This is a genomic window from Pseudomonas sp. 18175, from assembly GCF_050432925.1.
Lineage (GTDB): Bacteria > Pseudomonadota > Gammaproteobacteria > Pseudomonadales > Pseudomonadaceae > Aquipseudomonas.
On record NZ_JBKFTO010000021.1, the window covers coordinates 1 to 57,671 of the forward strand.

Sequence of the window (57,671 nt, forward strand, 5' to 3'; positions counted from 1 at the left end):
TGGGGCAAGAGCCCTTTGCTTACTTTGGGGCTTTTCCAAAGTGAGCCGCCGTAAGGGCGGAACCATAAGCCGCCGTTACCCAAATAACGGATATGTACACCGAAAGACCGCTATCGCAGGCAAGCCAGCTCCCACATTAGACCGGTGTCCACCCAACAAAACTCAGCCGCAGGACACACCGCCTTCGCGAGCAAGCCCGCTCCCACATTTTTGACCCGGTACACCCTGTACGGCACCATGGCGTCCAATCGTATGTAAAAGGAACACCGCGTCTATGAGCGCCCTGATCGAAACCCGCGCCCTCACGCGCACCGACGAGCGCCGCCAGGTGCCCTTGCTCCAGCCCACCGATTTCACCTTGAACGCGGCCGATCGCGTTTCCATCACCGGTTCCTCCGGCTCCGGCAAAAGTGTGTTCCTGCGCGCCCTGGCCCTGCTGGATGCGCCCACTTCCGGGCAAATCCTGTGGAACGGCCAGCCGATCAGCAACGCCGAGATTCCCCATTACCGCTGCCACATCAGTTACCTGTCCCAGCGCCCGGCGTTGATCGAAGGCACAGTGGAAGACAACCTGCGCTTTCCATTCAGCCTCAAGACCTCGCGCAAGCGCAGTTTTGACCTGGCAACCGTCACCACCTTGTTAGGCCACGCGGGTAAGTCCCCGGACTTTCTTTCAAAGCGCGCCGCTGATCTGTCGGGCGGCGAAGCGCAAGTCGTCTCGTTGATCCGCACCCTGCAACTGAACCCCGAAGTGCTGTTGCTGGACGAGCCTACCGCTGCCCTTGATCCCACCTCATCCCGTGAGGTGGAAGCGCTGATCGATGCCTGGTTCAGCGGCGATAAGTCCCGCGCCTGCATTTGGGTCTCCCACGACCTCGACCAGGCCCAACGCATGAGCACCATCCACCTGCACATGAGCGCTGGCGTATTGAGCGGAGCGGCCCAGCCATGAATTACCAGAACCTCACCGCGCTGGACATGGGCATCGCCGCCTCGCTGATCCTGATCAACGGCGCGCTTTCCTTGCTGCTGCGCCTGGGCCTGGGCCGCCAATTGTTGTGGGCGGCAGTGCGCACCGTGGTGCAACTGTTGGCCATCGGTTACCTGCTGGGCTGGGTGTTCGAGTTTGCCTACTGGTACGTGGTGCTGCCATTGATGTGCGCCATGACCTTGATCGCCGGTCTCTCGGCCGCCGGGCGCGGGCGGCGCACGTACAAGGGGCAACGGGTCGACAGCATCCTGTCGGTGTGGGGCAGTTCGTGGCTGGTGACGGCGGTGGGGTTGTTTGCGGTGATCCGTATCCACCCTTGGTACGAGCCGCAGTATGCGATCCCGATTCTGGGGATGATCCTGGGCAATACGCTCACCGGTGTGTCCTTGGGGATCGAGCGCATGACCCAGGAGCTGACTTCGGGGCGCAATACCATCGAAATGATCCTGGCCCTCGGCGGCTCACGCTGGGAAGCCGCCCAGGAAGCGATCCGCCAGGCCGTGCGAGCAGGGATGATCCCGACGCTCAACCAGATGACCGTGGTGGGCATCGTCAGCCTGCCGGGCATGATGACCGGCCAGGTGCTGGCGGGAGAGAGCCCGGTGGACGCGGTGCGCTACCAGATCGTGATCATGTTCCTGATTGCCGCGTCGTCGGCGTTGGGTACGGTGGGGGCGGTGCTGCTGACATACCGCCGGTTGTTTTCCGTGAGCCATCGGTTCCTGCGCGAGCGTTTGGAGGAGCGCTGACAGCCGTCATCGCACCTAGCCGTTCGGTCAGTATTTAACCCACCCCTGATTTGTTAGGTTGAAACGCTCACCAACAGCCGGTTGAGCAACATGATCAGAGTGGTCGTCGTCGATGGGTTTTCGTCCGGGGGATTCGTGGCCCAACGCTTGCGTGAAGCCGGTTGTGTGCTGATGCATGTGGCCTCTTCGGCCACTCTGGACAGCGACGTTTACAAAGGCTTCGATCATTCGGTCTACGACCAGATGATCGTCAATACTGACTTGGCGATCACCCTGGCCAGTGCCGAGCGGTTCAAGGCGCAATTTATTATTGCCGGCGCCGAGAGCGGCCTGCTGCTGGCTGATGCGCTCAACGAGCGACTCCAGCTGCCGTACCGCAATGACTTCGCCAAGTCCCTCGTGCGACGCAACAAGTACGACATGATCCAATGCATCACCCATGGGCAACTCCCGGCACCGCGCCAGTTCATCGCCGGCACCTGGGCGCTGGCCCAGGCCTGGATCAAGCTGCACCGGCGTTTTCCCGTGGTGATCAAGCCCCTCGAAAGCACAGGGGGCGATGGCGTATTTATCTGCGACGACTTGCACGACTGCGAGACCGCCGTGGCCCAGCTGTTGGGTGCGCCCAACGGGACGAATATGGCCAACACCCAAGTGCTGATCCAGGAGTACTTGGCCGGGTTGGAATACGCGGTGAATATGGTCTCGCTGGAGGGGCGGCATGTGGTGACCGAAGTGGTGCGCCACATGAAGCAGCGGACCCAGGGCGGTGGCATTCTCCATGATATTGATGAACTGATCAGCGCCGAGTCGGCGGTGTACTCGGTGCTGGTGGACTACAGCTGCGCCGTGCTGCGTTGCCTGGGGATCCGCAACGGGCCCAGTCATGTCGAGGTCATGTTCACCGAGGAGGGGCCCAAGCTGGTGGAAATCGCTGCGCGTACCGATGTCATCCTGCGGCCCGGCGTCTGTCGGCAAACCACCGGGTTGGGGCAGATTGATGCAGTGGCGCTCTCGATCACCTCGCCCGAGGTGTTCAGGCAGTTGTTCGCACAGCCTGTGGACTATCAGCTGTTGCAGCACACCTACAATGTGGGCTTGATCAACCGTACGCGGGGGCGGTTCGACAAAACGTTGTTCTTGACCGAATTGCTCAAGCTGGAGTCGTTCTTTGACGTGGTGTTCTCGGTCGAGAATGGCGAGCAGCTTGGCCCCAGCCAGCACGTTTGCAGCCAACCGGGCACGGTCTACCTGGTGCATGCCGACCGCGCGGTGATCGCCGCGGACTACCGCAGGATCCGCATTCTTGAGATACAGGGGGTTTATCTGGCAGGGGGTTGATCGCCGGTCAGCTATTCCATCCCCTGCGGCAATCTCACATTGCGTGGCGCAGTTGGGTGAACATCCAGCATTTATTAAGGTGGTGGTTTGTGGAATTTTCGCCATTCAGCCTGGCGAGGGGACAGTTGTAGTGAGCGGGCTTGTTGTGGTGAGCGGGCTTGCCCCGCGCTGGGCTGCGAAGCGGCCCCAAAATCACCACAACAGCCCGCTCACCACAACAAGCCCGCTCACCACAAGGTCAGTACCGGATCATCACCGACTTGAGTTCGGTGTAGTCCTCGATAAACGCGCTGCCAAACTCCCTCCCAACCCCGGAAGAGCGGCTGCCGCCAAACGGCACCGCCGGGTCCAGCAGCGTGTGCATATTCACCCACAGCGTTCCCGCGTTGATCGCCGGCACCATGCGCAGGGCCTTGCCCAGGTCATTGGTCCACAGGCTGGCGCTGAGGCCGTAGGGGCCGTTGTTCATCAGGGCGAGCAGTTCCTCTTCGCTGTCGTAGGGCAGGAAGGTGGCGATGGGGCCGAAGGTTTCTTCGTTGAGCAGGGTATCGTTGATGTTGTTGGCCAGGATCACCGTGGGTTCGACATAGCAGCCGGGGCGGTCGAGGAGGGTGCCGCCGTGGATGATCGTGTTGTGTTCGGCGCGGGCCTGGGCGATGTAGCCCAGCAGTTTGAGCTGGTGCTGCTGGTGGGTGACCGGGCCGAACTCGGTGCGTTCGTCCAGGGGTGAGCCGATGGTCAGGCGGGCGAGGCGCTGCTTGAGTTTTTCCAGTACGGCGTCGATCTGCGAGCGGTGCACAAAGAAGCGCTCGGCCGCCGCGCAGATTTGCCCGGAGTGCAGGAAGCCGGCTTCGATGATGCCTTCGACCGCCGTGTCCACGTCCACATCGGGCAAGAAACCCGCGGCGTTCTTGCCGCCCAGTTCCAGGGTCGCGCGGGTGAGCCCGGCGCCCATGGCGCTGCGGCCCACAGCGATGCCGGTGGGTACCGAGCCGGTGAACGACACCTTGTGGGTGCCGGGATGCTCCACCAGGCCCTTGCCGACATGGCCGCCGCCGGTGAGCACATTGAGCACGCCCGCCGGCAGCCCGGCGTCGATGGCCAGTTCGGCGATGCGCAGGATCGTCAGCGGGGTGAACTCGCTGGGCTTGATGATGATGCTGCAGCCGGTCACCAACGCCGAGGCGAGTTTCCAGATGGCGATCAGGGTCGAGAAATTCCACGGCACGATGCCAACGACCACGCCCACCGGTTCACGCAAGGTGAAGGCGGTGTAGCGTTCACCGTTGAACGAGGGCAGTGACGGGGTGATGGTCTGCCCGCTGAGCTTGGTGGCCCAGCCAGCGTAATAACGCAGAAAGTGCGCGGCCTGGTCCACCTCGAAGGCGCGGGAGATCTGGAGGATCTTGCCCGACTGGCAGGTTTCGATTTGCGCCAGCTCCTCGCGGTTGCGCTCCAGCAGGTCGGCGAGCTTGAGCAGCACGTTACCCCGCGCTGCCGGCGCGGCGTGGGACCACAGGGCAAAGCCGCGATTGGCCGACGCCACGGCCGCGTCGATATCCGCGAGGTTGGCGTCGGCCACCTGGGCGATGACCTGGCCGTTGGCCGGGTTAGTCACGGCCAGGGTCTGGCTGGAATGGCTGCGTACGTTGACGCCGTCGATAAACAGCCCGTGGTCGCGACGTAAAAATGCTTCGACGGCGGGCAGCAGCGGGATATCGCTCATGGCAGGTTCCTGGCAGTTCACAAAAGAAAAAGCGAGGGTATCCAAGCACCCTGCGCATGGCTTGACTGTGCCTGCCAGGTTTTAGGCCTGTGCCTGCCCAGGCACCTCAGTACGGCACAGCTATCACCCGTTGGCTTTTGCGTGCCACGGATTTGACCCTGGCTGCCACGCCATAGGCCATGGCAGGGAGCAACAAAACCGGCGGCAGACAGGGGCAAGACGACCAGCGCGGGTGGGGCGCAGAGTGCCGATACATTAAAAAAACCGCTTTCGAGGACCCCACCATGTCGAGCAACGACCGACTCACCGCGCACCTCAACCGAGGCACGGTAGGTTTCCCCACCGCCCTGGCCAGCACCATTGGCCTGATCATGGCAAGCCCGGTGATCCTCACCGCCACCATGGGCTTTGGCATCGGTGGCAGTGCCTTTGCCCTGGCAATGCTGATCGCGGTGGTAATGATGCTGGCCCAGGCGACCACTTTTGCCGAAGCCGCCGCGATCCTGCCCACCACCGGTTCGGTGTACGACTACATCAACTGTGGCATGGGGCGGTTTTTCGCGATCACCGGCACCTTGTCGGCCTACCTGATCGTGCATGTGTTTGCCGGCACCGCCGAGACCATCCTTTCCGGGGTGATGGCGCTGGTGAACTTCGAACACCTCAATACCCTGGCCGAGTCCGCCGGTGGTTCATGGTTGCTGGGCGTAGGCTTCGTGCTGGTGTTCGGCGTGCTGAACGCCTTTGGCGTGAGTGCGTTTGGCCGGGCGGAAATCATCCTCACCTTTGGCATGTGGACCACGCTGATGGTGTTTGGTGTGCTGGGGCTGATCGCCGCCCCGGCGGTGCAGTTGGACGGCTGGTTCGGCGAGTCGCTGGTGGGCACCGACCTGGTCACGGTGCTGTCCCTGGTGGGGATGGCGATGTTTATGTTTGTCGGCTGTGAGTTTGTGACGCCGCTGGCGCCGGACCTGCGCCAATCGGCCAAGGTGATGCCGCGTGCGATGCTGTTGGGGTTGGTCGGGGTGGCGAGCTGCATGTTCATCTATGGCTCTGCGATGAAACGCCAGGTGGAAAACGTGGTGCTGGATGCCGCGACGGGCGTGCACCTGCTGGACACACCCATGGCCATCCCCAAATTTGCCGAGCAGGTAATGGGGCAGGTCGGCCCGCTGTGGCTGGGCATCGGCTTCCTGTTTGCCGGTGCGGCCACCATCAACACCTTGATGGCCGGCGTGCCGCGCATTCTCTACGGCATGGCGGTGGATGGGGCGTTGCCCAAGGTCTTCACCTACCTGCACCCACGCTTCAAGACGCCGCTGCTGTGCATCCTGGTGGCGATGCTGATTCCCTGCCTGCACGCGCTGTACCTGGGCGGCAATACCGACAACATCATGCACTTGGTGCTGGCGGCGGTGTGTGCGTGGAGTTTTGCGTACCTGTTGGTGACTGTGTCGGTGGTGAGCTTGCGCATTCGTCGCCCGGACTTGCCACGGGCGTACCGTTCGCCGTGGTTTCCGCTGCCGCAGATCGTGTCGAGCTTCGGCATCTTGCTGGGCATGTGGTTTATCACCCCGCCGGGCATGAATCCCTCGGACATCTACGTGCCGTTTGCCGTGATGCTGGGCGGCACGGCCACCTACGCGCTGTTCTGGACCCTGGTGGTGCAGAAGGTCAATCCCTTCAAGCCGGCCTCCGTGGAGGAGGTGCTGGCAAAGGAGTTCAGTCATCAAACGGGGCATTTTGACCATGGTTATAGCGACTTTGCGGCAAAAGCTGTTTGAGCTGTTTCGCGCCGACCGCGCTCCGTCAGGCTATCGGCCGGGGGTGACCCTGGCCCATGTGCGGGGCAACCTGGGGCCGGCCAACGCTGAACTTGAGCGGCTGGCGGTTGAGGTGGTCGAGCGCACCGAATCACAGCTGTTGATGCATCTGGTGATGACCGAATTTGTGTTGCGGGTGCCGGCTGCCACAGGGGGCACGGCACACCTTGAGGTGCACCATGGCGGCGCCATTCGGCGTAACGGGCTGCGGGTGCGACGAAGTTCCGGAAACCAGGTCCTGGGGCGTGAGTTGCAGGCGCGATTGCAGGCGGATGCTGCGTTGTTCCAGGCGCTGATGCCCCTGGACTTCAAGCGCCTGCGCATCGACCTGCAGAGCCAGCAATGGTGCGTACGCCTGGAGCATATGGGCGCCAGCGAGGTGGTCAACCGCATGCCGGCGTTTCGGCGCTACATCGCCTTGAGCCCTGTGCAGCGTGATCATCTGCTCGCCAGCCTGGCGGGCTTGCAACGGCTGTTATCGAGCCTCTGATTGGCATCAAACGTGCTACCGCAATGGCAAGACAGGTAGTTGTTGCGTGCAAATAGCTAACATGTTAACTATTGCGCCAGAACAACAAAAAGAAGCCATTGCGGAGACACCCCATGAGCATCCCACAGCATGCACACGACGGGCTGGACACCTGGAATCAGGAGCTGCGCGACGCGTGCGGTTATTTCGATACCGAACTGGCCTTCAACCGCTCGCTGTTTATCGGTGAGATCAGCAACCTGCCGCGCGGCCTGGCCATCCTGCGCACCAATGCCGGGCTGATCAAACGCCCGGCGCACCACGCTGACCACGACAACGACCAGGACTGCTTCCTGATCAGCCAGCGCAGTGGTTATTCGCAGATCGTACAGAACGGCCAGACCCTGCAACTGGCCCCTGGCGAGATGCTGCTGATGGACCCGGTGGGCTCCATCGAAATCATCCCCTTCGGCCTGATCGAGCATGCCTCGCTGTCGCTGTCGCGCGCGGACGTGTGCAAGCACCTGGGCGGCGATGGGCGGGCCTTTGGCAAGATCTCCTCGACCAAGGCCTGCGGGCGTATGTTGCACGTGCTGATGGACCAGTTATGCAAGGACAACACCGAGGACGGCGCGGGCGAAGTGCAGGCGTTGCAATCGGCGTTCGTTTCGCTGCTGGGCTCGGCCCTGGAACAGGGCGACGAGTGCCGTGAAGGCGCGGCGGCGCTGCACGGCAATAACCTGCGCAGCTATGTGCAGAAGGTGATTGACGAGTCGCTCAGCCAACCCGGCTTGAGCCCGATTGGCCTGGCCAATCGGCTGAATATCTCGGTGCGCCACCTCTACCGTCTGTTCGAAGAACAGGATGACAGCGTCTGCCGCTACATCCAGCGGGCGCGGCTAAAGCGCAGTGCGGATGACCTGACCAACCCGATCCTGCGCAGCGAGTCGATTACCTCGATTGCCTACAAATGGGGGTTTACCGACTCGGCGCATTTCAGCCGCTCGTTCAAGAAACAGTTCGAGGTATCGCCCAAGGATTTCCGCTCAAGCCGGATGCAGGCGGTGGGGTAGGTTTGCCGGGGTGTTGTGGTTGTGGTTGTTGTGAGCGGGGCTGTTGTGGTGGGCGGGCTTGTTGTGGTGAGCGGGCTTGTTGTGGTGAGCGGGCTTGTCCCGCGCTGGGTGGCGAAGCCGCCCCAACCCTGTCACCGCGTTCTTTCAGACATAATTCAGGCGCCTGGTTTTGGGGCCGCTTCGCAGCCCAGCGCGGGGCAAGCCCGCTCACCACAACAAGTCCGGCTCACCACAACAAGTCAGGTTCCCATAAAACCCGATCACCACAGATACATCCGGTCATAAGGTAGCTCGCTCCTGCTGCGATCCACCCGCTAGCGTTAATGCTCCCAAGAACTCCCCAGGAGCAGCAGCTTGCACCCCAAACCCCAATCTCACCGTTTGCGTCATGGCCGTTATTCGGAACATGGGCGCAGCTACCTCATCACGATCGTCGTTCACCATCGCCAGCATCTGTTCACAGACCTGTTCCTCGGCCGATTGCTGGTTGCCGAATTCCGACAGGTTCACGAACTGGGCCTGGTGGATTCTTTGGCGTGGGTCATCATGCCTGACCATGTTCACTGGTTGTTTGAGTTGAAGCAGCAGGCGCTGGCCGATGTGGTACGGCGTATCAAGTCGCGCAGCACGTTGACGATCAACCGGCGTCGTCAAAGCAAGGAGCGTGTCTGGCAACCCGGATATCACGATAGAGCGGTGCGAATAGAAGACGATATTCGCAAGATGGCGCGCTATATCGTGGCCAACCCGTTGCGGGCGGGCCTGGTCGAGAAGATTGGGGATTATTCGTTATGGGATGCGGCCTGGCTTTGAGTGGGGCCTGTGGTTGTGGTGAGCCGGGAGCTGTTGTGGTGAACCCGGCCTGTTGTGGTGAGCCGGACTTCTTGTGGTGAGCGGGCTTGTCGAATCGTCGCACCGCCCGCGCTGGGTGGCGAAGCCGCCCCAACCCAGTCACCGCGTTCTAACTGGACAAACCGGGCGTCTGGGTTTGGGGCCGCTTCGCAGCCCAGCGCGGGGCAAGCCCACTCACCACGGTCGTTAGACGACGGCGAAGTAGTGTTTGACGAAGCTCTCGCTCAGCACTTCCCACAGCACCGGCGTGCCCTTGGTGACGAACCAGCTGTCACCGGCCTTGTAGTGCGTGGACTGGCCGGTGGATTCATCGGTGAGCCGCACTTCGCCGGTCACCACCGCGGCTTGTTCGGTGAACGGATAGACCATGCGGAATTTGCCCTGGGTGGTGCCGAAGTAGGCGCTGCTGACCGCATCGGTCGGCGCCCCGAATGTCATCTTGCCGAAGGCACGCACTTCGCCTTCGAGGATCTCTGAGCCGAGGTCGGCTACGGTGCCCCAGGCGTCGAGTTCCGACAGTTGGATGTTGTGCTTGAGGGTAGTAAGGGTCATGGCAGTTGCTCCTGATGAGTAAAAAAGTGATTAGCGGCGCCCGTTCCAGTAGCCGGACAATTGGTGCCAGGACTTGCCCGCCGTGAGCAGCAACGGGCGGATCGCGTCCTTGCCGATAATGCTCGGGCGGGGGATCGAGCTGACCAGGTCATAGCGCGCCGAGCCTTCGCTCATGCCTTCGGCCAAGACCTTGCAGATGATGTGGCTGGGGGTCACGCCAAAGCCTGAGTAGCCCTGCACGAAAAACGCGTTGCTGCGCCCCGGCAGCGTGCCGATCTGTGGGAACAGGTTGGGGCTGCACGCCATCGGGCCGCCCCAGGCCAGGTCGATTTTCACGTCCTTGAGGTAGGGGAAAATCTTCAGCATGAGGTTGCGGTTCCACGCCTTGAGGTCGCCGGGAATATGCTCCACCAGCGGCGTGGCGGCGCCGAACAGCAGGCGGTTTTCATTGGTGACGCGGTAGTAGTCGATGACCGGGCGGATGTCGCTGTAGGCCCCGCGAATCGGGCTGATGCGCTGGATCAATTCGTCGGACAACGGCTCGGTCATCATTTGGAAGGCGTAGGTGTTGATGGTCGAGCGGTGCAACTCCGGCTCCAGCTTGTTAAGGAAGCTGTCGCAGGCCCACAGCAACTTGCTGGCGCGCACCGAACCGCGCCCGGTACGCACGGTAATACGTTCGCCGTAGCTGACTTCCAGTGCCGGGCTGTTCTCGAAAATGCGTACGCCGTGGCTGGCCAGCGCGGTGGCTTCCCCCAGCAACAGGTTCAACGAATGCACATGGCCGCCGCCCATGTGCAGCAGGGCACTGCTGTAGGCGTTGGAACCGATGATCTGTTGCACGTCGGAGCCGCCGAGAAAGCGGATTTCGTGCTGGCTGTTGATCGACTTGAAGTCCTTCTCCCAGGCGCGCAGGGTTTTTTCCTGGCGGGCGTTGAAGCCCATGTAGCCGTAGCCGTGGCAGAAGTCGGCGTCGATGTTGTACTTGGCGATGCGGTTCTTGATGATATCGGCGCCCAGGTCGCTAATCTCGAACACCTGGCGCAGGCCGTCTTCGCCCACGTCCTTCTTGATCTTCTCCAGGTCATGGCCGATGCCCGCCATGATCTGCCCGCCATTGCGCCCGGTACCGCCAAAGCCCAAATAACGCGCCTCCAGCACGACAATATTGGTGATGCCTTTTTCCGCCAGCTCAAGGGCCGTGTTGATGCCGGAGAAACCACCGCCAATCACCACCACATCGGCGTCGATGTCCTGTTCCAGGGTGGGAAAGCTGAGGTTGTATTTCTTGGTGGCGGTGTAATACGTGGGGGTTTCGATGTTGATCATGGCGCAGCCTGAAAAGGTGAAGGAAGGCTCTAAAGCGGATGCCTCCATTAAGGGCCCTGATGGGGTGGAAGTCTTGATCCTGCCTGCCCAGGGTTTTGATTCTGGGCGCCACGGCAGACATGGCCTGCACGTTATAGCGCGCACTCCCTGGCGCGGAATGCTAGAGTTTCGTTAAATTATTAACCAAATCCTTCGTGACCCTGATCCCTATGCTTAAACCTCGCCAGTCCCTGACCCTGACCCTGCTGCAAGCCCGCGAAGCGGCCATGAGTTTTTTCCGCCCATCCCTCAATGAACACGGCCTGACCGAACAGCAGTGGCGCATCATTCGTATCCTGCAACAGCACGGTGAGCTGGAGATTTACCAGTTGGCCGAACTGGCCTGCATCCTCAAGCCGAGCATGACCGGCGTGCTGGTGCGCATGGAAACCGCCGGGATGGTGCACCGGCGCAAGGCCGAGCAAGACCAGCGCCGCGTGTTGGTGACCTTGGCCGACAAGGGCGTGGCCAGTTTCGAGGCCATGAGCCAATGCATGGAAGCCAACTACCAGCGCTTGCAGGATGAGTTGGGCGAGGAGAAATTGCAGACCCTGTTGGGCCTGCTGGATGACCTGAAAAACATCAAGCGCTAACGCGGGTTGACGATACTCGCGTGGGTGCGCAACACCAGCAAACCGCCGAGGGCGATAAACAACGCAAGCACGTAGAGCGCCAGGCTGGCGCTTTGGGTGGCGTCGCGCATCCAGCCGATCAGGTAGGGAGCCAGAAAGGCCGCCACGCTGCCAAACGAGCTGATCATGGCGATGCCCGCTGCCTGGGTGGTGTTGGACAAAAACGCTGGCGGCAGTTGCCAGAACATCGGTAGCGCGGCACTGGCGCCCATGCCGGCGACCACCAGACCGCTCATCACCAGCAGTGGGTTAGCGGGCGCCAGGCCCGCGACCGCGATCCCGACCGCCGCCATCAATAGCGGCACGCACAGGTGCCAGCGGCGTTCGCGCTGGCGGTCAGAGGAGCGCCCGCAACCGATCATGAACAGGCAGCCCGCCAGATAGGGCACGGCGCTGAGCAGGCCCACCTGGCTGTCGCGGCCGATGCCAGCGCCGTGGATCAGGGTGGGCATCCAGAACGCCAGGGTGTTGACCGCCAGCATCACCGCAAAGTACACCGCCACCAGCAGCCACACCTGTGGGTCACGCAGGATACCGCCGAACGAGGTGATGGTCTTGCAGGCCCTACAGCGTTGCAGCGGCCACTGGCGTAGACACCTCCCATGCGCCGCCCAGCGCCGTGTACAGATTCACCTCGGCCACCAACTGCGCCAGGCGATCCACGATCAACGCCTGTTGCGAGCTGAACAGCGCACGCTGCGCATCCAGAAACGTGAGGTTGCTGTCAACACCGCTGCGGTAGCGGTGCTGGGCCAGGTCGTAGTACGCCTGGTTGGCCGCGACGAAATCCTGCTGCGCCTGCAACTGCTCGGTGTAGGTCTGGCGGGCGGCCAAGCCATCGGCGACTTCCTGGAAGGCGGTCTGGATGGATTTTTCATACTGCGCCACGGTGATGTCCTTTTGCAGCTTGGCGTAGTCGAGGCTGGCGCGCAGGTTACCGGCGTTGAAGATCGGCAGGTTGATCTGCGGCTGGAAGGTCCAGGTGCCCGAGCCGCCCTTGAACAACCCGGACAGTTCGGTACTGGCGCTGCCGGCATTGGCCGTGAGGCTTACCGACGGGAAAAACGCCGCACGGGCCGCGCCGATATTGGCGTTGGCGGCGCGCAGTTGGTATTCGGCCTGGAGAATATCCGGGCGGCGTTGCAGCAGGTCCGACGGCAGGCCGGCGGGAATGCGCGCCACCAGGTTGTCGGCGAGGGCGCGCGAGGGCAGGGTTGGGTCCACCGGGCTGCCCACCAACAAGGCGAGGTTGTTGAGGTCCTGGGCCACCTGGCGTTCATAGCGGGCTACGCTGGCGCGGGTACTTTCCACGCTGGTGCGGGCCTGTACCACGTCCAGCGCCGAGGCCTTGCCGGCGGTTTTGCTGCGGCGGGTGAGCTGCCAGCTGTGGTCGTTGGCCGCCAGGGTCTGGCGGGCCAGGGCCAGTAGCTCCTGGTCGGCGCGCCAAGTCAGGTAGGCGTTGGCAACGTTGCCCACCAGGCTCAATTGCGCACTGCGTCGGGCCTGTTCGGTGCCCAGGTAGGTGAGCATGGCCTGCTCGCTGAGGCTGCGCACCCGGCCGAAAAAGTCCAGCTCATAGGCGCTGATGCCCAAGGTGGCCGAATAGCTGGAGGTGATCGCCGACTGGCCGGTGCCGGTCACATCCCCCGGCAATAACTGGCGCTTGCCGGTTCCCGCAGCGGACACCGCCGGGAACAGGTCGGCGCGCTGGATGCGGTACTGCGCCTGGAACGCCTCGACGTTCAGCGCAGCCACCCGCAGGTCACGGTTATTGACCAGCGCCTGGCCGATCAGCTGTTGCAGCGCCGGGTCATGAAACAGCACTTGCCAGTCTGCGCTGCCGGGCTGCGCCAAGGCGTACACGCCGCCCTGGGGGTACTGCGCCGGCACCGGTGCGGCGGGCCGCTGGTAGTCGGGGATCAGCGAGCAACCGCCAAGCATCCATGCCATCGCCACTGCGCTCAATTTATGCATCAGGCGCCCACCATCCACTTGGCCAGGCCATGGCGGCCACTGACCCCCAACTTGGCGGCGGCGCGCTTGAGGTAGGTCTCGATGGAGCTGTTTTTCACGCTGAGTTTCTCCGCCATCTGCGGCACGGTGCCGCCAGTCAGCAGGCCCAGGCATACCTCCTGCTCACGGGCCGACAGGGTGATCTCGCCCAGGGACAGGCGCTTGTAGAATTCACGCTGCAAGCGCGATTGCTCCAGCAGGGAATGGGCCGGTTCAACTTCGCTGTGCGGCGCCTGGCGCAGGCTCTGGGCGTGGCGCTCGATCAGCGGCAGCAGGGTGTCCGACAGGCACTTGAGAAACGACAGTTCTGCCAGGGAAAACCCATTCTGGGTCGATGGCCGGTAGAACGAAATCACACAGCGCCGGTTGCCCTGGCGTGACACCAGGTTGCACTGGTGCGAGGTGCTGCGCGGGTAGGCGCCATTGGCCTTGGCCTTCATTTGGATCAGCAGCGGGTCATGCATGCCGAGCATTTCCCGCAGCAGCGGGTGTTCATCCATCGACTGCAAGGCCAGCGGCGCCGGCAAGTCCTGTTGCTGCCCGGCGCTGCCCAGCAGTTTGATGTCGAGCACACGGTCGCGCAGCTCGTCGAGGGTCCACTCACTGAGGTCCACCAAGTGAATCGGCACCCACTTGCTCACCAGGTGCAGCATGTGCGCGGCAAACTCTGGGTGGCCACTGTGGGCAATCAACTCACCCATTTCGGCATAGAAAGGCGGGCTTTCCGGGTTGGCGATACTGCGCGTCAAACTCATAGCCATCTCATCCTTGATGTCGAAAACCGTTAACCAACTCCCTGGGTCTCGGCGGGACGATCCGTTCTTCATGAACGTGAGTCGACACTCGAGATTGCATTTAGCCAGGGGATTTATCCTACGTATGTAGCGGAAACGTGGGACACAACCTGCCATAAAAGTAACGTCATTAATTCGACGTTTCTGAGAGGCAAATCCGGCCAAAAAAAACCTGAAAATATATTCAGAGTTATTTAACTAATTGATATTTATATAAATTAATTATTTTTAAAATGCGCGTACAAAAACCGACATCGGTCAGATATAGCCAATGTCCTACAGCGCTTTAATCGTTTCAGCAATGAACCATCAGCCAACCCGGTTTCTATCCGTTTGAATGTCCGGGTTTCGGGTGACAGACGTTCCACCCCCCCTGTGCTCCAATCCGCCATATTCGGCGTAATGGGCCACCCTGGGCGGCGGCCAGTGCCAGACACCCATGAGAAGGATCTTATGAAGCAATCTCCCAGCCTGTCGGCCAGCTTCCCCTTGACCTCGGCGCAGCAAGACATCTGGCTCGACCAACTGCGCGCCGGCGATTCGCCGCTCTACAACATCGGCGGCTATGTCGACTTCGCCGGCCCCGTGGTGCCGCAGCTTATGCAACGCGCCGTCGAACACCTGGTGGCCAAGCACGACGCATTGCGTACCCAGTTGCACAGCGATGCCGACGGCTTGCCGCGCCAGGCCTTCGCTGCCGACCTGGCAGTGCAGATGCCGTTGCATGACCTCTCCATGCTGCCCGACCCCCAGGCCGCGAGCCTCACCCTGATACAGACGCAAATGGCCCGGCCTTATGCCCTGCAAGGCGCGCCGCTGTTTGGTTTTTTTCTGATCAAGCTCGACAGCCACCACTACCGCCTCGGCACCCAGGCCCATCACCTGATCCTCGACGGCTGGGGTTTTGGCCAGATGCTGCAATCCCTGGCGCGGCTCTATACCGCCCTGGAACAGGGCCGGCAACCGGAACCGCTGGCGCCGTCCTACATCGACTTTATCGACGCCGACCAACGCTATAACACCTCAGTCCGCTACGCCCGTGACCGCGCTTATTGGCTGGACAAATACCAACGGCTGCCGGAGCCGCTGCTCACCCCAAGGCCGGGTGCGAAGGCCCTGAGCAACACCCTGGTGCAACCGTTCCCGGTGGCGCTGCTCAGCCGTATGGAGCAAGTGGCCAACCGTTACCAGGCCTCGGCGTTCCACGTGCTGCTGGCGGCCATGTACGTGTATTTCACCCGCACTGCCCAGCGCCCGGATTGGGTCGTCGGGCTGCCGATCCTCAACCGTTCCAATGCGCGGTTTCGTTCCACGGTCGGCTTGTTTACCCAGGTGAGTGCGGTGCGTTTGCAGTTCGATGAACAGCTGCCCTTCAGCGCCTTGGTGCGTGGTGTGCGCGACCAGCTCAAACAGGATTTTCGCCACCAGCGTTTTCCCTTGAGCGAGCTGAACCGCGAACTCGGCCTGCGCCGCACGGACCGTGGCCAGTTATTCGACCTGTCGGTGTCGTTCGAGCAGGATGACCACGCGTTGCGCTACGGCACCACCCAGGCCCGGGCGATCAAAGTGTCCAATCACCACGAAGCGTTGCCGCTGGCGATCCACCTGCGCAGCAACCGCTACCAGGACACGGCGTGCCTGCATTGCGTGTACAACGAGGGGTATTTCCAGCCCAACGAGGTGCTGGCCTTGGCGCAGCGCCTTACCTGGTTGCTGGAGCAAGGGCTGGAAGACACCGCGCTCACGCTCGGCGAGTTTGCCCTGGTGCCCCCTGCCGAGCAGGCCCAGTTGCAGCAGTGGAACGCCACTGCCCAGCCCAACACCGAGCCGCGCACGCTTCACGGGCGTATCGAAGCCCAGGTCGCCCGCACGCCGAACGCGGTGGCAGCGGTGTATCAAGGCCGGTCATTGACGTATGGCCAACTCAACCAGCAGGCCAACGCCCTGGCCCATCAACTGCTGGAACACGGCGTGCAGCCCGATGACCGGGTGGTGATCCTGGCACGGCGCGGGCTGGACACCCTGGTGGGCTTGCTGGCCGTGCTCAAGTCCGGCGCTTGCTATGTGCCGGTGGACCCGGCCCATCCCGCCGAGCGCCTGAACTACCTGCTGCAAGACAGTGCGCCGGTGGTGGTGCTGACGCAACCCGGCCTGCTGCATCGCCTGTCTGCGCTTAAGGTGCCGGTGCTGCTGCTTGACCGCCCGACCGCCCACCCAGGCACCAACCCCCGCGTGGCAAGCAGCTCATCGGACCTGGCGTACGTCATCTACACCTCCGGTTCCACCGGCTTGCCCAAGGGTGTGATGGTCGAGCATCACAGCGTGTCGAACCTGGTGGACTGGCACTGCCGGGCCTTCGACCTGCGGGCCGGCAGCCATACCGCCAGCGTCGCCGGCTTTGGTTTTGATGCCATGGCCTGGGAGGTCTGGCCGGCGCTGTGCGTGGGCGCCACCTTGCATTTACCGCCTGCCAATGACGGCGCCGAAGACATCGACGCCTTGTTGGCCTGGTGGCGCGCCCAACCGTTGGATGTGTGTTTCCTGCCCACCCCGGTGGCCGAATACGCCTTTAGCCAGGGCTTGCAACACCCGACCCTGCGTACCTTGCTGATTGGTGGCGACCGCCTGCGCAGCTTCACCCAGGCGCAGACATTCGCGGTGATCAACAACTACGGCCCCACCGAGGCCACGGTGGTCGCCACCTCCGGGCGCGTTGACGTGGGTCGCACGCTGCATATCGGCGCGCCCGTCGCCAACGCCACGGTGTACCTGCTCGATGAGCAACAACGCCCGGTGCCGGTTGGCGTGACGGGGGAGTTGTATGTGGGCGGCAAGGGCGTGGCGCGCGGCTATCTCAACCGGCCCGAACTCAGCGCCGAGCGTTTTCTCGATGACGCCTTCACTGCGGGGCGCATGTACCGAACCGGCGACCTGGCGCGCTGGCTGCCCGATGGCAATCTCGACTACCTGGGGCGCAATGACGACCAGGTGAAAATCCGTGGCATGCGTATCGAACTGGGGGAAATTGAAGCGGCCCTGGCCAGCCATCCCCATGTCCAGGAAGCCATCGTGCAGTCTCGCGAAGGGCAATTACTGGCTTGGTTCACCGCACGCCAAGCGGTGCCCATCGACGGGTTGCGTGCCCATCTGCAAGCCTCCCTGGCGGAGTACATGCTGCCGGCCGCCTACGTGCGACTCGACACGCTGCCCCTGACCGCCAACGGCAAGCTCGACCGCAAGGCTCTGCCGGCACCGACCCCGGCGGCGTTCATCACGCGTCTGTTTGAGGCACCCCGCGACGGCGTGGAAACCCTCCTCGCGCAACTCTGGGCCGAGCTGTTGCAGGTGCAGCAAGTGGGCCGCCACGACCACTTCTTCGAACTCGGCGGGCATTCGCTGCTGGCGGTGCAACTGGTGCAGCGCATGCGCCAGGTGGGGTTGCGCGCCGATGTGCAGGTGCTGTTCGGCCAGCCGACCCTGGCCGCGCTGGCGGCGGCGAGTGTAGACACCGACGCCGAGGCGCCGGACCTGGCCGAACTCGACCCCGCAAGCTGGGCGCGCATCGCCGCGGACATCCCCGGTGGCGCGGCCAATGTGCAGGACATCTACCCGTTGGCACCGTTGCAGGAAGGGTTGCTCTACCACCACCTCACCGATGAACACGATCCGTATCAGCAACAGGCGCTGTTCAGCTTTGCCCGTCGCGAGCAGTTGGATGCGTTCGCCCAGGCCCTGCAACAGGTGATCAACCGCCACGCCATCCTGCGCACCAGCCTGGTATGGGATGCCCTTGAGCAACCGATGCAGGTGGTGTGGCGCACGGCGTTGTTGCGGGTTGAGCCAATGGTTGAGCGCCATCAGCCACTGGATTTGCGCCAGGCGCCACTGATGGCCCTGGACTATGCCGAAGAACCCGGCCAGCAGCGTTGGGTGGCGCGCTTGCGCTTCCATCACCTGGTCAACGACGCCACCTCCACCACCCTCCTGATGCAGGAAATCCGCGCCCACCTGCTGGGCCAGCAGGCGCAATTGCTTGAGTCGGTGCCGTATCGCAACGTGGTGGTGCAGGCGCGTTCGCCAGCGCGGCAGGCCGGGCACGAGGCATTCTTTCGCGAGCAACTGGGGGATGTGGAGGAGCCGACCCTGGCGTTCGGTTTACACGAACGGCAGGCCAACCGGGCGGACACCGAAGACGCTGAACGCGCACTGAGCGATCACCTCAATGCGCGCTTGCGCGCACAGGCGCGGGCCTTTGGCGTCAGCACCGCCAGCCTGTTCCACTTGGCCTGGGCCCAGGTGCTGGGGCGCGTTTCGGGCCGTGATGATGTGGTCTTCGGTACGGTTCTGCTCGGACGTTTGCAGGCAGGCGAGGGCGCCGATCGTGCCCTGGGCATGTTCATCAACACCTTGCCCTTGCGCCTGCGCCTGGCCGGGCAAACCGTGGCCGATGCCCTCGGCGATACCCATGCCCGGCTCAGTGCGTTGCTCGCCCATGAACAGGCGTCCCTGGCCTTGGCCCAGCGTTGCAGCCGTGCATCACCGTTGTTCAATAGTCTGCTCAACTACCGGCACACCGATGCCGAGCGCGACCTGATCCTGGTGCCGGGTATTGAGCTGCTCAGCAGCGAAGACATCCTCAGCTACCCGTTGATGCTCAGCGTGGACGACATCGGCAGCGGCTTGCGGATCAAGGCCAAGGCGCCACGCAACGTCGGTGCCGAACGCGTGCTGGGCTACCTGGAAACCGTGCTCGTCAACGTGGTACACGCGCTGGAGCAAGTTCCGCAAACGCCGTTGCACGCTGTGCAGATACTGCCTGCCAGCGAGTTGAATCGCCTGTTGGTGGACTACAACGCCACCGCCAGCGAATACCCCGACACCCTCACCGTGCAGGCGTTGTTCGAAGCCCATGCGCGGCATAGCCCCCATGCCATCGCCGTGCAGGCCGGCGAGCAGCAATTGAGCTACCGCGAACTCAACGAGCGCGCCAACCAGCTGGCCTTCCACCTGCGCGAACGTGGGGTGCAGCCCGACTCCCGGGTGGCGCTGTGCGTCGAGCGCGGGCTTGATCTGGTGGTGGGTTTGCTGGCCATTCTCAAGGCTGGCGGCGCCTATGTGCCGCTGGACCCCGGCTACCCCCGCGAACGCCTTGCCTACATGCTGCAAGACAGCCAACCGGTCGCGCTGCTGGTACACGCCGCCACCCGCCACGTGCCGGGGGAGGTCGCGATCCCGGTGATCGATTTCGACCACTGCGCCTGGCGCCAGGCACCCATCGGCAACCCATCGGTGCCGGGGCTCACGGTGGCCAACCTGGCCTACGTCATGTACACCTCGGGCTCCACCGGCACGCCCAAGGGCGTGATGATCGAACACCGTGGCCTGGGCAACCTGATGCACTGGGGCTCCCAACTGTGCCCTCATGCCGAAGGTGGCGCGCTGTTGCAACGGGCGCCGTTCAGCTTCGACGGTTCGGTGTGGGAGCTGTTCTGGCCGCTCACCAACGGCATGCGCCTGGTGCTGGCACGGCCGGATGGGCATCGGGAACCGGCGTACCTGGCCCAGGTGATTCGCGAGCAGCAGATCAGCGTGATCAAGTTTGTGCCGGCGATGTTGCAGCAGTTTCTTGAACTGCCGGAGTCGGCCCAGTGCACCAGCCTCACCGACGTATTGTGCGGCGGCGGTGAACTCACCGAGGCCCTGGCCCGAGGCGTGCGGGCGCGCCTGCCCAAGGTGCGCTTGCATAACGTCTATGGCCCCACCGAGGCCACGGTGGACAGCAGCGCCTGGACCCTGGAGCCCGGTGCGCCGGTGCCTGCGTTGCAGTTGCCGATTGGTCGGGCCATCAGCAACACCCGGCTGTACGTGCTTGATGCCCAGGATGCACCGGTGCCCGTGGGCGTCAGCGGTCAGTTGCATATCGGCGGCGTTGGCGTGGCCCGGGGTTACCTGGGGCTGGAACAGCTGACCGCCGAGCGCTTTATCGACAGCCCCTTCGTTGAGGGTGACCGGCTTTATCGCACGGGCGACCTGGTGCGGTATCTGCCCGATGGCAACCTGGCGTTCCTGGGGCGCAATGACTTTCAGGTCAAACTGCGTGGCGTGCGCTTGGAACTGGGGGAAATTGAATCCCGGCTGGCGGCGCACCCTGCGCTGCGCGACGTGGCGGTGTTGATTCGCGATGATCGCTTGGTGGCGTACTTCACTGTGCGAGGCGCGGCGCCGGAGCTGGAGGCCTTGCGCGCCCATGTGTTGGAGCAGTTGCCCGAATACATGGTGCCGGCGGCGTTTGTCCGGTTGGATGAATGGCCCCTGAACCCCGCTGGCAAACTCGACCGCAAGGCCTTGCCGGAACCGGGGCTGGAGTCGGTGCTGAGCCGTGCCTATGAAGCCCCGGTGGGTGAAGTCGAAACCCTGATGGCCGGCATTTGGGCCGAGGTCTTGAAGCTGGAACGGGTAGGGCGGCACGACCATTTCTTTGAACTGGGCGGGCATTCCCTGCTTGCAGTCACCCTCGTGGCGCGAATGCGCAAGGCCGGGTTGGAGGTGGATGCTCGGACCCTGTTCAGCCAGCCGACCTTGGCGCAATTGGCCGCACGCACATCGACCCAGGTGCAGCGCGTGGACGTGCCACACACCGCCATCCCCCAGCTCAACCGCCGCCGCCGGCTCTGAGCGGGGCAAGCCCCAAGGCTAGTCAGTTAAGGGTTAGAAAGAGTAAAAGCTAACCTGTGGCGAGGGAGCTTGCTCCCGCTGGACTGCGCAGCAGTCCCAGGCTTTTTAAGCAAAGAGCTGGGGTCGCTGCGCGACCCAGCGGGAGCAAGCTCCCTCGCCACACTGACGGTGTTTGCCCTTAACTGACTGGCATTAGGGCAAGCCCGCTCACTACAACGGTATCGGGGTGCCTGTGATCTTGCGCAACAGGGGCAACACCTGCGCGCCCACATGAATCGCCTCTTCCAAATGGGGAAAACCCGACAAGATAAAACTGTCCACCCCCAATTGGTGATACTCCTCGATCCGCTCCGCCACCTGCGCGTAACTGCCCACCAGCGCAGTCCCCGCGCCACCCCGTACCAAGCCCACCCCCGCCCACAGGTTGGCCGACACTTCCAATTCCCGCGCACTTCGGCCACGGCCTTGCATCAGTTGGGTCTGGCGGCTTTGGCCGACGGATTCATAGGCCGCCATCTGCCGCTGGGCCTGGTCGATGGCGTCTTTGGGGATTTCTTGCAGCAAGCGTTCAACATGGGCCCAGGCAGCCTCGTCGGTCGGCGCGGCGAACACGTGCAGGCGCAGGCCGAAGCGCAAGGTGCGGCCCTGGGCGGCGGCGAGGTCGCGCATGCGTTGGATGCGCTCGGCGATCATGGCTGGCGGCTCGCACCACATCAGGTAGGTTTGCCCGTGGGCCGCGCCGACCCGTTCGGCAGCCTCGGAGGCGCCGCCGAAGTAGATCGGCGGCGCTTCGGCCCCGGGGGCGATCGGCGTGTGGAGGCCGCTGCGGTAGTAACGGCCGGGATGGGGCGGCGGCTGGCCCGCCCACACGGCTTGGAACATTTGCAGGAATTCGGCCGTGCGCGCGTAGCGTTCGTCGTGCTCCAAAAAATCCCCCAGGGAGCGCTGTTCAAAGCGGCTGGAGCCGGTCACCACATGCAGCGCCAGGCGGTTTTCGCTCAGCAGTTGCAACGTGGCGGCGCGGTGCGCGGTGTAGGCGGGCAGCTCGGTGCCGGGCCGCAGGGTGAGCAGGAATTTCAGGCGGCGCACTTCCTGGGCCAGCACGGCGGTGATCAACCACGGGTCCTCGAAGCCGCTGGCAGTGGGCACCATGATGCCGTCGAAGCCGGCCTGTTCGGTGGCGCGCACGATCTGGCGCAGGTAGTCCAGCGTCGGCGCGCGTTCGCCTTGCTGGAACAGCCCGACCTTGGGCAAGCCACTGCTGGTGAGGTGACGGCCGTCGCCGTTGGTGGGCAGGAACCAATCCAGCTGGATCGGCGGGCGGGCATCAAGGCTCATGGTGCAGGCGCTCCTTGCGCAAGAGGGGCAATACGCGTTCACCAAAGCGCAGCACGTCGCTGACCGCCGGGCCGCCTTCCAGGATCAGGTGGTTCAGGCCCACGCCGTGCAGCTCCTGCAAGCGCGTGGCGATCTGCTGCGGGGTGCCCACCAGGATCAACGGTTGTCCGGGGTGCAGTTGCAGCAGGTTGGGGTGCACTTCCCATTGGCGCAACGGATGACGTGCGCGGGGCAGGGTGGCCACGGATTCGCTGGGCAACTTGGGCACCGGTAACACGCGGGCGGCGGTCTCCCAGGCCAGGTCTTCGCTGTCGTCCAGAATCAGGCCGAAGGTGCAGGCAAAGCGCAGGGTCGGTTGGATCGCCTGCCAGCGTTGTATTTGCTTGGCGAGCCACTGTGGAGGGCCGGGGGCGAGCAGGCAGGTCTGGGCATGTTCGGCCACCAGCGCATGGCTGTGGCTGTCGTCCAGCACCAGGCTGGGCGCGGGCAGTTCACGACGGGCGACGCCGGCGTTTTCCAGTTGAAAATAGAGGCCCTGGTAATCCAGCCCCGCCTCGTTGGGCGCCAACAACTGTTGCAGGATGTGCAGGTACTCGCCGATGCGTTCGCTGCGCTGGTCGCGGTTGAGCCATTCACCAAACGCACTGCGCTCGCTGTTGGGCAGGTGCAGTTGCACGCGATGGCCGCTGATGGATTGCAGGCTTTGCAAGGTGGTCGCCAACGCCGCCGGCAGCATCACCTCCGGCGGCACGCTCACCGATAAGCGCAGCTGCCGTGTATGGGCACAGAGCGCCGCCGCCACCCCCAGGCTGTCGGCGCACAGCGCACCGCCGGGCACCCACAGGCCATCGAGACCGGCGTATTCCACGGCCTGGGCCAGCTGGATCCATTGCCCTGGCCGCGCGGCCCAGTCGGGGGTGCACAGAGGCAGCAGCCAGCTGAATTCAAGGGACATGCGCGAGCTCCATCCGAATTGAAGCTGATACTACGCTCAAGGCTTCACCTCCTGGGCCAATTGTTTCTGCAACGCTACGCTCGCGGCGTTGAAGGTGCCGGAGGCCATATTGATCGCCCCCAGGTTGTTGCCGCATCCATGCAGTGCGTTTCATGCGCGTGCTCCTGTGGTAAAGCGGTTGGCCGGGCGCGGCAGGCCGAGGTTGTCCCGCAGGGTGGTGCCTTCGTATTCCAGGCGAAACAGCCCGCGCGTCTGCAACAGCGGGATCACGCGGTCGACAAACAGCTCGATGGCACCCGGAAAATACGGGAAAAACACATTGAAGCCATCGCACGCACGCGCCTGGAACCAGGCCTCGAAGTAGTCGGCCACGTCCTCGGCCGTGCCGATCACCGGGTTGCCTGCGGCCAGTCGCAGGTACAGCTGGCGGATGCTCAGGTGCTCGCTGCGGGCCAGTTCCAGCACCTTTTCGCGGCGGCTGCCGCGCTGGCCCACGGGCGTGTCGGGCAGCGGGCCGTCGAGGTCATGGCCGGACAGGTCGATGTCATCGCCGAGGGTGTCGGCCAGCAGGCGCAGGCCCAGCACCGGGTCGATCAGTGCCTGGAACTCTTCAAGCAGCGCCTGGGCCTGTTCGCGGGTGTCGGCAATAAACGGCGTGACGCCGGGCAGGATCTTGATGTGGTCCGGGTCGCGCCCGAGGGCGGCAGCGCGTTGCTTGATGTCTTGGTAGAACGCCTGGGCGCCTTCCAGGCTGTGGGCATGGGCGAAGATCACTTCCGCCACGCGGGCGGCGAGGTGCTTGCCCGGCTCCGACGCACCGGCCTGCACCAGCACCGGGTGGCCCTGGGGCGGGCGCGCCACGTTGAGCGGGCCGCGTACGGCAAAGTGCTCGCCGCGATGATTGAGGGTATGCAACTTGGCCGGGTCGAAGTACTCGCCGCTGGCCTTGTCGCGGGTAAAGGCGTCGTCGTCCCAGCTGTCCCACAGGTCTTTGACCACGTCATGGAATTCTTCGGCGCGCTGGTAGCGGTCGCCGTGGTCCACATGGTTTTCGCGGCCGAAATTCCAGGCTTCGTCAGAGACTACCGAGGTCACCAGGTTCCAGGCGGCGCGGCCCTTGGACAGGTGGTCCAGGGACGCGAACTTGCGCGCGATATGATAGGGCTCGTTGTAGGTGGTGGTCGCGGTGGCGATCAAGCCGATGTTGCTCGTCACGGCGGCCAGGGCCGACATCAGTGTGAGCGGCTCGAAGTGCTCGGCACGGGCGGTACGGCTTAAAGCATCGTGATGATGGCCCCACAGCGCGACCACATCGGCGATGAACAGTGCATCGAACTTGCCGCGTTCGGCGGTTTGGGCGACGTGCTTGAAGTGGTCGAAATCCAGGCTGGCGTCGGCCTGGGCCAGCGGGTGGCGCCAGGCGGCGACGTGATGGCCGCTGTTGGCGAGGAAGGCGCCCAGCTTGAGTTGGTCGGTGCGGCGGGTCATGGACAGGCTCCCGTAAAAGTCACGCACGGGGCCGGCGAACCGGCCCCGTGGCCGAGGTTAGAAGTTGTACGTCACGCCGGTGTACCAGTAGCCGCCGGTGGTGCCGTAAGGCGAGAAGTTGCCGTAGGGGAATGCGCCCGAGCTGCTGGCCAGATTGGTGCGCTCCGGGTACTTGTTGAACAGGTTGTTGGCGCCGGCATTGAGGGTGACGGCCTTGGTGAGGTGGTAGTCGATGTTCAGGTCGGTGATCCAGGCCGGCGAGAAGGTGCGGTCGTAGATTTCGGCAGTACCGTACTGGGTGTATTCACCGTAGCGGGTCAGGTTCAGGCCCACTTCGAGTTTTTCCCAGCTCCAGGTGGTGCCCAACAGCAGTTTGGATTGGGGCAGGCCGTACTTGAGGTTGCCCTGGCGCTGGCGGTCATAACCCCCATCGGCACCCAGTGCTTGTTGGGCGATGGCGGAGGCGTGGATGTCGTCGATCTGGGTGGTGTTCCAGTTGAAGCCGGCGGTGTAGCGCAGGTTGCCCCAGGTGCCGATGTCCTGGCGATAGTCGCCCACCAGGTCGATACCGCGGGTGGTGGTGTCCAGGGCGTTGGTGAAGTAGGTGACGGCCTGGTTCGGGTTAAGCCCGGCGGCGGCGAGGATCGCGCTGATTTGCGGGGTGCCGCCGAGGTAGCCGGTCTGGGCGATGCGGTCCTTGATTTTGATCTGGTAGGCATCGAGGGTGATGCTGGTGGCATCGGTGGGTTGCAGGGTGATGCCGAGGCTGAAGTTGGTGGATTTCTCCGGCTTCAAGTTACTGGCGCCGAGGGCCTTGGCCACATCGGAATCCACTGCGACGTTGCGGTAGTCGAACAACTGGCCATTGACGCTGGTTTGCGAGGTAGAGCTGTAGATCTGCTGGGCCAGGGATGGCGCACGGAACCCGGTGCTGAACGTGCCGCGTACGGCCAGGATCGGCGTCAGCTGGTAGCGGGTGGAGAGCTTGCCGTTGGTGGTGGTGCCCGAACCGTCATCGTAATGCTCATAGCGTCCGGCCAGATCGACGTGCCATTTGTCGGTGAAGTCCTGGCCGATCTCGCCATAACCGGCAAGGCTGGTGCGGCTTTTTTCGGCGGCATCGGCGGGGGTAGTACCGGCGCCGGAGATGGTGCCCGGCGCGATCAGCGCACCGTTGGTGCCGGTGGTGAACGGCCCGCTGGCGTAGGAGGCGTAGTCGCCCTTGCCGATCTTGTAGTCTTCGTAGCGGTGTTCCAGGCCCCAGGAAATTTGCGTCGGCTTGTACAGGCCCAGGTCAAAGGCGCGGGTCAGGTCGAGGTTGCTGGTCCATTGGCTGAAGGTTTTTACACCGGTGTCCACCGAGGTAGGCGATGTGGGGCCGTAGCTCAGGTTGTAGGTGTCGGTGAGGGTGGCGCGGGCGTGGTCCTGGCCGTACGTGGTGGACAGGTCATAGTCCCAACCGGCGGCCTTGCCCTTGCCGCCGAAGGCCACTTGGAAGTCTTCTTCGATAAACCGCAGGTTGTCTTCGACGCCTTGCGGGTACGGCGTCTGGATGCCGTTGAAGCTCGGCGGCTGGTGGAAGGCCAGGGGCTTTTCCGAGTTGCGATGGGTATAGGTGGAGAACGAGTACAGGGTAAGGGCGTCGTCCACCGGCAGTTCGGCGTTGTAGCCCAGGCTGAAATTCTTCGCCTCTGGCAGGCCGGTGCCGTAGTAGGTGTGTTGCAGGCTGGTGTTGCCGGCGGCGTCGGTGTACGGCGCGTTGTCGGAACGGTCGGAGACGTTCTGTTTTTTCGCGTCCAGCGCCAGGTTGATAAACCCGTCGTTGGGCAGGGCCAGGCCCACGTTACCGGTTTGGCGCACGGTTTCGCCGTCGCCGTTTTCGTAGTTCTGGCCGTAGCTGGTGGACAGGCTGCCCCCGTGGTCGGTCTGCTTGAGCACCACGTTGACCACGCCGCCGATGGCATCCGAGCCGTACTGGGCCGAGGCGCCATCGCGCAGCACTTCGACGTGATCCACCAGGGCGGTGGGGATCATGTCCAGGTCCACTGGCTGCGAGCCGGAATTGAGGTAGGTGCCGTTGTTGAGCAACGCGCTGTTGTGGCGGCGCTTGCCATTGACCAGCACCAACACCTGGTCGCCGTTGAGGCCGCGCAGGCTGATGGGGCGCACCACCGAGGTAGAGCCAAAGCCCGACGAGGCCGGTTGGTTCAGCGACGGCAGCACCTTGCTCAGCGCGCGGGTCAGGTCGCCCTGGCCGGTGGCGAGCAACTGTTTGGACGAGATCACATCCACCGGCGCCGGGCTTTCGGCCAGGGTACGCGCCTGGCCACGGTTGCCGATCACCACCACGGTGTCCAGGGGGTTATCGCTGGCCGGGGCGTCGGCGGCAAGGGTCAGGCTGCTGTAGCTGGCGGCTTCGCACAGGGCGATAAACAACAGCGTGTGGGCGAAGGCATTACGGGGCCTGCGGCTGGCGGCGCGGGACGTATTCATGATGGGCAACACTCCAATGGGTAGGGTGGCTTGTTGAGTTCAAGCTCTGGTATGGGGGTGAGAGCAAGGGCTGTGCCATCTGGAAAAACTGTTTAAAAACAGTGGCTTGAAGATTGTCGTGGGAGAGTGTTGGTGTTTTTCTAACAGGGCGCAGGGCAGGCTGTTGGTTTTTGTGCAGGGCTTTTTCCAGGCCACCGCGTTTCGCGCCGTGAGGCTGGGACCCCTACGCTTGGCACACCCCTTGCTCACCCCACGCCATACCTAAACCCAAGGAAGCTTTTTCTGTATGCCCAGACCCGGCCCGCGCAACGCCCTTACCGATATCCCAGGCCTAACGGTCGGCCACGCCACGGACCTGCACGTCGACACCGGCGTCACGGTGATCCGCCCCGATGGTTTCTGGACCGCCAGCATCGACATCCGCGGCGGCGGTCCCGGCGGGCGTGAAACCGCAGCGCTGGAGCCCGAAAATATGGTGGGCCAACTCCACGCCCTGGTGTTTGCCGGCGGCTCGGTGTTCGGCCTGGGCGCCGCCGACGCGGTGGCGGCCAAACTGTCCCAGGACCAGGTGGGCCTGCATCTCAAGCCCGGCGCGCCAGCCATCCCCATCGTGCCTGCCGCCGTGCTGCACGACCTGGCCAACGGCGGTGACAAGGACTGGGGCCTGGAACCGCCTTACCGGCGCCTGGGCTTTGAAGCGCTGGCCAATGCCGGCGAGGATTTTGAACTGGGCTCAGTCGGCGCCGGCCGTGGTGCCATGGCTGGGGTGTTGAAAGGCGGGCTTGGCACCGCCTCCCTCGATCTGGGCGACGGGCTGATCGTCGCCGCGCTGGTGGTCGCCAACCCGATTGGCTCGGTGTACATGCCTGACGGTAAAACCTTCTGGGCCTGGCCCTGGGAAGTGGCGGGGGAGTTTGGTGGGCAGCGGCCGCAAACAGAGATGGATTGCAGCGACCCGATGCCGGAACTGTCCCGCCTGGATTCCATGGGCCGCTTGCAGGCCGGGGCCAATACCACGCTGGTGGTGGTCGCCAGCACCGCGCGGCTGACGGTGGCCGAGTGCAAGCGCGTGGCGATCATGGCCCAGGACGGTATTGCCCGCGCGGTACGGCCGGCGCATTTGCCGTTTGATGGGGACACGGTGTTTGCCTTGGCCTCGGCGGCGGTGGAGTTGACCGACGGGCCACGGCGGCAAGTTGAGATCGGCAGGATTGGCGCGGCGGCGGCTGATTGCGTGGCGCGGGGAATTGCGCGGGGGGTATTTTGCGCAACGTTGATCTGATGCTCTTCCTGGCCCATCGGCAACTATCCATGGACAGCTTTTGAAGCTCTTCAAGCAGCTTTTAATTAGCCAATTATCGGCTATACCAAAAGCTGCTAGTTCCATTGAGGAAGTACATGTCATGGGTAAGTTAGTGCATCCCGAACCTCACACGTTCCCGATAGCCAGAAGCTAGCTTTGGGGTTCTTGTCAGAGACTACGACGCAATCTTTGAACTCAGCCAGCAGATGTGTTTCTCCCGGCGTACGATTGAGTGTGAACCTTACAGTGCCACTTTCGGCTTGCCAGATTTCAGGGTTAAGGCCCGTGTTAAAGGGGGTGATGTGGCACACAATCGATGCCAGGCCTCCACGGGTGACGGGGTATTCCCCATCATTCAAACTATCGTTGATGTTAACAATGACCCGTGAAATATCCTCCTTAGGCGTGGGAATAAGACGAATGCCCACTACTTGCCAAAAGGTGTAAGGCGTCTGGTATTTCCTGAAAAATACTTGACCAAGCTTTGGTGCCAGCATTGATGTGTTGTCCAGTTCTATTTTCAGTCTCCCGGTGGTTTTTTCAGATGAATCATCGGGGGGGATAAGTGCTTGTGGTGGAAGTGTATTTTTCATGGGGGGGCTTCCTGAATGAGCTAATTAATTCACTGCACTGCTCCATTTTCCGGAATTTAGGCAGTTGTGAAACTGTTAAAGGTGACAGGTTTAATAGATTCGATTTTTATCGCGAAACGCTATTGTGCCTTCGTTAGTTTTTTTGTTGCCTATCACTGTTTGTAATCGGGCTTGATCCTGCTGCGAGCCTTATCTGCTTGCTCCGGCAACCCCAGCGCCTCATACACCCGCACCAAACTCCGATTGGTCGGCACATCCCACCCGTCATAACGACGGCGCAACTCCAGCGTCTGCTGCGCGCCAAACCAATCCCCTGCCTGCAACCGCGCATCCAATTCCACCTGGGCAAACAGATCCCGCTGGGCATGGCTGCCACCGATTTCATTCAACCGGGGCAGGGCGATATTCAGTTGCTCAAGGGCCTGCTGCCAATCCCCTCGGGCATGGGCCAATAGGCCCTTGGCCAACGGCAACGTCACTTCCCCCCACACCGGGCGCGCCTCAACACTGTGACGGCGCAACGCCGCAAGCAACTGATCTGCCTCCGGTTTGCCAGCACGCGCCAAGCCATACAAATACTGCACGCTGAGAAACGGCTGCACCGTATCCGCCACCCGCCGTTGCAGGTACGGCGCCAACGCCTGCCAGCGCTCGCCCACGTCGATACCGGCCAGTTCCAGGCGCGCCAGCAACGACACCGCGCCCACCTGGTCCTGGGAATACTCCGGCAGGATGCCCCACACGTGTTGGTCGTAGATCTCCAGCACCCGCTGGTCCTCACCCCGCGCCAGGTAGAACAGCGCCAGGTGCCACCAGTTGTGGGTGTACATGAAGGAGTTCAAACCGGCCCAGTGATGGGCCACGCCTTCCAGGAACTCAGTGCCTTGCTCGATACGGCCCTGGGTCAGCATCACATGGGCCAGGGCGTGTTGCGCCCACGGCTCCGAGGGTTGCAGGCGCAGGGCTTGCAACGCGCTGGCTTCGGCTTCTTCCAGCAGGTGGCATTGTTCGTAGGCGAAGGCCAGCAGGCCGTGGCTGTGGGCAATGTCGGGCGCGCCAGCGGTGGCCTTGAGGCCGATGCGCAGCAGTGCGGGCCAATTGCCGCGGTTGAACTCCAGGTACTGGTTGAGCTTGGCGGCGAACAGGTCGCGGGGGTAGCGCCCCAGCAGGTGTTCGCTCAGGTGCAGGACCTGGTCGAGGTCGTCGTTGATCCACGCCTGCAACGCGGCCAGGTACAACTGGGCGCGGGGGTGGTCGCTGTTTGCGGCAGCGGCGCGCTGGCGGTAGTGCTCGGCCAGGGCCGGGCCTTCGGGGGACTCGATGAACATCAGCAGCAAGCCGGCGAAGGCGTTTGCCAGGGCCGAGTCGGGGTCGGCATCGGCGCTGGCAAGGATGCCTTCGGCGCGAGGCTCATAGCCGAGAAAGCCTGCGATGAAATCGTCCAGGCCCTGGCGGGTGGAGGGGTTGGCGGTGTCGATGGGGTTGCCCAGGTAATCCAGTGACATGGGGTTAAGGCTCGTTGGTTCAGATGGGAATGACAGGGCAAACCCTGTGCCACCTGAACACTGCAGAGCCAATGTGGGAGGGGGCAAGCCCTAATGCCAGTCAGTTAAGGGCAAACACCGTCAGTGTGGCGAGGGAGCTTGCTCCCGCTGGGCCGCGTAGCGGCCCCAAAGATGGGACTGCTGCGCAGTCCAGCGGGAGCAAGCTCCCTCGCCACAGGTTAGCTTTTACTCTTTCTAACCCTTAACTGACTGGCATTGGGGCAAGCCCCCTCCCACATTGGAATGTTTTTGCTGCTGCTTTTTGCACACTCGCGCGAATCACTGTGGATTTTTCATCAGCTCGATCACCGCTGATTGCAGCAAGCCTTGGCCCAAACCCCCATGGCACAGCCCTTGCAAAATCCCTCCTAGAACTTTTCCATTCGAGGAGCCTCCATGCGCCCATTCTCTTTCCGTCGCGCCCTGTCATCCGTTGGCTTGTGCACCGCGTTGCTGGCCGGCCAGGCCTTGGCGCAACCCCAGGAGGGCGGGGTGTTGAACCTGGTGGCCCAACCCGAACCGCCGTCGCTGATGCACGGCGTGGTCAGCCATGTGTCCACCCAATACGTGAGCGGCAAGGTGCTGCAAGGCCTGTTGACCTTCGACACCGACCTCAAGCCCAAACCGGTGTTGGCCAAGTCCTGGACCATTTCCCCGGACGGCCTCACCTACACCTTCGAGCTGCAAGACAACGTGCACTGGCACGATGGCCCGGCCCTCACCGCCGAGGACGTGGTGTTCAGTTTCCAGACCTTCTACCCCGAGGTGGACAAGCGCCTGGGCGGGATCATCACCGAGTACGTCGCCAGCATCACCGCCAAAGGCCCGCAGCAGGTGGTGTTCACCTTGAAGAAACCCTTCGCGCCGTTGCTGTCGGCCCTGGGCAGCGGCCTGCGCCCGGTGGTGCCCAAGCACCTCTACGAGAACACCGACTTTCGTAATAACCCCTACAACCTCAAGCCGGTCGGCACCGGGCCGTTTGTGTTTGTGGAGTGGAAACGCGGCGCCTACATCAAGCTGGCCAAGAACCCCAACTACTGGAAAAAAGGCCTGCCGCACCTGGACAGCATCATCTTCCACGTGATCCCCGATGCGTCTTCTCGCGCCGCTGCCTTCGAGGGCAATGACGTGCAAGTGCTGCGCAGCGGCGACGCCGACTACTCCGACCTCAAGCGCCTCACGGCCTTGCCGGACGTGCAGTCATCGGAGAAGGGCTGGGAGCTCTACTCGGGCCTGGCTTTTTTGCAGATCAATACGCGCAAACCGCCGTTGAACAACCCCAAGGTGCGCCAAGCCATCCTGTATGCGCTGAACCGCCAGTTCATCGTCGACAACATCTTCTTCGGCTCGGGCAAAGTCGCCCAGGGGCCGTTTGTGTCGACCTCGCCGTACCACGACCCGCAATTGGCGCAGTACGCGTATGACCTGAAAAAGGCCAAGGCGCTGATCGCCGAATCCGGCGTGGACGTGGGCGCGGTGCGTATCCGCCTGCTCAATGGTGAAAAGGGCGGCGCCTGGGAACGCTTGGCCGAATACACCAAGCAAGCCCTGCAACCCCTGGGCTTCAAAGTGCAGGTGGTGACGTCGGATTCGGCCACCTGGTTCCAGCGCGTCAGCGATTGGGACTTCGACCTGACCTACAACTTTATTTTCCAGATCGGCGACCCGTACCTGACCAACGCCTACCTGTTCCGCTCCGACTACATCCTCAAGACCTCGCCGTTCGCCAACGTCAGTGGCTACAACAGTCCTGAGGCGGATGCCTTGTGGGCCAAAGTCGCCGATACCCCAGAAGGCCCGCAGCGCACCCAGCTCTACAGCCAGTTGGAGAACCTGCTCAACACCGACCTGCCCATCGCGCCGATCTTCGAGATGCGCTACCCGACACTGTTTCACAAGCAAGTGAAAAACCTGCTGCAAACCGCCACCAGCCTTAATGAAGACTACGAAAGCGTCTACCTCGACGCCCCTGCGCCATGAACGGCGTGCTGTATGTCGGCGGGCGCCTGGTCAAGGCGCTGCTGATGGTGGTGGCGGTATTGGTGCTGAGTTTCTTGTTGATCCGCTTGGCGCCGGGTGATCCGGCGCTACTGCTGGCCGGTGAAGCCGGGGTAGACGATGTGCAGTTTATCGAGCAGTTGCGCCAGACCATGGGCCTGGACAAACCGCTGCTGCACCAGTTGCTGATCTACCTGGGCAATATCGCCCACCTGGACCTGGGCTATTCCTATCGCAACCAGACCTCGGTGTGGTCGCTGATCAGCGAGCGCTTGCCGGCGACGCTGGCCCTGATGGGCTCGGCATTTGTGCTGTCGTCGGTGCTGGGGGTGACCCTCGGCGTGCTGGCGGCGCGGGCACGGCAGAAGCGGCATTGGCTTGATGGGGTGATTTTCCAAGGCGCGTTGTTGCTGTATGCGATGCCGCCGTTCTGGTTGGCGATGCTGATGATCTTATTGTTCTCCGTCAGCCTGGATTGGCTGCCGGCCTACGGCATGGAAACCGTCGGGCGCGACTTCTCGTGGGCGGATCGCTTGCAGCATCTGCTGTTGCCGTGTGTGTCCCTGAGCGTGGTGTTCCTGGCGCTGTATATCCACCTGACCCGCGCTGCCGTGCTGGATGCCCTGGGTCAGGAATACGTGCGCACCGCCCACGCCAAGGGCCTGCATCCGCGGCGAGTTCTTTATGTGCATGTGCTGCGCAATGCACTGCTGCCGGTGGTGACGTTCGCGGGCTTGCAACTGGGCCAGTTGGCGAGCGGCGCCTTGCTGGTGGAAGTGGTGTATGCCTGGCCCGGCATCGGCCGCTTGATGTACGACGCGCTGGCCCAGCGCGACTATGGCGTGTTGATGGGCGGCTTTTTAGTGATCTCGATGCTGGTGGTGGGCTTTAACGTGTTGACCGATGTGGTCTGCCGCTTTCTCGACCCGCGTATTGGCGCTGGAGGGCAAGGTTGATGGTGGTACTCAAACGTTTTATCCGCCAGCCGTTTGCGTTGGCAGGCGCGGTGTTTTTGCTGCTGCTGGCGACGCTGGCATTGACGGCTCCGTGGCTGACCAACAGCTCACCCTGGGAAATGAACACCCAACCCATGCTGGCACCGTTCCACGACGCCGCCCATTGGCTGGGCAGTGATTTGCTCGGCCGCGACCTGGCCAGCGGCTTGTTCTACGGCGCCCGCGTCTCCCTGGCTGTGGGGGTATTGGCCAGCCTGGCGACGTTGCTGGTGGGGCTGATCGTCGGCGCCATCGCCGGGTACGTGGGCGGCTGGCTCGACGGCGTGTTGATGCGGATCGCAGAGTTCTTCCAGATCATTCCACAGCTGGTGCTGGCAGTGATTTTGGTGGCCGTGCTGGAACCGTCCATGGGCTCCATTGTGCTGGCCATTTCCCTGGTGGCATGGCCGGCGGTAGCGCGGCTGGTACGCAGTGAATTCCTCACTCTGCGCCAGCGCGAATTCGTGCAAGCGGCACGGGTGCTGGGGCAGTCGCCGTGGGGGATTATCACCCAGCAGATCTTGCCCAACGCCTTGGCGCCGTTGCTGGTGACCCTGACGTTCGTGATGGCCACGGCGATCCTCACCGAAGCCGCATTGGCGTTTCTCGGTTTAAGCGACCCCGAAGCCATGAGCTGGGGCTACATGATCAACGCCTCCCGTGGCCTGCTGCGGGACGCTTGGTGGATGAGCTTGCTGCCGGGGGTGGCGATTGTGCTGTGTGTGCTGGCGGTAAACCGCGTGGGCGAAGGCTTGCGCGTGGCGTTTGAACCGGGGAGGTCGCTGTGACGTTATTGAGTGTCGAGCACCTGCGTATTGCCTTGCCGCCAGGTGCAGACCGCAGCCATGCGCTGTACGACCTGTCGCTGCAACTGCGCAGTGGTGAATGTGTGTGCGTGGTCGGCGAGTCTGGCTCGGGCAAGTCCATGCTTGCCAAGGCCCTGCTGCGCCAACTGCCGGCGCCGCTGACCGTGGAAAGCGGGCGCCTGGTGTTTCGCGATGAAGACCTGGCCAACCGCAGCGAAGCCGCCATGCGCCAATTGCGTGGGCGCGATATCAGCATGGTGTTCCAAGAGCCCATGAGTGCGCTGAACCCGTTGCTGCGCGTCGGTGAGCAGATCGATGAAACCCTGCGCGCCCACGGGGTCAAGTCTGCCCAGGCGCGTCGCCAGCGGGTGGTGGACTTGCTCGGTTATGTCGGCCTGCCCGACCCCGAGCGCCTGCGCCTGGCCTGCCCCTTTGAACTCTCCGGTGGCCAGCGCCAGCGGGTGGTGATCGCCATGGCGCTGGCGTTTGATCCGGCGCTATTGATTGCCGATGAACCCACCTCGGCACTGGACGTGACCACCCAGGCGCAGATCCTCGACCTGCTGCGCAAAATCCAGCAGGACAAGGGCATGGCGCTGTTGTTTATCACCCATGATTTTGCCGTGGTCGAGGCGATTGCCGACCGCGTGCTGGTGTTGGAAAAAGGCCAAGTGATCGAGCAGGGCAGCGCCCGGCAGGTATTGCGCGAGCCCAAGGCGGCGTACACGCGTCAGTTGCTGGCGGCGGTGTCTGCCCAACCACTGGCGCCACGCGGTTCAGTCGATGGGCCGGTGGTGCTCAAGGCCGAGCAATTGGGCAAGGTGTTCCGCAGTCGCAGCGGTTGGTGGGGCAATCGCACCACCCGGGCGCTGGACGCGGTGCAGCTGGAGCTGCATGAAGGGGAAACCCTGGGCATCGTCGGTGAATCGGGTTCGGGTAAATCCACCCTCGGCCGCTGCCTGGTGCGCTTGCTGCGTGCCGACAGCGGGCACATCCACTGGCTGGGTCGGGACGTGGCCGGGCTGTCTGAGGCGCGTTTACGGCCGTTGCGCAGCGATGTGCAGATGATCTTCCAGGACCCGTTTGCCTCGCTCAACCCGCGCCAGACCGTGGGCCGCATCATCATGACCGGGCCTTTGGTGCAGGGGCGCTCAACAGCCGATGCCGAGCGGCGGGCGCGGGAGCTGTTGGCACTGGTCGGGCTGCCGCCCACTGCGTTCGCGCGTTACCCCCATGAATTCTCCGGTGGCCAGCGCCAACGCATCGGCATCGCCCGCGCACTGGCAGTGGAGCCCAAGGTGTTGATCGCCGATGAATGCGTGTCGGCGCTGGATGCGTTGATCCAGGTGCAGATTCTGGAGCTGTTGGAGTCGCTGCAACGGCGCTTGAAGTTGAGCATCGTGTTTATCACCCACGACCTGCGGGTGGCGGCGCGGCTGTGTGACCGCATCGCCGTGATGCAGAACGGGCGAGTGGTGGAGCAGGGGGCGACGGCGGGGTTGTTTGCCGATGCGCGGCATCCCTATACCCGCGCCTTGCTGCAATCGACGATTGCCGAAGAGTACGCAATCTAAATGTGGGAGCGGGCAAGTCGAATCGTCGCACCGCCGCTCCCACATTTCTAACCGAGTTTATTTATCGAGGAATGTGGTGTTTATGAGTGACGCCTTTGCACAATTGCCAATAGTCCAAGGCCAACCCCTGGACATCCGCCCCCACCGCACCCTGAGCATCGCCCACCACCCCGGCACCACCCAAGCCGACACGGTGGTGTTCTTCTGCCACGGCGCAGGCGGCAACAAAGACCAATGGCGCCCGCAATGGCAGGCCCTCAAGGCCGAAGGCTACAGCCTGGTGGCCTGGGACCTGCTGGGGCATGGCGACAGCGCTCGCCCGCGTGACGACCAGGCCTACGCCTGGCACGAGCTGGTGGCGGACTACCTGGCGATCCTTCAGCGCTATGCCGGCACGCGGAACCTCATCGTCGCCCACTCCTTTGGCACTGGCCTGAGCCTCAGCGCCTTGCTGGCCCGGCCGACGGTAAAGATCGACGCCGCGCTGCTGCTGGGCACTCAGCTGTATCGCCCACAGGTCAGTGGTGGTTTGCTGGCGTTGCCGGCCTGGATCCTGGAATGGCTGCGGCCGGTCCTGGCCAAGGGCTTTCGCGAACGCGCCTGGCATGCCACGGCCGACCCGGCGCTGGTGGCGTACGAAGAAAAACTCACCGAGCGCAACCGCCTGCATATGTTCAAGGCCCTGACCAAGAACGCCCAATGGCCGGACGCCGAACAGCTCCCCAGCCTGACCCTGCCGATCAGCGTGCTGGCGGGCGACAGCGATGGCCTCACCCCGGCCAGCGGTGGCCAGGCGTTGGCTGCGCACGTGCCGAATGCCGACTTCCAGGTGCTGGAGGCCTGCGGTCACCAGTTGATGCTGGAAAAGCCGGACGCGGTGCTGAAAGCATTCAACAAATTACTGGCAAGGGCCTTATAACTCAAAAACTTTTTGCTATGCCATTCAGCTATTGGATTGTTCATGAGGTAATGCATTTAATTCGGGACCTAACTCATTGTTGTACGGAATAAATCCGTGCCGTTGCGCGTAGTAGTGAGTCATCGTTCCGCCTTAGAGACTAGCCATGAGCAACCCAGCGCCCCTGATCCGCCTGCGCGATCTGTGCAAGACCTTTGGTGCCCAGCGCGCGCTGGATCAGGTCAGCCTGGATATTTACCCCGGCGAAGGAGTGGCCTTGCTCGGCGCCATGGGCGCGGGCAAGTCCACACTGGTGAAGATTCTCAGCGGCACCTTGGCCCCGGACAGTGGTGAACTGTGGGTCGATGGCCAGCGCCAACGTTTTGTTTCCCAATTGTCGGCGCGGCGCGTTGGCATTGTGGCGGTGCATCAGAACCCGGATGACGCCATCGCCCCAGGCCTGAGCGTGGCCGAGAACCTGCTGCTCGACGAACTGGGCCAACCCGACGCCGACTTTTTGCTCAACCGCAAAAGCCTGCTGCAACGCGCCCAAGCCATCGCCGCCGGGCTGGGCCTGGACCTGCCGCTGCAACTCCCGGTCGAGCGCCTTGGCCGGGCTGACCGCCACCTGCTGGTACTGGCCCGCGCTTTCGTACTGCAACCCAAACTGCTGATCCTCGACGAACCCACCGCCGCCCTGTCGGAACCCGACGCCGAACGCCTGCTCGGCCTGATCGACAGCCAACGCGCCCGCGGCGTGGCCATCCTCTATATCTCCCAACGGTTGTCCGACCTGCAACGGGTGACCAACCGCGCCATCGTCCTCCAAGAAGGCCGCCTCACCAGCGACATCAGCACCCGCCACTTGCCGACGGCGGCGTATACGCTGTTTGGCGATGTCGCCGAGCAACCCACGCTGACCCCGGATAAAGCCGTGGCGGTGCCGTTTCTGGAACGGTTTACCCGGGCTGGGTTTATTCGTAATCGGGCGGAGGGGAAGGCGGTGCAGGAGCAGGTGGTGGGGTTAGGCAGCGCTGATACGCTTATCGAAGTCGTGGATCCCGCCAAGACCACGCGTTCTTGATGCTTAACGTGCCGATGGCACAAACGCCACACTCCCATCCCCCCGCGCATGAAACAACCGCTCGCCATTGTCCGGCTGAGTCGTGATCACCTGATGATCCGCCGCCAGGTACGCCAGTGGCGTGGGGTCGTCCTTGGAAAACTGCGCGACGATGATCGTGCGCTGCGGGTCGAAGGTTTGGCCGCTGGTTTTTGCCAGCCAGGCCATGAGCGCCGCGCTATTGCCCTGGCGCGGGAAGTCTTGGGCTTCACTGACGTAGTAGAACGGCTTGCCACCGTTTTGCAGGTACATCGGCACCTTGTTGTCGACTTCCACCAGCACCATTTGCCACTGCGCCCACGGCGCGGTTTGGGTCGCTTGGGTTTGCACATCCACGGCAAATTGCGTCACACCGCCTTTGCCGTTGCTCCACGGGTAGGCCACGCCCAGGATCAGCAGCATCAGCGCTGCCGCCGCGCCGAATCCTTTGTACCAGCGAAGGCGGCTGGCGGGGTTGGCCAGCAGGCGCTCGCTCAGCCACCAGGCGCCGAGCAGTTGGGCGAAAGGCACCAGCGGCAGCACGTAGTAGCTGCGGCGGCTGCCGCTGGCGGTGAAGAACACGAATAACAGGCCCAGCCCCCACACCAGCCAGCGCACGTTGGGTGGGGCCTGGCGCCAGTGGCGCAGCGCCAGCCACAGGCCCAGCAGCCAGCAGGGCAGCCACGGCAGGGTGTAGGCGGGCAGGTAGATCAGGTAGGTGTAGATCGGGCCCATATGGTCGAAGGGGTCGAAGAAGCGCACCACGTTTTCGCGAAATACCAGCGCCAGGCCGCTCTCGCCATAGGTCGGCGCGCCGTAGCGGTGGGACAGCACGAACGGCACCGCGTACACCGCGCCGGCAATCAGCAGTGCCAGTAGCAGGCGCAGGTTGAGGTGGCGTTTGAAGCGCTGTTCGCTGAGCACATGTGGCAGCAGCACCAGGGCAGGCAGCACGAAGCCGATCAGGCCCTTGAGCAGCGAGGTCAGCGACAGCAGCAGGAAAAACACCGTGTAGCGCCACAGGCGCGTGTCATCCGGCCCGCGCCAGTACCACCACACGGCCGCCAGCACGCCGCATACAGTAAGGATGTCGGCCGTGGCCACCCGTGCCCAGAACAGGAAGTAGAAGGTGGTGGCCAGCATCCAGCCGGCAATCAGCCCGGTGCCTTTGCGAAACAGTTGCTCGCCGATCAGGTACACCAGCCACACACTCAGCCAGGCGCCGATCACCGAGGGCAGGCGCAGCGACCAAGGGCCCAGGCCGCCCAACAGATGAGCCGTGCCGGTGATCAGCCAGTAGGAGGGCAGGGGTTTGTCGTAGTACGGCCCGCCCTTGAGGTACGGGTCGAAATAATCACCGCTTTGCAGCATCTGCAAGGCGATGTTGGCCCAACGGGTCTCCGGGCCCCACAGGTCGCGGGCGCCTAGGCCGGTCAGCAGCAGCAGGGCGGTGACGCCCAGCAACAGCAGCAGGGCGCGGCGCTCGGTGTTGAACAGGCGCAGCATCATGGCAACGGCGGGTAGAGGATGAGTTGCAGGTAGCCCTTGGTATAGCGCGTGCCCCCCGGCGGCAGTTGCCCGGCTTCGCGCATCTCGCTGGTGCTGTTGACCCGCATCAGCACGCCGACCGAGCCGTGCTGGCGGGCGTCATTGAGCCAGGCCTGTACCTGGTCCAGTTCGACTTTGCGGTGCACGGCGCCGGCATATTGCAGGCCGTAACGCAGCTCGCCTTCGGTGTCATACAGCGTCACGTCGGCTCGTTGCAGGCGCCAGGCCAAGGCGCTGGCGCTGCCCAGTTCGTTGCTGAGCAGGGCGTGGGTTTGCTGCAGTTCGGGCAGGTGTTCTTGCACAAACTGGTCGGGCATTTCGTTATCGGTTACCTGTGCGGGCATGCCAGACGGCAGCAGCACCACCAACAGGCCGATGCCCAGCGCTGGCATTGCCCACAGCGTCAGCGGGCGCAAGGCTTGCAGCAGGTTGGTAAGGATCCACACCAGCAGCACGATAAAGGCCAGGGACAGGCTGAACATCTCGGCATGGCTGTTGCCGTACAGCGGTTTGGCGACTTGCAGGTAGATCAGGCCGACCATCGCCGCCATGCCGATCACAACGTTGAGCAGGCCATTGAGGCAGATGATGCGGGTGCGACTGGCGCTCACCAGGTCGCTCAGGGTATGCCCCATCAGCAACGCCAGGGGCAGCAGGCACGGCATGATGTAGGTGGGCAGTTTGCCGTTGCTCAGGCTGAACAAACCCAGGGGCAGCAGCAGCCACAGGGCCAGGAAGGTGATGGCAGGCTGGCGCTTTTCCTGCCAGGTGTTGTGCAGGGTTTTCGGCAGCAGTCCCATCCAGGGCAGGCACGACACGGCGATGATCGGCAGGAAGAACCACCAGGGGCGCACGTGCTGGGCGTCGTCTGCGCTGAAACGGCGGATATGTTCGTTCCAGAAGAAGAACCGCCAGAAGTCCGGCTCTTGCAGATGGATCGCCAGCACCCACGGCAGGCATACCAGCACTGCCACACCCACGGCCAGCGGGCCATAGCGCAGCAACTCACCCGCGCGACGTTGCCACAGCATGTACGGCACGGCGATCAACACCGGCAGCGCCCAGGCCAGGAAGCCTTTGGTCATGAAGCCCATGGCGCAGGCCAAGCCCAGCAGTGCCCAGGCGCCGAGACGGCCGCGTAAGGTGCGGCTGTCGAGGGCAAACCACAGCGCCACCAGGCTCAGGTTGACCCAGAAGGTGAATTGCGGATCGAGGTTGGAATACCCCGCTTGCCCGGCCACCAGGCCAAAGCTCAGGTAGAGCAGGGCACAGGCGAAACTTTTACGCGGGTCATTCCACAGGCGCCGGGCGATCAGGTAGGCCAGCAGCACGCTCAATCCGGTGGTGAGGGCCGAGGCGATGCGCACACCGAACAGGTTCTGGCCAAACACCGCCTGGCCAAGGGCAATCAGCCAATAGCCGGCGGCAGGTTTTTCGAAGTAGCGGATGCCCATGAAATGTGGCGCCACCCAGTTGCCGCTTTGCAGCATTTCCTGGCTGATCTGGGCGTAGCGGGTTTCATCCGGGATCCACAAGCCATGCAGGCCCAGTGGCAATAGATAAAACGCGGCGAATGCCAGCAACAATAAAGGCAGGGGTTTTAAACGGGTCATTAAAACGTCGCTCCTTGACGTTCAGTGGCACGAAATAGATAGGTTGAAGTCATAGCGCATAACAAGAGAACTTTCACTAAGTCACTGAAAATATTCATGACGTCCTTAACTAACAGGCACAACTAACCATGCCAGAAGATGGCTGTCGTTTTGCTGAACATGGGCGGTGGGGAAGTTTTACAGTTGTTTTAGCGAGACCGGCCAATCCTGGTTGTTCAGCAGGCCCAGAGTCTTGAATTTACCGTTGGGCAGGACCTGCACGAACAACGCGCTGCCGTACTCGGAAAAGGCGGCATGGGGGAAGCCAAGGGTCTTTTCGAAGTCGGCGATACAGCCGCTGTGGGTGACGAATACCAGGTTGCGTCCTGGGGTCTTGTGGCTGAGCAATTCTTCGCCCATGGCCGCGCCGCACACCGCTTGCTGGCCTGAGGTCAGCTCGTTTTTGCCAAACATGAAACGCAGGGTCTGGGCGGTGCGGATGGCTGGGCTGGCGAGTACGTCGCTGCCGGCCATGCCCAGTAAATTGAAGGACTTGCCGAGTTTTTCAGCTTGCTGGCTGCCGTTGATCGTCAGCCCTTCGACGGGGCCCAGGCACGGGTTGGCCGAACGGTCGCAGCGCTCTTCGTGACGCACCAGCACGATCACATCGCCGTCGCGCCACAATGGCAACACCTGGGACGTGAGCAGGCGATTGCCGACGCCCAGGTCCCGCGGCGACATGGGCCACATCAAGCTGCCAGTGAGCAGCAGGCCGATCACGGCGATGCCCAGCCAAAGCCTGGTCAGGCGCTTGAAAAAGGCCCGCGGCGAGCGCGCTTTGGTCAGGGTAAGGTCAACCACTTTATTCACCATGGGCACTGTCGGCAGTGTTGTATTAATTAGACGCAACGCAGTGGCGAATGCCCGTAGTGAGGCAGGAGGCTGTCACAGGGCTGCTGTCTTTTCGCTGAACACGTCGCGGTTAAAAGTTGCCAGGCGTGGCAACTAAAAAGTTGCCGACGAGTGACACATGGCCGGTAATTTAAAGTGCGCTGGGTTGGCGGCCGGTGAAATCCATGTGAAAAATTTGCGTGGCGTTGATCCACAGCCGTTATTCTCGATGACCGCCCCCAGACGAGTGTTGCCATGTTGCAGGTGCAAGGTGTTTTCAAGAGCTATGCCACGCCCCAGGGGCCGCTGGCGGTGTTGGCAGGCGTGGACTTGCACCTGGCACCGCGCAGCAGCCTGGCGTTGATGGGCGAGTCGGGCAGCGGCAAGAGCACGCTGTTGCACCTGGTGGCCGGGCTCGACCGGGTAGACGGCGGCCGCATCCAGGTCGGCGAGCGGCGCCTGGACCAACTCAGCGAATCCCAACTGGCCCATTGGCGCCGCACCGACATCGGCCTGGTGTTCCAGCAGTTCAACCTGATCGGCAGTTTGCGTGTCGACGACAACCTGGCGTTCCAGGCCCGTTTGGCAGGGCGTTTCGACCCGCAGTGGCAAGCGCAGCTGGTGGAGCGCCTGGGGCTTGGGGACTTGCTCAAGCGCTACCCCGAGCAACTGTCCGGCGGCCAGCAGCAACGGGTGGCGGTAGGCCGTGCCTTGGCGTCGCGGCCGGGGCTGTTGCTGGCGGACGAGCCCACCGGCAACCTTGACGAAGCCACCAGCGACGAAGTGCTGCAATTGCTGCTGGACCTGCTGCGCGATAGTCCCACCAGCCTGTTGATGGTCACCCACAGCCCACGCATCGCCGCGCGCCTGGACCGGCAGGTGGTGTTGCATCGCGGTCGTGTCGTGCCTGCGGACGGCGCTTGAGATGGCCGTGTTTTATTGGGCGTTGCGTGCGCTGCTGAGCCACTGGCGACGGCACCCCGTGCAGTTTTTCAGTGTGCTGACCGGGCTATGGTTGGCCACTGCGCTGTTGACCGGCGTGCAGGCGTTGAACAGCCAGGCCCGCGACAGCTATGCCCGTGCCAGCCAATTGATCGGCGGCGAACCTCAGGCCAGCCTCAGTGCGCCGGACGGTGCCAGTTTCCCCCAAGCGCTATTTGCCCAATTGCGCCGCGCTGGCTGGCCGGTGTCGCCGGTGGTGCAGGGGCGGGTGCAGCTCAAGGGGCATGAAGACGCGCGCGTGCAATTGATGGGCATCGACCCGCTGTCCTTGCCCGGCAGTGGCGCAGTGGCCGGGCAGCGTTTGAGCCAGGCGCAGATGCTTGGGTTTTTTACGCCGCCGGGGCGCACCTGGATTGCGCCGCAGACGTTGCAGGCCTTGGGGTTACAGGAAGGTCAGCAGCCGACGACCCTGAGTGGCCGCACGCTCCCACCGCTGCAAGCCCAGCCAGACATGGCGCCAGGGGTGTTGCTCACCGATATCAGTTTCGCCCAGCCGCTGCTGGACATGCCCGAGCGCCTGTCGCGCCTGCTGCTGGACAAGGCATTCGCCGCCACCCAGCCCACGCCTCCCGCTGGGCTGCACCTTAAGCAAGGTGAAGACAACAACCTCGCGCGCCTCACCGAAAGCTTTCACTTGAACCTCGATGCCTTGGGCTTTTTGTCCTTTGTGGTGGGGCTGTTTATCGTGCACGCCGCCATTGGCCTGGCCCTGGAACAGCGGCGCGGGCTGCTGCGCACGTTACGGGCGTGTGGGGTGAGCGTGCGTCTGCTGATCCTCAGTTTGGGCGTGGAGTTAGGTGTGCTGTCGTTGCTCGGCGGGGCACTTGGCGTGGCCAGTGGTTACTGGCTGGCCAGCCTGTTACTGCCGGATGTGGCCGCCAGCCTGCGCGGGTTGTATGGCGCTGAGGTTCCCGGGCAATTGAACCTGAGCCCGTGGTGGTGGGGGGCGGGGCTGGGCCTGAGTTTGCTCGGTGCCTTGCTGGCCGGTGCCAGCAGCCTATGGCGCGCGGCGCGCCTGCCGTTGTTGGCGCTGGCCAACGCCCAGGCCTGGCACGAGGCCCATGGGCGCTGGTTGCGGCGCCAGGGGTGGGTGGCTGCCGGGGCGTTGTTGATCGCGCTGTTGGCCCTGTGGCTGGGTGACAGCCTGGCCGCCGGTTTTGTGCTGATGGCCGCGTTGCTGCTGGGCGCGGCCCTGGGCCTGCCGGTGCTGCTCAATGGCCTGCTCAAGGCCGTGCTGGGGCGCAGCCGGTCGGTGCTCGGCCAATGGTTTCTCGCCGATTGTCGTCAACAACTGCCGGCCCTGAGCCTGGCGTTGATGGCGCTGCTATTGGCCCTGGCCGCCAATATCGGCGCAGGCTCGATGACCTCGGGCTTTCGTCACACCTTCAATCATTGGTTGGAACAACGCCTGACGGCCGAGCTGTACCTCAACCCACAGACGCCGGCCCAGGCTGAGCAGCTCGGCACCTGGCTGGCGGGGCAACCGCTGGTACAAACCGTGCTGCCCACCTGGCAGGTCGCCGTGCAACTGCAAGGCTGGCCGGCGGAGCTGTTTGGCGTGGTCGATGACCCCACCTATCGCCAACACTGGCCGTTGCTGGACGCAGTGAGCGCGCCTTGGGACCAGCTGCAGCACGGCGACACCCTGATGCTCAGCGAACAACTGGCGCGCCGGCTGGCGGTGAGTGTGGGCGATACGGTGCAGATTCCCACGCCGCAGGGTGTGTGGGCACCCAGGGTGGTGGGGATCTACGCCGATTACGGCAACCCCAAGGGGCATCTGTTGGTCAATGCCAAGCACCTGCTGGCCCGTTGGCCGACGCTCTCACCTGCACGTTTCAACCTGCGGGTTGCCCCGCCCGACGTGGCGCCGCTGGTGCGTGAAGTACAGCGTGTGTTCGCCCTGGATGACAGCCGCATCGTCGACCAACAGCAACTCAAGGGCTGGTCGAGCCAGGTGTTCGAACGCACCTTTGCCGCCACCGCCGCGCTGAACAGCCTTACCCTCGGCGTGGCGGGTGTGGCGTTGTTTATCAGCCTGCTGACCCAGAGCCAGAGCCGCCTCGGCCAACTCGCCCCGTTGTGGGCATTGGGCGTCACGCGTCGGCAACTGATGCTGCTCAACCTGGGGCAAACCTGGCTGCTGGCAGTGCTCACGCTGATCCTGGCCTTGCCCCTGGGGTTGCTGCTGGCCTGGTGCCTGGACGCGGTGATCAACGTGCAGGCCTTTGGCTGGCGCCTGCCGTTGCAGGTGTTCCCGTGGCAACTTGCCCAGTTGTTGGGGTTGGCGCTGTTGGCCACGCTGCTGGCCTCGGCCTGGCCGTTATGGCAGTTGTACCGCAGCCGTCCGGCTGACCTGTTAAGGACGTTTGCCCATGAGGATTAATACGCTGGGGTTCGCGCTGTTGCTGCTAGTGAGCGCGTGCGACAAAGCCCCCGCGCCCGCGGAGAGCTTCGCGGGGCTGGGCAGTGACGCGGCGGACTTTGCCCAAGTGGTGCCCGGCAAGGTCTTCAACTTTCCCGAGGACCATGGCCCCCACGATGGCTTTCGCATCGAGTGGTGGTACGTCACCGCCAACCTCAAGGACGCCGAGGGCCGTGTGTTCGGGGTGCAATGGACGCTGTTTCGCAACGCCCTCAAGGCCGGGCCGTTGCAAACGGGCTGGCAGGATTCCACCGTGTGGCTTGGCCACGCCGCCGTCACCTCCGCTACCCAGCACTACGCCGCCGAACGTTTTGCCCGTGGTGGCGTGGGCCAGGCCGGTGCCCAGGCAGCGCCGTTAAATGCCTGGATCGACGACTGGAATTTCGCCACCCAGCCCGGCGCCGCAAGCCCCCTGGCAGCGATGCAACTCAAGGCCAGTGGCGCGCAGTTCGCCTACGACTTGCAGCTGACTTCCAGCCGCCCATTGGTGCTGCAAGGCGACAAGGGCTACAGCCGTAAATCCGACCAAGGCCAGGCCTCTTACTATTACAGCCAACCGTTTTTTACCGCCAATGGCCGTGTGACCCTCGACGGCAAAACCTATCAGGTCAGCGGCGCTGCCTGGCTCGACCGTGAGTGGAGCAGCCAGCCGCTGGGTGCGAACCAGACCGGCTGGGACTGGTTCTCCCTGCACCTGGACCGGGGCGAGCAATTAATGCTTTTTCGTGTGCGGCAAACCGATGGCGCCGGGTATCTCACCGGTACTTGGATCGATGCACAAGGCCACACAGAGACGCTGCACAACGCCGATATCCAGCTTACCCCGCTGCACACTACGACTGTCGACGGCCGAAAAATACCGACGCGCTGGTCACTGAAAATTCCCGGCAAACAGTTGGATATCACCCCGCAGGCTGTCAACCCGAACGCCTGGATGAACCTGAGTATTCCGTACTGGGAAGGGCCGGTACGGTTTGACGGGGGCGAGGGGTATCTGGAGATGACCGGATATTAGCTAGGTAAAATTTCCTACAAAAACACTGGACATGCATACAGTTGTTGGCTAGATTCCATCCCAGGTGACCGGATGTCACCTGACCTTCAGTTTTTAACTATGGATGGATAAAAAATGAAATCGAAAAAAGCCTTTATGTTGGGCGCGGCCATGGCGGCTACCTGCTTCATTTCCGCCTTTGCCCTGGCTGGACAAACCCCTCAGAAACTCACTAGTGAGGCGGTCAAGCAGGCCGTGGACAAGGCGCTTAAAACCGGCGCAAAGCTGGACGCGACGAAGGTCTCGGCCAGCCTCAAGCACAAGCTCCAGGCGGCTAAGTCCGGGCAGTCCAAAGCACTCACCCAGTCGGCCAAGGCCGCGCCTTTCAATACGCCGGTCGATGAGTTGAAAAAGCCGGGCCAGGCCGAGTTGAAAAGTGCTGCGCTCGCGGCCTTTGAACCCTTGTTTCCCACCCTGGATACCAACACCCTCTACACCATCAACGGTGTCGCGCAGGGCGAGGAGTTCGCCTACCACTTCAACCTGCCACAGAATGCGCGGGTCCAGGTGCAACTGGTCGGCCAGAGCGTCGGCACCGATATGTCGCTGACGCTGTTCCAAGACGACGGCCAGGGCAACCTGAGTGTGGTGGGTTCCTCGGATGCTGCCGGCAATACCGATGAGTACCTCAACGGTGTGTTGCCCGCCGGTGATTACTACTGGTACATGGTGGCCAAGGTCGCCAACAACTCGCAGTTCAGCTTTGGCGTGGCGGTGGACACCAACATTGATGCCTACGAGCCCAACGACACGGCGCAGACCGCTTTTGTGCTGCCGGACTCGATGAACAAGGTCACCGGCAACCTTGATAACGCCAACGATGTCGATTACTTCGACTTCAAGGCGGTACGCGGCCAGAGCGTGAGCATGTACCTGGCAGGTGATGCCAATGGCAGCCGTGACCAGTGGATTTTCGATCGCTTCGATGGGGTCAACTGGGTCACTGTTCCAGCCGGTTCCACCTCCACCTACCCGAGTGTCACGCCGGGCACCACCGTGAAGGTGCGTGTGCGCGCCAACCCTGCCGTGGTGCAGGACCCGACCAAGCAATACCAGTTGAGCCTGGGCTCCTCGCCACGGCTGAATGCGTCGGACGTGAAGGGCGACAACATTGTGCGGGTGCCCGTCTCGGTATTCGCGTTGGCGACCCAGACGGCGCGGACGTTGAACTGGTCCACCAACTGGTCGGACTCCACGGGCGCACCGCTGTTGGGCGTGACGCCGGTGTTGCGTGTCGACAAGCGTTTTGACGGTGCCGAGTTCCACTGGGCTGATTTCAAGGCCACCACCAACAGTGCCGGTTCGTCCTTGGGCAGCGCCAATATTGGTGACTGCTTGGGCGATTACCGCGTGGTCATCCCGGACAGCAGCACCGGCGTGGCGTACAACTGGGACACCACGTTCAACTTCGGCGGCTGGCGCATCGAGCTGGACGAGTTCCCTGGGGTTGGGGTGGGGGGCGACAACGTTCAGTACGTGAGCCTGGGGCATATCTGCACCCAGAACATCGTCCACTGATGCGGTGTGGTAAATGAGAAGGGGCAGCCTGCATGGGCTGCCCTTTTTTTCGTCCGCGCGGTGTTACTGAGCGCTCAACGCCAACGACAACGGCAGGCGCGCCATGCTCTTACTCTTCAACGAGCCCAGGTACAACCAGTCGCCATACTCCCGGGCGGTGGTGATGGGGGAGTAGTTGCCCGGGCTGCCATCCTGCAAATTGGCGATCACGTTCCCCTTGGTATCCAGCCCCAGTACAAAGGCTTTGCGCTCTACGGGCTTGGGCACCACCATCAGGGCGCGCACCATCACCTTGCGCATCAGCGGGTAGCCGGCAAAGCCATCGAGCAACGGGTTGCGCGGCGAATACAGCGCCACCCAGAAGCGGTCCTGGCCGTTAAAGCTGAGGTTGTCCGGCAGGCCGGGCAGGTTGTCGATAAACAGGTCATGACTGCCGCTGCGCTCGCCCTTGAGCCAGTAGCGGCTGATGCGATAGGCGCCGGTTTCATTCACCAGCACATAGTTTTCGTCCGGGCCCAGGGCCACGCCGTTGGCGAATTGCAGTTGGTCCAGCAGCACTTCGGTGGTGCCGTTGCTGAAGTCATAGCGCAGCAGCCGGCCATCGCCGCCATGCTCAATCACCGCTTCGCCGTCCTGCCCGTAACCCCAGCGGCTGGACGCATCGCTGAAATACGCATAGCGCCCGCTGGCGTCCACGGTCACGTCGTCGGTAAAGCCGAATGGCACGCCGTTGGCGGCGGTGCTTAACGTGGTGAGTTGGCGATGCTCGTCCAGCGCCAGCAGGCCCTTGATGCCATCGGCGATGATCAGGCGCCCGTCCGGGTGCAACGCCAGGCCCAAGGGGCGCCCGCCGGTATTGGCCAGTACTTCCAGGGTGCTGCTGCTGGGGGAGGTGCGAATGATGCGCCCGTCATGCAGGCCACTGATCAAGTAGCCCTGGGCGTCCAGCACCAGGGCTTCGGGGCCGGCGATGTCCTGGGCGCCGATTTTTTGCACGGCCTTGAGCCGCAGGTTTTCCGCAAAGGGGCCGTCTTTCATCGACGGTGCCTTGGGCGGTGCCCAGTTCACCGGCTGCACTTTGGTGGGCATCAACAGTAAAAAGGCGACCACCGCCAGCAGCAGTACGAACAACAGATGACGCAGTTTTTTGGGACGGGTACTCATGACGATTCCTGGTTGTCGTTGTGGCTCGGTTCCCAGTGCAGGGTGCCGAACAGGTAGTCCATCAGGGGAAGAACAATATTGAAATTGCGCCCTTGCATCAGCTCACGGCGGTGATGCAAGGCGTGCAGCCGATGCATCTGCCGCAGCCACGGCAAGCGTGCCACGGGGTGCTCGGCAGGCAGGTGTTCACACGCGTGGAACACCTCGTACAGCAGGTAGCCAAGGAGCATGCACCCGGCAAACAAGCCGGCCACGTTGGGGCTCAGTTGCTTGAGCAGCCACCAGGCGGGCAGGGTGATCGCCAGGCTGTGCAGTACGATCAGCCAGGCCGGGAACAGGATCACGCGCCAGTCCCTGGGGCTGTCGTAGGTCATATGGCCAGGGGTGAAAAAGCTGTGGTGATCGCCGGTGTGACGCGCGTAGAACAACCGGGAAAGCGCATGTTTGTGATGGCCGAGGTGACGGTGTACCAGGTAGATGCAGAGGTTGAAGAACACCAGGGTCAGCGGCACGCTCAGCCATTGCACTGCACTGATCTGCGCGGTGGAGGACCAGGCCAGGGTGATACCGGCAATACCGTAGGCAAGTACGAAACCGGCGTGCAGCCAGGGGTTGTAATAGCGATGAACCTTGGCGCGGTAACGCTCACGAAAAGCCTCGGTGGGGTGTTGCATGGTGGGGCGCTCGGTGTTTTTTTATTGGAGCCTGAGCTTAGTTGGTGATGGGGAATCCGCGAGCTTTTTGCAGGCTCACCACAGAGCAATGTCGTTTTCGCCGCTTAGATGAGTGGGTCCCAACGCTGCGACCAGTCACTCTCGGCCTTGACCACCCCGCGCAGCAATTCCAACGCCTGTTGCAGTACTGCCGAATCCCGCGCCCGTGAGTACACCAGGTACGTGGGGAAGTTGAATTCCGGCGCCTTGGGCACGCGTTGCATCACTCCGCTGTCCAGGTAGCTCTGTACCACACGGGTGCGGAAGTAACCCGCGCCGCCGTTTTCCAATATGTACTGCAACGCCAATGGCCCGAGGTTGAAGCTCAGTGCGGCGCGGGCCTTGTCGGGCAGGGCGGTGTCATGTTGCTGGCGAAAGCCCGGGCCCCAGTCGATGTAGACGTAGGGATCAGGCTTGCTCGCCAACTGCACCAGAATCAGTTTCTCCTCCAGCACCTGCTCCACTTGCAAGCCAGGCCAGTATTGCGGTTGGAACACCAGCGCGGCATCCAGCACCCCCAGTTCCAACTGGCGCAGCAGGTAGTCGCCTTCGCGCACTTCAGTGCGCAACGCGTGGCCGGGGATATGCTCGCGCAGGGCCTGGGCCCAGCCGAGCATCAATGGGTTGCACAGGCTGACTTCACCGCCGATATGCAACACATTGCGATAGCCATCGGGCAGTGGCAGGTCGCGTTTGGCGGCTTCCCAGGTTTGCAGCAACTGGTTGGCGTATACCACGAACGCCTCGCCATCGGCGGTAAGGCGGGCACCGGCGCGGTTGCGCACAAACAAGGTGCTGCCCAACTGGCTTTCCAGGTTTTTGACCCGGGCGGTGATGGCGGTCTGGGTGACGTGCAGCTTCTCGGCCGCCGCCGCCAAGCTGCCGCAGCGGCTGATTTCGAGGAAGGTGCGTGCCAGTTCAATGTCCATGGTTACGGCTTCACGTCTGCGGGCCTGGCTCGCGCGAAGTAGACCGTGGCGGTGTCATCGGGGGTCTGGGCGGGTGCAGTGAAAAAGGGCTGGCCGGCCAGTGGGTCGGTGTGAGCGCAACCTTGCAAGCAGGCCAGCGCCAAGAAAAGACCTGTCCATGTGTGGGTTCTCGGCATGGCGAAACGACTCTGGAAACAGTGAGGCGGCGAGGATAGCACCGTCAGTGCACAGCTTGGGCATCGCTGCACACGGTCGAGCGTGGTGGCTTGGTGCCGTGTGCCAGGTAATCCCCCACCCACTGGCTCACGCAGGCGCTCACCCCGCTGAACGAAACCCCGTGGGCATAGGTGTCTTTGAGTTGTACGCGGCTGGCCGGGAAGGTCCGTTCGAACGCCCATGCGGCGCCGGTGGACGGGGCCTGGTCGTCGAATTCGGCTTGCACCATCAGCAAACTGTCGAGTTTGGCCAGCGCCTTGTGGGGCAACGGGCTGGCATTTTTGCGCGGCCAGGTGGTGCATTGGCGGGCTTCCTGGGCGCTGCCGGCGACGGGGTGCCGAGCGAGGGATTCTTCTTCCTTCTGTTGCCATATGGCTTCGCTGGAGTAGACCGAGTCGTTACACAAAATGGCGGTTTTTACCGAGTCGGCGGCCGACATCCGTAATGGCCCAGGTTTTGGCACGCTCGCCTGCAAGGGCTCGCGAACACGCTGCAACAGCAGGCTGAACATCAACTTGGCGCGCTCTTCGACCATTGGGTCCGGGCTGAACTGATGGGCCCTGGCCCGCGCTTCCAGGGCCAGGTCATCGCTGTTTGGGGTTTCCCGCAGCCAGCGGCTGAGCAGATGGGCGCCCATCAGCGCGGCCGGGTCGCTGTAGAAGCGGTTGTTGGAGCGCAACGCGGTGCGCACGCTTGGCAGTAACTCCATAAACACACGGCGCACGGCGGCGGGGCTGTCACCCAGTTGATACACCCCAGGGTCAAGGGCGGCGGGCTGGGCGACGAAACGCTCAAAGATTTTCTCCTTCTCACCGGCCACGATAAAGCTGGCGTGCTCGAAGGTAGATGTCCAATTGATATTGGAGTCCAACACCATGCGCCCCACATGCGCCGGGAACAGCCCGCCATACCAAGCCCCGAGCCAGGTGCCGTAGGCATTGCCCAAGTAGTTGAATTGCAACTCGCCCAATTGCTTGCGCACAAACTCCAGGTCGCGGGCGGTTTGTTCGGTGGTGATGTAGGGCGCCAAGGGATGGCTGGCACAGGCTTGGGCAATCAGCCGGGCGTTGTCGCGCACGGCGGCCAAGTTGGCTTCGCTGCGGTCTTCGCTGGCATCCCCTTGTGGCACCACAAGCCTGTCGGAGCGGCACTCCAGGCGTGACGCCGGTACGCTGCCCAACCCGCGCGGGGTGACTTCGATCACGTCATAGGTGTCGGCCAGCATGCGGTAGGTTTCGCCCCAGTCGGGTTGCCGGGCGTAATGCTTCCAGACCGAGGCCAAGTGCACGGCAAATGCTCCACCGGCATCCAGCCCAGGACCGCCGGGGTTGGCGAACAGGGCACCCTGGCGCGACAGTGGCTGCCTGGCGCCTACGCGGGTGATGTCGAAGCTGATGCTGCCGCGCTCAGGCGCGGTGTGGTCGAGGGGGGCGGTGACGATGCCGCATTGAGTACGTTCGACCACTTCCGGGTCCAGCCGGGCCAGCGCCGGTTGCGGGCAATCCAGGAACCATTCGATGCCAAAGGCAGAGGAGGGTGTTTCACTGTGGCCGATAGCAGGGTTGAGGGTGGTCAGCAGTACCAGGCATCGGAAGGCCCTGGCACGTGCAGTCGGGCGGGATTTCATCTGCAGTCCTGGTCAGTCGTGTGGGAAAAAGAAGCCACGGTTGTGGCTTCTTATTCGGAGCGACTTTTTTACCAAGGACCACGAGGGGAAAATGTAGGAGGACCAAACGGGGTTTGTATGAAACGTGACTTTCGTTTATCAGACGTCGGGCTTCCAGCCGCCCCCCAGTGCCTTGTACAACGCGATACTGGCTTGCAGGCGTGACAGCCGCAGTTGCACGTTCAAGTCCTGGGCCGCGTACAGGGTGCGTTGGGTTTCCAGCACCGTGAGCAGGTCTTCGGCCCCTGCCTGGTAGCGACTTTCGGCGATCTGGAACGCGGTCTGCGCCTGTTGCAGTTCTTCACTTTGCCACTGGCGCTGCTGGTCGAGACGCGTGATAAGGCTGAGGGCTTTTTCTACATCGGCAAAGCCGTTGATGATCGTGCCGCGATAGGTTTGCAGCAACTCGTCCTGGCGTGCCCGGGCCTTGTCGCGTTCGGCGCTTAAACGGCCGTTGTTGAAGATCGGCGCCACCAGCCCCGAGGTCAGGGTATAGAAAGGGCTGCGCAATATTTCGTTGGCCTTGTAGGCGCCGGAGCCAACGGTTGCTCCCAAGGTCAAGGTGGGCAGCATGGCGGCGCGGGCAACCGTCACATCGGCACTGGCTGCGGCCAATTGCGCCTCGGCCTGGGCGATGTCCGGGCGCTGGGTCAGCAGTTCGCTGGGTAGCCCCGCGCCGATGGTCGGCCAGGTCAGCGCCTGGAATGGCTCGGTGCCCAGGTCGAGGGTTTGCACCGGTTGGCCGAGGAGGGCGGCCAAGGTGATCTGGGATTCTTCGGCCACTTGCTGGGTCTGCGGCAGTTGCCGCTGCTGGCTGGCCACCAGGCTTTTTTGCTGGGCCAGTTCCAGGGCGGTGGCGGAACCGGCGTCGTAGCGGGTTTGCACCAACCCGAGCACATTGCGTGCATTGGCCAGGTTCAACTCGGCGATTTGCTGGCGTTGGCGGGCGGCCAGGGTTTGCGCGTAGCGGTCGGCCACGTTGCTGAGCAGGGTCAGCTCTACGGTGGCCTGGTCAAACTGGCTGGCCCGCAGGGTTTGCACGGCACTGTCGCGGGCGGCGGCGCGGCCTCCCCAGAAGTCGACTTCGTAGCTGGCAGTGAAGTTGGCGTCGTAGCTGTTGACGGTGTTGTTGCTTTCGGTGGCATCCAGGTCCGAGTTGCCGCTGCCTCGCAGCAGCCGTTCACGGCTGGCGGCGAGGTTGAACTTCACCTCGGGCAACAACGGCGCGCCGGCAATCACGGCGCTGGCCTGGGCTTGGCGCACACGGGCGGTGGCCGCCGCCACGTCGAAGCTGTCGCGGCGGGCCTGCTCCACCAGGCGATTGAGTTGGGGGCTGCCAAATTGCGTCCACCACTGCTGTTGGGTGGCCAGGGCATTATTGCGCACGGCGAATTGCCAGGCCGTCGGCGGCGCGATACCGCTGTCGACGGCGGGCGGGTTGCCGGTGCAGGCATTCAACAGCAGGCACAGGCTGAGGACGGACAGGAGCGAAGGGATGGATCGATTATTCACTGGTCAACGCCTTAACCGGATCGAGCCGGGCAGCTTTACGGGCCGGCATAAAGCCGAATACGACACCGGTGACCAACGCGCAACCAAATGCGCCCAACACCGCCACCAGGGAAAACTGCACCGCCACCTTTGCCAGCACCAATACGCCGCCCACCAACAAGGCGAGGGCGATGCCACACAGGCCGCCGACCACCGAGAGCATCACCGCTTCGGTGAGGAACTGGCGCAGGATGTCACGCTGGCGTGCGCCGGTGGCCATGCGGATGCCGATTTCACGGGTGCGCTCGCGCACGGTCATCAGCATGATGTTCATCACGCCGATGCCGCCCACCAGCAGCGAGATCGCGGCAATCGAGCCGAGCATCAGCGACAGGGTGTTTTGCGTGCGGGCTTCGGCCTGGATCATCGCCGCGTTGTTGGTCAGCTCATAGTCGTGCTTGCCGTTGTGCAGCTTGCGCATCAACTGGTTGATGGCCACTTCTGCTTCATGGACCTTGCGTGCATCGGCGGCGGCGATCACCACGTACTCGGGGTCGTAGCTGCCGAACAGGCGCACGCTGGCAGCGGTGTAGGGAATGGCGATACGGTCGTCGCTGTCCTTGTCGCCGGAGGTGGCGCCTTTTTCTGCCAGCACGCCGATCACCTGGAAGGGCACGTTCTCGATCAGGATGTACTGGCCGATGGGATTGACCGGGCCTTTGAACAGCTTCTCGCGGATGCGATGGCCGATGACCGCGACGGTGGCCCCGCTGCGTTCGTCAGCGGGTGTGAAGTAACTGCCTTCGACCACCGGCCAGTTGAAGATACCCGGAAAGTTGGTGTCATTGCCGCCTACATAGGCGATGTAGTCAAGGTTGCCATAACGCACGCCGGCCTTACTGCCGTTGACCGGCATGATGCGCTTGACCTGGGGCAACGCCGCCAGCGCCGCGACATCATTGAGGGTGACGATCCCTGGCGGTGTGCGCGGGTTAGGCGACGAACCACTCAAATACAGGATGTTGGAGCCAAACGCCCCCATCTGCGCCATGACCTGGCGCTTGCTGCCTTCGCCCACGGCCAGCATCACCACCACCGATGCCACGCCGATAATGATCCCCAGCAGGGTCAGCGCCGTACGAAAGCGGTTGATCCACATCACCCGCCAGGCGGCTTGCACCGCGTCCGCCAGTTCGGCCTTCCAGGCACCATTGTGTTCGGCGCCGTCGGCCAGGCGCTGGCGCAGGTCCACCGCTTGCAGCGCGCCGTTCGGGGCGGGTGGGGTAACGTCGTTGTGATGGGCCGAGTCGCTGATGATCTGGCCGTCACTGATTTCGATGATGCGGTTGGCCCGCGCCGCCACTTCGCGGTCGTGGGTGATCAGGATCACCACGTGGCCCTGGCTGGCCAGTTCGTCCAGCAGGGCCATCACCTCCTTGCCGCTGTGGCTGTCGAGGGCGCCGGTGGGTTCGTCGGCAAGGATGATATGGCCGCCGTTCATCAAGGCCCGGGCAATCGACACCCTTTGTTGCTGGCCGCCGGAGAGTTGGTGCGGGCGGTTGCTGGTGCGCTCGGCCAGGCCCAGGCGGGTGAGCAGGGCCTTGGCGCGAGCATGGCGTTCAGCGGCGCTGAGGCCGGCGTAGATCGCCGGCATTTCGACGTTTTCCTGGGCCGAGCCCGATGGGATCAGGTGGTAGCCCTGGAACACAAAACCGAATGCCTCGCGGCGTAGCCAAGCCAGTTCGTCGCTGTCCAGGTGGGCGACGTTTTCCCCGGCGAACAGGTAGTCGCCGACGCTGGGGCGGTCGAGGCAGCCAAGGATGTTCATCAAGGTCGACTTGCCCGAACCGGAAGCCCCGACAATGGCGACGAACTCCCCTGCATGGATCGCCAGGTCAATGCCGCGCAATACGTCAACCTGGGGGCTGTCGCCGCCGCCGTAGGACTTGCGGATGTTCTTGAGTTCGATCAGGGGCGTGGTCAACTCAACCCCCATTGCCGTCGGCCGGCCCGACCAGCAGGTGGTCGCCTTCGTTCAGGCCGTCGAGCACCTGCACCCGCAGGCGATCGCTGATGCCCAGACGCACTTCGCGCTCCTCGACACGCCCGTTTTCGGCCACTACGCGGGCGATTTGCTTGTCGGCGCTGCTGGTGCCGAGCAGGGCGGCGACTGGCGCGGTGAGGGCGTCCTTGACCGCGCTTGCAACAAAAAACACCTGGGTGGTCATTTCGGCCATCAGGGCGTTGTCGCTGTTTTCCACATCCAGCAGCACGGTGTACAGCACCACACGGCCGCTGCCGCTCTTGCTGGAACTGGTGGGGCTGCCGCTGCCTTGGCTGGTTTCGTTCAACGGTTTGGGCGGGATCGGCAGGATCTGGCGCACGGTGCTGGTCCAGCGCCGGTTGCCGCCGCTCAAGGTGGTGAAATAGGCAGTCATGCCCGGTTTGACGTGGCCGATGTCGGCCTCTGACACCTCTGCCCACACGGTCATCGGCGACAACTTGGCGATGCGCAGGATCAACGGTGTCTGTTGCTGCGCGTTGAGGGTCTGGCCGACCCGCGCGTCCACCGCTACCACGGTGCCGTCCATCGGTGCATAAATACGCGTGTAGCCAAGCTCCGCTTCGTCACTGCGCAGGCTGGCCTGGGCTTGCAGGATCTGCGCCTGGAACATGTCGACCCGGGCCTGGGTGGCGCTCAGTTCGGCCTTGGCGGTTTGCACGTCTTCCTCGCGGGTGGCATTGCCGGCCACCAGGCGTTGCTGGCGCTGGTACTTCTGGCGGGCCAGCTCATGCAGGGCTTTTTGCTCTTGCAACTGGGCCTTGAGGTTCTCGATGGCATAGCGGCTGGCGTCGAGCTTGGCTTTTTGTGTGGATGGGTCGATCTCCACCAGCAACTGCCCTGCCTTGACCTGGTCGCCAGCCTCGACGTGGATCTTCTGGATCTGCCCGGATGCCTGGGCGCCCACGTCCACATAGCGGCGTGGTTGCAGGGTGCCCAGGGCGGTGACGCTGCTTTCGATATTGCCCCGCGTCACCGTGACGGTGGTGAGGGTGTCGCGACCCGGTGGCAGCACCTGCCAGGCGGCAACGGCGATGACGGGTATCAGGCACGCGACACCTAGCAGGGCGCGTCGGGCAGGTCGAGGGCGTTTCATGCTTAGGTTCCAGCCAGGAAAGTTCGGAGCGCAGTCGCGCAGCTGACAGTTAAACGAGAGAATTGCCCGCAGATTTAGGCTGTTACACACCGTGTAACAGGTCGGCTACAGAAAAAAAACGACCGTTGGCGCAAGACTTCTTTAAAAGTAGATGAGAAT

41 protein-coding genes and 1 pseudogene are annotated in these 57,671 nt (G+C 63.1%); 20 read left to right on the forward strand and 22 right to left on the reverse strand.

Features of this window, described 5'->3' with window-relative positions; genetic code table 11:
• Positions 1-274: 274 nt before the first annotated feature.
• The 3 genes from ACLD1Y_RS23880 to ACLD1Y_RS23890 all read left to right on the forward strand — a co-directional run bounded on the left by ACLD1Y_RS23880 (position 275) and on the right by ACLD1Y_RS23890 (position 3,081).
• On the forward strand, positions 275-952 hold the full coding sequence (locus tag ACLD1Y_RS23880) for an ABC transporter ATP-binding protein (protein ID WP_429480246.1): 678 nt from the start codon (positions 275-277) through the stop codon (positions 950-952).
• Entirely contained in the window at positions 949-1,740 is a 792-nt protein-coding gene (locus ACLD1Y_RS23885; RefSeq protein ID WP_429480247.1) for an ABC transporter permease, read from the forward strand. Before ACLD1Y_RS23880 ends, ACLD1Y_RS23885 begins: the two co-directional genes overlap by 4 nt.
• A 90-nt stretch (positions 1,741-1,830) precedes the next feature.
• Positions 1,831-3,081 carry an ATP-grasp domain-containing protein gene (locus ACLD1Y_RS23890; protein WP_429480248.1) on the forward strand — a complete coding sequence of 417 codons (1,251 nt, stop codon included), beginning with the start codon at positions 1,831-1,833 and terminating at the stop codon, positions 3,079-3,081.
• Positions 3,082-3,319: 238 nt separating this feature from the next.
• On the opposite strand, the gene ACLD1Y_RS23895 is transcribed toward ACLD1Y_RS23890, so the two are convergent.
• Complete coding sequence (locus ACLD1Y_RS23895) at positions 3,320-4,807, reverse strand: aldehyde dehydrogenase family protein (protein WP_429480249.1); 1,488 nt, start codon at positions 4,805-4,807, stop codon at positions 3,320-3,322.
• A gap of 284 nt (positions 4,808-5,091) precedes the next feature.
• On the opposite strand from ACLD1Y_RS23895, the gene ACLD1Y_RS23900 reads away from it, so the two are divergent.
• The 4 genes from ACLD1Y_RS23900 to ACLD1Y_RS23915 all read left to right on the forward strand — a co-directional run bounded on the left by ACLD1Y_RS23900 (position 5,092) and on the right by ACLD1Y_RS23915 (position 8,985).
• The gene (locus tag ACLD1Y_RS23900; RefSeq protein WP_429480250.1) at positions 5,092-6,591 is read left to right on the forward strand and encodes an APC family permease; all 1,500 of its coding nucleotides are present in this window, start codon (positions 5,092-5,094) and stop codon (positions 6,589-6,591) included.
• On the forward strand, positions 6,557-7,120 hold the full coding sequence (locus ACLD1Y_RS23905) for a DUF3156 family protein (RefSeq protein ID WP_429480251.1): 564 nt from the start codon (positions 6,557-6,559) through the stop codon (positions 7,118-7,120). The genes ACLD1Y_RS23900 and ACLD1Y_RS23905 overlap by 35 nt, the downstream gene beginning before the upstream one ends.
• A gap of 113 nt (positions 7,121-7,233) precedes the next feature.
• Positions 7,234-8,172 (forward strand): transcriptional regulator FeaR, encoded by a 939-nt coding sequence (feaR, locus tag ACLD1Y_RS23910; RefSeq protein ID WP_429480252.1) that lies wholly within the window; start codon positions 7,234-7,236, stop codon positions 8,170-8,172.
• A gap of 354 nt (positions 8,173-8,526) precedes the next feature.
• On the forward strand, positions 8,527-8,985 hold the full coding sequence (locus ACLD1Y_RS23915) for an REP-associated tyrosine transposase (RefSeq protein ID WP_429480253.1): 459 nt from the start codon (positions 8,527-8,529) through the stop codon (positions 8,983-8,985).
• 225 nt (positions 8,986-9,210) lie between these two features.
• Here ACLD1Y_RS23915 and ACLD1Y_RS23920 read toward each other — a convergent pair whose 3' ends face one another.
• Complete coding sequence (locus ACLD1Y_RS23920) at positions 9,211-9,576, reverse strand: cupin domain-containing protein (protein WP_429480254.1); 366 nt, start codon at positions 9,574-9,576, stop codon at positions 9,211-9,213.
• 30 nt (positions 9,577-9,606) lie between these two features.
• A complete protein-coding gene (locus ACLD1Y_RS23925; RefSeq protein WP_429480255.1) occupies positions 9,607-10,905 on the reverse strand; it encodes an NAD(P)/FAD-dependent oxidoreductase in 1,299 nt (432 codons plus the stop codon).
• Between the two features lie 209 nt (positions 10,906-11,114).
• On the opposite strand from ACLD1Y_RS23925, the gene hpaR reads away from it, so the two are divergent.
• Positions 11,115-11,537 carry a homoprotocatechuate degradation operon regulator HpaR gene (gene hpaR / locus ACLD1Y_RS23930; RefSeq protein WP_429480335.1) on the forward strand — a complete coding sequence of 141 codons (423 nt, stop codon included), beginning with the start codon at positions 11,115-11,117 and terminating at the stop codon, positions 11,535-11,537.
• Here the strand turns inward: hpaR and ACLD1Y_RS23935 are convergent.
• The 3 genes and pseudogenes from ACLD1Y_RS23935 to ACLD1Y_RS23945 all read right to left on the reverse strand — a co-directional run.
• Positions 11,534-12,133, reverse strand: a pseudogene (locus ACLD1Y_RS23935) (MFS transporter); the annotation flags it as partial. The gene hpaR and the pseudogene ACLD1Y_RS23935 overlap by 4 nt on opposite strands.
• 7 nt (positions 12,134-12,140) lie before the next feature.
• Positions 12,141-13,550 (reverse strand): AdeC/AdeK/OprM family multidrug efflux complex outer membrane factor, encoded by a 1,410-nt coding sequence (gene adeC, locus ACLD1Y_RS23940; RefSeq protein WP_429480256.1) that lies wholly within the window; start codon positions 13,548-13,550, stop codon positions 12,141-12,143.
• A complete protein-coding gene (locus ACLD1Y_RS23945) occupies positions 13,550-14,344 on the reverse strand; it encodes a helix-turn-helix transcriptional regulator (protein WP_429480257.1) in 795 nt (264 codons plus the stop codon). Before ACLD1Y_RS23945 ends, adeC begins: the two co-directional genes overlap by 1 nt.
• A gap of 492 nt (positions 14,345-14,836) precedes the next feature.
• Here ACLD1Y_RS23945 and ACLD1Y_RS23950 point away from each other — a divergent pair, with 492 nt between their 5' ends.
• Positions 14,837-21,058, forward strand: coding sequence for an amino acid adenylation domain-containing protein (locus tag ACLD1Y_RS23950; RefSeq protein WP_429480258.1), 6,222 nt, complete (start codon positions 14,837-14,839; stop codon positions 21,056-21,058).
• 210 nt (positions 21,059-21,268) lie between these two features.
• Here ACLD1Y_RS23950 and ACLD1Y_RS23955 read toward each other — a convergent pair whose 3' ends face one another.
• The 4 genes from ACLD1Y_RS23955 to ACLD1Y_RS23970 form a co-directional block, all read right to left on the reverse strand.
• Complete coding sequence (locus tag ACLD1Y_RS23955; protein ID WP_429480259.1) at positions 21,269-22,396, reverse strand: LLM class flavin-dependent oxidoreductase; 1,128 nt, start codon at positions 22,394-22,396, stop codon at positions 21,269-21,271.
• Positions 22,386-23,351 (reverse strand): LLM class flavin-dependent oxidoreductase, encoded by a 966-nt coding sequence (locus ACLD1Y_RS23960; RefSeq protein WP_429480260.1) that lies wholly within the window; start codon positions 23,349-23,351, stop codon positions 22,386-22,388. Before ACLD1Y_RS23960 ends, ACLD1Y_RS23955 begins: the two co-directional genes overlap by 11 nt.
• Before the next feature lie 150 nt (positions 23,352-23,501).
• Positions 23,502-24,839: an LLM class flavin-dependent oxidoreductase gene (locus ACLD1Y_RS23965; protein ID WP_429480261.1), complete on the reverse strand. Its 1,338-nt coding sequence runs from the start codon at positions 24,837-24,839 to the stop codon at positions 23,502-23,504.
• 57 nt (positions 24,840-24,896) lie between these two features.
• Positions 24,897-27,332, reverse strand: a complete 2,436-nt coding sequence (locus ACLD1Y_RS23970; RefSeq protein ID WP_429480262.1) for a TonB-dependent receptor plug domain-containing protein — start codon at positions 27,330-27,332, stop codon at positions 24,897-24,899.
• A 286-nt stretch (positions 27,333-27,618) separates the two neighbouring features.
• On the opposite strand from ACLD1Y_RS23970, the gene ACLD1Y_RS23975 reads away from it, so the two are divergent.
• Positions 27,619-28,614 carry a P1 family peptidase gene (locus tag ACLD1Y_RS23975; RefSeq protein WP_429480263.1) on the forward strand — a complete coding sequence of 332 codons (996 nt, stop codon included), beginning with the start codon at positions 27,619-27,621 and terminating at the stop codon, positions 28,612-28,614.
• Between the two features lie 119 nt (positions 28,615-28,733).
• Here ACLD1Y_RS23975 and ACLD1Y_RS23980 read toward each other — a convergent pair whose 3' ends face one another.
• Both ACLD1Y_RS23980 and ACLD1Y_RS23985 read right to left on the reverse strand, forming a co-directional pair.
• Positions 28,734-29,228: a hypothetical protein gene (locus ACLD1Y_RS23980; RefSeq protein WP_429480264.1), complete on the reverse strand. Its 495-nt coding sequence runs from the start codon at positions 29,226-29,228 to the stop codon at positions 28,734-28,736.
• 152 nt (positions 29,229-29,380) lie between these two features.
• Positions 29,381-30,733, reverse strand: coding sequence for a tetratricopeptide repeat protein (locus ACLD1Y_RS23985; RefSeq protein ID WP_429480265.1), 1,353 nt, complete (start codon positions 30,731-30,733; stop codon positions 29,381-29,383).
• Positions 30,734-31,168: 435 nt separating this feature from the next.
• Between ACLD1Y_RS23985 and ACLD1Y_RS23990 the strand changes: the two genes are divergently transcribed.
• From ACLD1Y_RS23990 to ACLD1Y_RS24015, 6 genes are all read left to right on the forward strand, one after another.
• The gene (locus ACLD1Y_RS23990) at positions 31,169-32,752 is read left to right on the forward strand and encodes an ABC transporter substrate-binding protein (protein ID WP_429480266.1); all 1,584 of its coding nucleotides are present in this window, start codon (positions 31,169-31,171) and stop codon (positions 32,750-32,752) included.
• Positions 32,749-33,726 (forward strand): ABC transporter permease, encoded by a 978-nt coding sequence (locus ACLD1Y_RS23995; protein WP_429480267.1) that lies wholly within the window; start codon positions 32,749-32,751, stop codon positions 33,724-33,726. The genes ACLD1Y_RS23990 and ACLD1Y_RS23995 overlap by 4 nt, the downstream gene beginning before the upstream one ends.
• Positions 33,726-34,553 carry an ABC transporter permease gene (locus tag ACLD1Y_RS24000; RefSeq protein ID WP_429480268.1) on the forward strand — a complete coding sequence of 276 codons (828 nt, stop codon included), beginning with the start codon at positions 33,726-33,728 and terminating at the stop codon, positions 34,551-34,553. Before ACLD1Y_RS23995 ends, ACLD1Y_RS24000 begins: the two co-directional genes overlap by 1 nt.
• Positions 34,550-36,145: a dipeptide ABC transporter ATP-binding protein gene (locus ACLD1Y_RS24005; protein ID WP_429480269.1), complete on the forward strand. Its 1,596-nt coding sequence runs from the start codon at positions 34,550-34,552 to the stop codon at positions 36,143-36,145. The genes ACLD1Y_RS24000 and ACLD1Y_RS24005 overlap by 4 nt, the downstream gene beginning before the upstream one ends.
• 82 nt (positions 36,146-36,227) lie before the next feature.
• Positions 36,228-37,064: an alpha/beta fold hydrolase gene (locus ACLD1Y_RS24010; protein ID WP_429480270.1), complete on the forward strand. Its 837-nt coding sequence runs from the start codon at positions 36,228-36,230 to the stop codon at positions 37,062-37,064.
• A gap of 145 nt (positions 37,065-37,209) precedes the next feature.
• The gene (locus ACLD1Y_RS24015) at positions 37,210-38,127 is read left to right on the forward strand and encodes an ATP-binding cassette domain-containing protein (protein ID WP_429480271.1); all 918 of its coding nucleotides are present in this window, start codon (positions 37,210-37,212) and stop codon (positions 38,125-38,127) included.
• 3 nt (positions 38,128-38,130) lie between these two features.
• On the opposite strand, the gene ACLD1Y_RS24020 is transcribed toward ACLD1Y_RS24015, so the two are convergent.
• The 3 genes from ACLD1Y_RS24020 to ACLD1Y_RS24030 form a co-directional block, all read right to left on the reverse strand.
• On the reverse strand, positions 38,131-39,651 hold the full coding sequence (locus tag ACLD1Y_RS24020; RefSeq protein WP_429480336.1) for an ArnT family glycosyltransferase: 1,521 nt from the start codon (positions 39,649-39,651) through the stop codon (positions 38,131-38,133).
• Entirely contained in the window at positions 39,651-41,306 is a 1,656-nt protein-coding gene (arnT, locus tag ACLD1Y_RS24025; RefSeq protein ID WP_429480272.1) for a lipid IV(A) 4-amino-4-deoxy-L-arabinosyltransferase, read from the reverse strand. The genes ACLD1Y_RS24020 and arnT overlap by 1 nt, the downstream gene beginning before the upstream one ends.
• A 177-nt stretch (positions 41,307-41,483) precedes the next feature.
• Positions 41,484-42,158, reverse strand: coding sequence for a histidine phosphatase family protein (locus ACLD1Y_RS24030; protein ID WP_429480273.1), 675 nt, complete (start codon positions 42,156-42,158; stop codon positions 41,484-41,486).
• 273 nt (positions 42,159-42,431) lie between these two features.
• On the opposite strand from ACLD1Y_RS24030, the gene ACLD1Y_RS24035 reads away from it, so the two are divergent.
• The 4 genes from ACLD1Y_RS24035 (at position 42,432) to ACLD1Y_RS24050 (ending at position 48,175) form a co-directional block, all read left to right on the forward strand.
• Entirely contained in the window at positions 42,432-43,100 is a 669-nt protein-coding gene (locus ACLD1Y_RS24035; protein WP_429480274.1) for an ABC transporter ATP-binding protein, read from the forward strand.
• A gap of 1 nt (position 43,101) precedes the next feature.
• Positions 43,102-45,564 (forward strand): FtsX-like permease family protein, encoded by a 2,463-nt coding sequence (locus ACLD1Y_RS24040; protein ID WP_429480275.1) that lies wholly within the window; start codon positions 43,102-43,104, stop codon positions 45,562-45,564.
• Positions 45,554-46,618: a lipocalin-like domain-containing protein gene (locus ACLD1Y_RS24045; RefSeq protein WP_429480276.1), complete on the forward strand. Its 1,065-nt coding sequence runs from the start codon at positions 45,554-45,556 to the stop codon at positions 46,616-46,618. The genes ACLD1Y_RS24040 and ACLD1Y_RS24045 overlap by 11 nt, the downstream gene beginning before the upstream one ends.
• A gap of 114 nt (positions 46,619-46,732) precedes the next feature.
• Positions 46,733-48,175, forward strand: a complete 1,443-nt coding sequence (locus ACLD1Y_RS24050) for a pre-peptidase C-terminal domain-containing protein (RefSeq protein WP_429480277.1) — start codon at positions 46,733-46,735, stop codon at positions 48,173-48,175.
• 63 nt (positions 48,176-48,238) lie between these two features.
• Here ACLD1Y_RS24050 and ACLD1Y_RS24055 read toward each other — a convergent pair whose 3' ends face one another.
• The 7 genes from ACLD1Y_RS24055 to ACLD1Y_RS24085 form a co-directional block, all read right to left on the reverse strand.
• Positions 48,239-49,339, reverse strand: a complete 1,101-nt coding sequence (locus ACLD1Y_RS24055) for an SMP-30/gluconolactonase/LRE family protein (protein WP_429480278.1) — start codon at positions 49,337-49,339, stop codon at positions 48,239-48,241.
• Positions 49,336-50,013, reverse strand: coding sequence for a sterol desaturase family protein (locus ACLD1Y_RS24060; RefSeq protein ID WP_429480279.1), 678 nt, complete (start codon positions 50,011-50,013; stop codon positions 49,336-49,338). Before ACLD1Y_RS24060 ends, ACLD1Y_RS24055 begins: the two co-directional genes overlap by 4 nt.
• Before the next feature lie 104 nt (positions 50,014-50,117).
• Complete coding sequence (locus ACLD1Y_RS24065) at positions 50,118-50,981, reverse strand: LysR family transcriptional regulator (RefSeq protein WP_429480280.1); 864 nt, start codon at positions 50,979-50,981, stop codon at positions 50,118-50,120.
• Between the two features lie 220 nt (positions 50,982-51,201).
• Complete coding sequence (locus tag ACLD1Y_RS24070; protein ID WP_429480281.1) at positions 51,202-52,824, reverse strand: alpha/beta fold hydrolase; 1,623 nt, start codon at positions 52,822-52,824, stop codon at positions 51,202-51,204.
• A gap of 138 nt (positions 52,825-52,962) precedes the next feature.
• Positions 52,963-54,375 carry an efflux transporter outer membrane subunit gene (locus tag ACLD1Y_RS24075; RefSeq protein WP_429480282.1) on the reverse strand — a complete coding sequence of 471 codons (1,413 nt, stop codon included), beginning with the start codon at positions 54,373-54,375 and terminating at the stop codon, positions 52,963-52,965.
• Positions 54,368-56,350 (reverse strand): MacB family efflux pump subunit, encoded by a 1,983-nt coding sequence (locus tag ACLD1Y_RS24080; RefSeq protein WP_429480283.1) that lies wholly within the window; start codon positions 56,348-56,350, stop codon positions 54,368-54,370. The genes ACLD1Y_RS24075 and ACLD1Y_RS24080 overlap by 8 nt, the downstream gene beginning before the upstream one ends.
• Entirely contained in the window at positions 56,340-57,512 is a 1,173-nt protein-coding gene (locus tag ACLD1Y_RS24085; RefSeq protein ID WP_429480284.1) for an efflux RND transporter periplasmic adaptor subunit, read from the reverse strand. Before ACLD1Y_RS24085 ends, ACLD1Y_RS24080 begins: the two co-directional genes overlap by 11 nt.
• Positions 57,513-57,671: the final 159 nt, after the last annotated feature.

What these genes read in the sequence shown, in the direction of transcription:
- ACLD1Y_RS23880 (WP_429480246.1), top strand. Translation starts at nt 275, where the DNA reads ATGAGCGCCCTGATCGAAACCCGCGCCCTCACGCGCACCGACGAGCGC.
- ACLD1Y_RS23885 (WP_429480247.1), top strand. Translation starts at nt 949, where the DNA reads ATGAATTACCAGAACCTCACCGCGCTGGACATGGGCATCGCCGCCTCG.
- ACLD1Y_RS23890 (WP_429480248.1), top strand. Translation starts at nt 1,831, where the DNA reads ATGATCAGAGTGGTCGTCGTCGATGGGTTTTCGTCCGGGGGATTCGTG.
- ACLD1Y_RS23895 (WP_429480249.1), bottom strand. Translation starts at nt 4,807, where the DNA reads ATGAGCGATATCCCGCTGCTGCCCGCCGTCGAAGCATTTTTACGTCGC.
- ACLD1Y_RS23900 (WP_429480250.1), top strand. Translation starts at nt 5,092, where the DNA reads ATGTCGAGCAACGACCGACTCACCGCGCACCTCAACCGAGGCACGGTA.
- ACLD1Y_RS23905 (WP_429480251.1), top strand. Translation starts at nt 6,557, where the DNA reads ATGGTTATAGCGACTTTGCGGCAAAAGCTGTTTGAGCTGTTTCGCGCC.
- feaR (WP_429480252.1), top strand. Translation starts at nt 7,234, where the DNA reads ATGAGCATCCCACAGCATGCACACGACGGGCTGGACACCTGGAATCAG.
- ACLD1Y_RS23920 (WP_429480254.1), bottom strand. Translation starts at nt 9,576, where the DNA reads ATGACCCTTACTACCCTCAAGCACAACATCCAACTGTCGGAACTCGAC.
- ACLD1Y_RS23925 (WP_429480255.1), bottom strand. Translation starts at nt 10,905, where the DNA reads ATGATCAACATCGAAACCCCCACGTATTACACCGCCACCAAGAAATAC.
- hpaR (WP_429480335.1), top strand. Translation starts at nt 11,115, where the DNA reads ATGCTTAAACCTCGCCAGTCCCTGACCCTGACCCTGCTGCAAGCCCGC.
- adeC (WP_429480256.1), bottom strand. Translation starts at nt 13,550, where the DNA reads ATGCATAAATTGAGCGCAGTGGCGATGGCATGGATGCTTGGCGGTTGC.
- ACLD1Y_RS23945 (WP_429480257.1), bottom strand. Translation starts at nt 14,344, where the DNA reads ATGAGTTTGACGCGCAGTATCGCCAACCCGGAAAGCCCGCCTTTCTAT.
- ACLD1Y_RS23950 (WP_429480258.1), top strand. Translation starts at nt 14,837, where the DNA reads ATGAAGCAATCTCCCAGCCTGTCGGCCAGCTTCCCCTTGACCTCGGCG.
- ACLD1Y_RS23955 (WP_429480259.1), bottom strand. Translation starts at nt 22,396, where the DNA reads ATGAGCCTTGATGCCCGCCCGCCGATCCAGCTGGATTGGTTCCTGCCC.
- ACLD1Y_RS23960 (WP_429480260.1), bottom strand. Translation starts at nt 23,351, where the DNA reads ATGTCCCTTGAATTCAGCTGGCTGCTGCCTCTGTGCACCCCCGACTGG.
- ACLD1Y_RS23965 (WP_429480261.1), bottom strand. Translation starts at nt 24,839, where the DNA reads ATGACCCGCCGCACCGACCAACTCAAGCTGGGCGCCTTCCTCGCCAAC.
- ACLD1Y_RS23970 (WP_429480262.1), bottom strand. Translation starts at nt 27,332, where the DNA reads ATGAATACGTCCCGCGCCGCCAGCCGCAGGCCCCGTAATGCCTTCGCC.
- ACLD1Y_RS23975 (WP_429480263.1), top strand. Translation starts at nt 27,619, where the DNA reads ATGCCCAGACCCGGCCCGCGCAACGCCCTTACCGATATCCCAGGCCTA.
- ACLD1Y_RS23980 (WP_429480264.1), bottom strand. Translation starts at nt 29,228, where the DNA reads ATGAAAAATACACTTCCACCACAAGCACTTATCCCCCCCGATGATTCA.
- ACLD1Y_RS23985 (WP_429480265.1), bottom strand. Translation starts at nt 30,733, where the DNA reads ATGTCACTGGATTACCTGGGCAACCCCATCGACACCGCCAACCCCTCC.
- ACLD1Y_RS23990 (WP_429480266.1), top strand. Translation starts at nt 31,169, where the DNA reads ATGCGCCCATTCTCTTTCCGTCGCGCCCTGTCATCCGTTGGCTTGTGC.
- ACLD1Y_RS23995 (WP_429480267.1), top strand. Translation starts at nt 32,749, where the DNA reads ATGAACGGCGTGCTGTATGTCGGCGGGCGCCTGGTCAAGGCGCTGCTG.
- ACLD1Y_RS24000 (WP_429480268.1), top strand. Translation starts at nt 33,726, where the DNA reads ATGGTGGTACTCAAACGTTTTATCCGCCAGCCGTTTGCGTTGGCAGGC.
- ACLD1Y_RS24010 (WP_429480270.1), top strand. Translation starts at nt 36,228, where the DNA reads ATGAGTGACGCCTTTGCACAATTGCCAATAGTCCAAGGCCAACCCCTG.
- ACLD1Y_RS24015 (WP_429480271.1), top strand. Translation starts at nt 37,210, where the DNA reads ATGAGCAACCCAGCGCCCCTGATCCGCCTGCGCGATCTGTGCAAGACC.
- ACLD1Y_RS24020 (WP_429480336.1), bottom strand. Translation starts at nt 39,651, where the DNA reads ATGCTGCGCCTGTTCAACACCGAGCGCCGCGCCCTGCTGCTGTTGCTG.
- arnT (WP_429480272.1), bottom strand. Translation starts at nt 41,306, where the DNA reads ATGACCCGTTTAAAACCCCTGCCTTTATTGTTGCTGGCATTCGCCGCG.
- ACLD1Y_RS24030 (WP_429480273.1), bottom strand. Translation starts at nt 42,158, where the DNA reads ATGGTGAATAAAGTGGTTGACCTTACCCTGACCAAAGCGCGCTCGCCG.
- ACLD1Y_RS24035 (WP_429480274.1), top strand. Translation starts at nt 42,432, where the DNA reads ATGTTGCAGGTGCAAGGTGTTTTCAAGAGCTATGCCACGCCCCAGGGG.
- ACLD1Y_RS24040 (WP_429480275.1), top strand. Translation starts at nt 43,102, where the DNA reads ATGGCCGTGTTTTATTGGGCGTTGCGTGCGCTGCTGAGCCACTGGCGA.
- ACLD1Y_RS24045 (WP_429480276.1), top strand. Translation starts at nt 45,554, where the DNA reads ATGAGGATTAATACGCTGGGGTTCGCGCTGTTGCTGCTAGTGAGCGCG.
- ACLD1Y_RS24050 (WP_429480277.1), top strand. Translation starts at nt 46,733, where the DNA reads ATGAAATCGAAAAAAGCCTTTATGTTGGGCGCGGCCATGGCGGCTACC.
- ACLD1Y_RS24055 (WP_429480278.1), bottom strand. Translation starts at nt 49,339, where the DNA reads ATGAGTACCCGTCCCAAAAAACTGCGTCATCTGTTGTTCGTACTGCTG.
- ACLD1Y_RS24060 (WP_429480279.1), bottom strand. Translation starts at nt 50,013, where the DNA reads ATGCAACACCCCACCGAGGCTTTTCGTGAGCGTTACCGCGCCAAGGTT.
- ACLD1Y_RS24065 (WP_429480280.1), bottom strand. Translation starts at nt 50,981, where the DNA reads ATGGACATTGAACTGGCACGCACCTTCCTCGAAATCAGCCGCTGCGGC.
- ACLD1Y_RS24070 (WP_429480281.1), bottom strand. Translation starts at nt 52,824, where the DNA reads ATGAAATCCCGCCCGACTGCACGTGCCAGGGCCTTCCGATGCCTGGTA.
- ACLD1Y_RS24080 (WP_429480283.1), bottom strand. Translation starts at nt 56,350, where the DNA reads ATGGGGGTTGAGTTGACCACGCCCCTGATCGAACTCAAGAACATCCGC.
- ACLD1Y_RS24085 (WP_429480284.1), bottom strand. Translation starts at nt 57,512, where the DNA reads ATGAAACGCCCTCGACCTGCCCGACGCGCCCTGCTAGGTGTCGCGTGC.